51 protein-coding genes and 1 pseudogene (2 of these 52 running past the window's edge) are annotated in these 56,218 nt (G+C 64.9%); 34 read left to right on the forward strand and 18 right to left on the reverse strand.

Annotated features, from left to right (window positions below; genetic code table 11):
• A protein-coding gene (gene ftsX, locus Q0894_RS05355; RefSeq protein ID WP_132042907.1) for a permease-like cell division protein FtsX crosses the window boundary here: on the forward strand, nucleotides 1-718 show its 3' portion. It extends 257 nt beyond the left edge of the window; 718 of the gene's 975 nt are visible here — the last part of the coding sequence; the start codon falls outside the window, past its left edge; it ends in the stop codon at nucleotides 716-718.
• A 159-nt stretch (nucleotides 719-877) separates the two neighbouring features.
• The gene (gene rpoH / locus Q0894_RS05360; RefSeq protein WP_132042906.1) at nucleotides 878-1,744 is read left to right on the forward strand and encodes an RNA polymerase sigma factor RpoH; all 867 of its coding nucleotides are present in this window, start codon (nucleotides 878-880) and stop codon (nucleotides 1,742-1,744) included.
• Between the two features lie 99 nt (nucleotides 1,745-1,843).
• Here the strand turns inward: rpoH and slmA are convergent, their stop codons facing one another.
• The 5 genes from slmA to coaBC form a co-directional block, all read right to left on the reverse strand.
• Entirely contained in the window at nucleotides 1,844-2,455 is a 612-nt protein-coding gene (gene slmA, locus Q0894_RS05365; RefSeq protein ID WP_299232177.1) for a nucleoid occlusion factor SlmA, read from the reverse strand.
• Nucleotides 2,456-2,462: 7 nt separating this feature from the next.
• Nucleotides 2,463-3,362 carry an acetylglutamate kinase gene (argB, locus tag Q0894_RS05370; RefSeq protein ID WP_299232178.1) on the reverse strand — a complete coding sequence of 300 codons (900 nt, stop codon included), beginning with the start codon at nucleotides 3,360-3,362 and terminating at the stop codon, nucleotides 2,463-2,465.
• A 181-nt stretch (nucleotides 3,363-3,543) separates the two neighbouring features.
• Nucleotides 3,544-4,938: a phosphomannomutase/phosphoglucomutase gene (locus Q0894_RS05375; protein WP_299232179.1), complete on the reverse strand. Its 1,395-nt coding sequence runs from the start codon at nucleotides 4,936-4,938 to the stop codon at nucleotides 3,544-3,546.
• 44 nt (nucleotides 4,939-4,982) lie between these two features.
• Nucleotides 4,983-5,480 (reverse strand): dUTP diphosphatase, encoded by a 498-nt coding sequence (gene dut / locus Q0894_RS05380; protein ID WP_299232181.1) that lies wholly within the window; start codon nucleotides 5,478-5,480, stop codon nucleotides 4,983-4,985.
• 73 nt (nucleotides 5,481-5,553) lie between these two features.
• On the reverse strand, nucleotides 5,554-6,807 hold the full coding sequence (gene coaBC, locus Q0894_RS05385) for a bifunctional phosphopantothenoylcysteine decarboxylase/phosphopantothenate--cysteine ligase CoaBC (RefSeq protein WP_299232183.1): 1,254 nt from the start codon (nucleotides 6,805-6,807) through the stop codon (nucleotides 5,554-5,556).
• A 143-nt stretch (nucleotides 6,808-6,950) separates the two neighbouring features.
• On the opposite strand from coaBC, the gene radC reads away from it, so the two are divergent.
• The 10 genes from radC to Q0894_RS05435 all read left to right on the forward strand — a co-directional run bounded on the left by radC (nucleotide 6,951) and on the right by Q0894_RS05435 (nucleotide 15,794).
• Nucleotides 6,951-7,625, forward strand: a complete 675-nt coding sequence (gene radC / locus Q0894_RS05390; protein WP_299232185.1) for a DNA repair protein RadC — start codon at nucleotides 6,951-6,953, stop codon at nucleotides 7,623-7,625.
• Nucleotides 7,626-7,932: 307 nt separating this feature from the next.
• Nucleotides 7,933-8,169 carry a 50S ribosomal protein L28 gene (gene rpmB / locus Q0894_RS05395; protein ID WP_132042892.1) on the forward strand — a complete coding sequence of 79 codons (237 nt, stop codon included), beginning with the start codon at nucleotides 7,933-7,935 and terminating at the stop codon, nucleotides 8,167-8,169.
• A gap of 42 nt (nucleotides 8,170-8,211) precedes the next feature.
• Nucleotides 8,212-8,367 carry a 50S ribosomal protein L33 gene (rpmG, locus tag Q0894_RS05400; RefSeq protein WP_097790452.1) on the forward strand — a complete coding sequence of 52 codons (156 nt, stop codon included), beginning with the start codon at nucleotides 8,212-8,214 and terminating at the stop codon, nucleotides 8,365-8,367.
• Nucleotides 8,368-8,470: 103 nt separating this feature from the next.
• Nucleotides 8,471-9,301 (forward strand): bifunctional DNA-formamidopyrimidine glycosylase/DNA-(apurinic or apyrimidinic site) lyase, encoded by an 831-nt coding sequence (mutM, locus tag Q0894_RS05405; protein ID WP_299232193.1) that lies wholly within the window; start codon nucleotides 8,471-8,473, stop codon nucleotides 9,299-9,301.
• Between the two features lie 19 nt (nucleotides 9,302-9,320).
• The gene (locus Q0894_RS05410; protein WP_132042888.1) at nucleotides 9,321-10,514 is read left to right on the forward strand and encodes a class I SAM-dependent rRNA methyltransferase; all 1,194 of its coding nucleotides are present in this window, start codon (nucleotides 9,321-9,323) and stop codon (nucleotides 10,512-10,514) included.
• Complete coding sequence (locus Q0894_RS05415; protein WP_240721701.1) at nucleotides 10,507-10,833, forward strand: DUF2007 domain-containing protein; 327 nt, start codon at nucleotides 10,507-10,509, stop codon at nucleotides 10,831-10,833. The genes Q0894_RS05410 and Q0894_RS05415 overlap by 8 nt, the downstream gene beginning before the upstream one ends.
• Before the next feature lie 180 nt (nucleotides 10,834-11,013).
• Complete coding sequence (trpS, locus tag Q0894_RS05420; RefSeq protein WP_132042886.1) at nucleotides 11,014-12,039, forward strand: tryptophan--tRNA ligase; 1,026 nt, start codon at nucleotides 11,014-11,016, stop codon at nucleotides 12,037-12,039.
• A 203-nt stretch (nucleotides 12,040-12,242) separates the two neighbouring features.
• Nucleotides 12,243-13,451, forward strand: a complete 1,209-nt coding sequence (locus Q0894_RS05425) for a YeeE/YedE family protein (RefSeq protein WP_299232198.1) — start codon at nucleotides 12,243-12,245, stop codon at nucleotides 13,449-13,451.
• Between the two features lie 186 nt (nucleotides 13,452-13,637).
• A complete protein-coding gene (locus Q0894_RS05430) occupies nucleotides 13,638-13,967 on the forward strand; it encodes a hypothetical protein (RefSeq protein ID WP_299232200.1) in 330 nt (109 codons plus the stop codon).
• A 147-nt stretch (nucleotides 13,968-14,114) separates the two neighbouring features.
• Nucleotides 14,115-15,794 carry an NAD-dependent malic enzyme gene (locus tag Q0894_RS05435; RefSeq protein WP_132042881.1) on the forward strand — a complete coding sequence of 560 codons (1,680 nt, stop codon included), beginning with the start codon at nucleotides 14,115-14,117 and terminating at the stop codon, nucleotides 15,792-15,794.
• A 131-nt stretch (nucleotides 15,795-15,925) separates the two neighbouring features.
• Here the strand turns inward: Q0894_RS05435 and acnA are convergent, their stop codons facing one another.
• Nucleotides 15,926-18,697, reverse strand: coding sequence for an aconitate hydratase AcnA (gene acnA / locus Q0894_RS05440; protein WP_299232203.1), 2,772 nt, complete (start codon nucleotides 18,695-18,697; stop codon nucleotides 15,926-15,928).
• Between the two features lie 176 nt (nucleotides 18,698-18,873).
• Between acnA and Q0894_RS05445 the strand changes: the two genes are divergently transcribed.
• Both Q0894_RS05445 and trxB read left to right on the forward strand, forming a co-directional pair.
• Nucleotides 18,874-19,122 (forward strand): CPXCG motif-containing cysteine-rich protein, encoded by a 249-nt coding sequence (locus Q0894_RS05445; protein ID WP_366130970.1) that lies wholly within the window; start codon nucleotides 18,874-18,876, stop codon nucleotides 19,120-19,122.
• Between the two features lie 107 nt (nucleotides 19,123-19,229).
• Nucleotides 19,230-20,180 (forward strand): thioredoxin-disulfide reductase, encoded by a 951-nt coding sequence (gene trxB / locus Q0894_RS05450; protein ID WP_132042875.1) that lies wholly within the window; start codon nucleotides 19,230-19,232, stop codon nucleotides 20,178-20,180.
• Nucleotides 20,181-20,234: 54 nt separating this feature from the next.
• On the opposite strand, the gene Q0894_RS05455 is transcribed toward trxB, so the two are convergent.
• Nucleotides 20,235-20,480, reverse strand: a complete 246-nt coding sequence (locus Q0894_RS05455; protein ID WP_229332961.1) for a SlyX family protein — start codon at nucleotides 20,478-20,480, stop codon at nucleotides 20,235-20,237.
• A 95-nt stretch (nucleotides 20,481-20,575) separates the two neighbouring features.
• Between Q0894_RS05455 and Q0894_RS05460 the strand changes: the two genes are divergently transcribed.
• Nucleotides 20,576-21,040, forward strand: a complete 465-nt coding sequence (locus Q0894_RS05460) for a cold shock domain-containing protein (protein ID WP_272922913.1) — start codon at nucleotides 20,576-20,578, stop codon at nucleotides 21,038-21,040.
• Between the two features lie 117 nt (nucleotides 21,041-21,157).
• On the opposite strand, the gene Q0894_RS05465 is transcribed toward Q0894_RS05460, so the two are convergent.
• From Q0894_RS05465 to map, 7 genes are all read right to left on the reverse strand, one after another.
• Nucleotides 21,158-21,559, reverse strand: coding sequence for a hypothetical protein (locus Q0894_RS05465; protein WP_132042871.1), 402 nt, complete (start codon nucleotides 21,557-21,559; stop codon nucleotides 21,158-21,160).
• Nucleotides 21,560-21,566: 7 nt separating this feature from the next.
• A complete protein-coding gene (gene dapE, locus Q0894_RS05470) occupies nucleotides 21,567-22,739 on the reverse strand; it encodes a succinyl-diaminopimelate desuccinylase (RefSeq protein WP_299232213.1) in 1,173 nt (390 codons plus the stop codon).
• Nucleotides 22,726-23,751: a 2,3,4,5-tetrahydropyridine-2,6-dicarboxylate N-succinyltransferase gene (gene dapD / locus Q0894_RS05475; protein ID WP_299232215.1), complete on the reverse strand. Its 1,026-nt coding sequence runs from the start codon at nucleotides 23,749-23,751 to the stop codon at nucleotides 22,726-22,728. The genes dapE and dapD overlap by 14 nt, the downstream gene beginning before the upstream one ends.
• 45 nt (nucleotides 23,752-23,796) lie before the next feature.
• Nucleotides 23,797-24,141 carry an arsenate reductase gene (locus tag Q0894_RS05480; RefSeq protein ID WP_161423902.1) on the reverse strand — a complete coding sequence of 115 codons (345 nt, stop codon included), beginning with the start codon at nucleotides 24,139-24,141 and terminating at the stop codon, nucleotides 23,797-23,799.
• Complete coding sequence (gene dapC, locus Q0894_RS05485; protein ID WP_299232219.1) at nucleotides 24,141-25,352, reverse strand: succinyldiaminopimelate transaminase; 1,212 nt, start codon at nucleotides 25,350-25,352, stop codon at nucleotides 24,141-24,143. The genes Q0894_RS05480 and dapC overlap by 1 nt, the downstream gene beginning before the upstream one ends.
• A 115-nt stretch (nucleotides 25,353-25,467) precedes the next feature.
• Nucleotides 25,468-28,149 (reverse strand): [protein-PII] uridylyltransferase, encoded by a 2,682-nt coding sequence (locus Q0894_RS05490; protein ID WP_299232221.1) that lies wholly within the window; start codon nucleotides 28,147-28,149, stop codon nucleotides 25,468-25,470.
• Nucleotides 28,150-28,153: 4 nt separating this feature from the next.
• Nucleotides 28,154-28,945 (reverse strand): type I methionyl aminopeptidase, encoded by a 792-nt coding sequence (gene map / locus Q0894_RS05495; protein WP_195688726.1) that lies wholly within the window; start codon nucleotides 28,943-28,945, stop codon nucleotides 28,154-28,156.
• A gap of 320 nt (nucleotides 28,946-29,265) precedes the next feature.
• Between map and rpsB the strand changes: the two genes are divergently transcribed.
• The 16 genes from rpsB (at nucleotide 29,266) to dnaE (ending at nucleotide 47,607) form a co-directional block, all read left to right on the forward strand.
• Nucleotides 29,266-30,015: a 30S ribosomal protein S2 gene (gene rpsB / locus Q0894_RS05500; protein WP_132042857.1), complete on the forward strand. Its 750-nt coding sequence runs from the start codon at nucleotides 29,266-29,268 to the stop codon at nucleotides 30,013-30,015.
• A 162-nt stretch (nucleotides 30,016-30,177) separates the two neighbouring features.
• Nucleotides 30,178-31,047 (forward strand): translation elongation factor Ts, encoded by an 870-nt coding sequence (gene tsf, locus Q0894_RS05505; RefSeq protein ID WP_132042855.1) that lies wholly within the window; start codon nucleotides 30,178-30,180, stop codon nucleotides 31,045-31,047.
• A gap of 112 nt (nucleotides 31,048-31,159) precedes the next feature.
• On the forward strand, nucleotides 31,160-31,921 hold the full coding sequence (gene pyrH, locus Q0894_RS05510; RefSeq protein WP_132042853.1) for a UMP kinase: 762 nt from the start codon (nucleotides 31,160-31,162) through the stop codon (nucleotides 31,919-31,921).
• 4 nt (nucleotides 31,922-31,925) lie between these two features.
• Nucleotides 31,926-32,483, forward strand: coding sequence for a ribosome recycling factor (gene frr / locus Q0894_RS05515; RefSeq protein WP_132042851.1), 558 nt, complete (start codon nucleotides 31,926-31,928; stop codon nucleotides 32,481-32,483).
• A gap of 58 nt (nucleotides 32,484-32,541) precedes the next feature.
• Nucleotides 32,542-33,330 (forward strand): polyprenyl diphosphate synthase, encoded by a 789-nt coding sequence (gene uppS, locus Q0894_RS05520; protein ID WP_132042849.1) that lies wholly within the window; start codon nucleotides 32,542-32,544, stop codon nucleotides 33,328-33,330.
• Complete coding sequence (locus Q0894_RS05525) at nucleotides 33,323-34,123, forward strand: phosphatidate cytidylyltransferase (RefSeq protein WP_299232228.1); 801 nt, start codon at nucleotides 33,323-33,325, stop codon at nucleotides 34,121-34,123. The genes uppS and Q0894_RS05525 overlap by 8 nt, the downstream gene beginning before the upstream one ends.
• Nucleotide 34,124: 1 nt before the next feature.
• Nucleotides 34,125-35,324, forward strand: a complete 1,200-nt coding sequence (gene ispC / locus Q0894_RS05530; protein ID WP_132042845.1) for a 1-deoxy-D-xylulose-5-phosphate reductoisomerase — start codon at nucleotides 34,125-34,127, stop codon at nucleotides 35,322-35,324.
• A gap of 48 nt (nucleotides 35,325-35,372) precedes the next feature.
• Nucleotides 35,373-36,731 (forward strand): RIP metalloprotease RseP, encoded by a 1,359-nt coding sequence (rseP, locus tag Q0894_RS05535; protein WP_132042843.1) that lies wholly within the window; start codon nucleotides 35,373-35,375, stop codon nucleotides 36,729-36,731.
• Between the two features lie 89 nt (nucleotides 36,732-36,820).
• Nucleotides 36,821-39,172: an outer membrane protein assembly factor BamA gene (gene bamA, locus Q0894_RS05540; protein ID WP_299232232.1), complete on the forward strand. Its 2,352-nt coding sequence runs from the start codon at nucleotides 36,821-36,823 to the stop codon at nucleotides 39,170-39,172.
• Nucleotides 39,173-39,232: 60 nt separating this feature from the next.
• Complete coding sequence (locus Q0894_RS05545) at nucleotides 39,233-39,712, forward strand: OmpH family outer membrane protein (RefSeq protein ID WP_299232234.1); 480 nt, start codon at nucleotides 39,233-39,235, stop codon at nucleotides 39,710-39,712.
• 18 nt (nucleotides 39,713-39,730) lie between these two features.
• Entirely contained in the window at nucleotides 39,731-40,768 is a 1,038-nt protein-coding gene (gene lpxD / locus Q0894_RS05550) for a UDP-3-O-(3-hydroxymyristoyl)glucosamine N-acyltransferase (RefSeq protein ID WP_299232236.1), read from the forward strand.
• Between the two features lie 100 nt (nucleotides 40,769-40,868).
• Nucleotides 40,869-41,312 carry a 3-hydroxyacyl-ACP dehydratase FabZ gene (gene fabZ / locus Q0894_RS05555; protein ID WP_132042837.1) on the forward strand — a complete coding sequence of 148 codons (444 nt, stop codon included), beginning with the start codon at nucleotides 40,869-40,871 and terminating at the stop codon, nucleotides 41,310-41,312.
• A complete protein-coding gene (lpxA, locus tag Q0894_RS05560) occupies nucleotides 41,309-42,076 on the forward strand; it encodes an acyl-ACP--UDP-N-acetylglucosamine O-acyltransferase (protein ID WP_299232239.1) in 768 nt (255 codons plus the stop codon). The genes fabZ and lpxA overlap by 4 nt, the downstream gene beginning before the upstream one ends.
• 2 nt (nucleotides 42,077-42,078) lie before the next feature.
• A complete protein-coding gene (gene lpxB, locus Q0894_RS05565; protein WP_299232241.1) occupies nucleotides 42,079-43,293 on the forward strand; it encodes a lipid-A-disaccharide synthase in 1,215 nt (404 codons plus the stop codon).
• Entirely contained in the window at nucleotides 43,290-43,928 is a 639-nt protein-coding gene (gene rnhB / locus Q0894_RS05570; RefSeq protein WP_299232243.1) for a ribonuclease HII, read from the forward strand. The genes lpxB and rnhB overlap by 4 nt, the downstream gene beginning before the upstream one ends.
• 175 nt (nucleotides 43,929-44,103) lie before the next feature.
• Entirely contained in the window at nucleotides 44,104-47,607 is a 3,504-nt protein-coding gene (gene dnaE, locus Q0894_RS05575; protein ID WP_299232245.1) for a DNA polymerase III subunit alpha, read from the forward strand.
• Between the two features lie 63 nt (nucleotides 47,608-47,670).
• On the opposite strand, the gene Q0894_RS05580 is transcribed toward dnaE, so the two are convergent.
• From Q0894_RS05580 to Q0894_RS05590, 3 genes are all read right to left on the reverse strand, one after another.
• Entirely contained in the window at nucleotides 47,671-48,465 is a 795-nt protein-coding gene (locus tag Q0894_RS05580; RefSeq protein WP_299232247.1) for a helix-turn-helix transcriptional regulator, read from the reverse strand.
• A 136-nt stretch (nucleotides 48,466-48,601) separates the two neighbouring features.
• Nucleotides 48,602-49,714 carry a class II histone deacetylase gene (locus Q0894_RS05585; RefSeq protein ID WP_299232248.1) on the reverse strand — a complete coding sequence of 371 codons (1,113 nt, stop codon included), beginning with the start codon at nucleotides 49,712-49,714 and terminating at the stop codon, nucleotides 48,602-48,604.
• A gap of 27 nt (nucleotides 49,715-49,741) precedes the next feature.
• Entirely contained in the window at nucleotides 49,742-51,199 is a 1,458-nt protein-coding gene (locus tag Q0894_RS05590) for a Na+/H+ antiporter NhaC family protein (RefSeq protein WP_299232250.1), read from the reverse strand.
• Nucleotides 51,200-51,675: 476 nt separating this feature from the next.
• On the opposite strand from Q0894_RS05590, the gene accA reads away from it, so the two are divergent.
• On the forward strand, nucleotides 51,676-52,629 hold the full coding sequence (accA, locus tag Q0894_RS05595) for an acetyl-CoA carboxylase carboxyl transferase subunit alpha (RefSeq protein WP_299232251.1): 954 nt from the start codon (nucleotides 51,676-51,678) through the stop codon (nucleotides 52,627-52,629).
• A gap of 22 nt (nucleotides 52,630-52,651) precedes the next feature.
• The gene (gene tilS / locus Q0894_RS05600) at nucleotides 52,652-53,929 is read left to right on the forward strand and encodes a tRNA lysidine(34) synthetase TilS (RefSeq protein WP_299232252.1); all 1,278 of its coding nucleotides are present in this window, start codon (nucleotides 52,652-52,654) and stop codon (nucleotides 53,927-53,929) included.
• Between the two features lie 8 nt (nucleotides 53,930-53,937).
• Here tilS and Q0894_RS05605 read toward each other — a convergent pair.
• Nucleotides 53,938-54,912: pseudogene (locus tag Q0894_RS05605) on the reverse strand (Ppx/GppA family phosphatase); the annotation flags it as partial.
• 436 nt (nucleotides 54,913-55,348) lie between these two features.
• Between Q0894_RS05605 and rho the strand changes: the two are divergent.
• Nucleotides 55,349-56,218 carry the 5' portion of a transcription termination factor Rho gene (rho, locus tag Q0894_RS05610; protein ID WP_132042821.1) on the forward strand. Its footprint extends 390 nt past the window's final position, so 870 of the gene's 1,260 nt are visible here — the first part of the coding sequence; the start codon lies at nucleotides 55,349-55,351; its stop codon lies beyond the right edge, outside the window.

Genomic DNA, 56,218 nt, shown 5'->3' on the forward strand with positions numbered 1-56,218 from the left:
CGCCTACCTCGCGCCGGGGGTCGGCGATGGGGAAGCGGCACGCATCGACGAGGCCCTGGGCGCTCAGCCCGGCGTGGCCCGCACCCGGTTGATCACCGCGGCCGAGGGCATGGCGGAGTTTCAGCAGGCGCTGGGGCTGGAGGATGCCCTGGGTCGCCTCGATGACAATCCTCTGCCGGCCAGCGTGGTCGTGACGCCCGAAGCCCCGGCACCAGAGGCCGCCCGCGCGCTGGCCGAGTCGCTGGCGGCGGTTCCCGGGGTGGAGGAGGTGCGCCTGGACCTGGCCTGGATCGAACGGCTGCGCAGCCTGGCCGAGCTCGGCCAGCGCGTGACGTTGGCGCTGGCGGTGCTGTTCGGGGGAGGTGTGCTGCTGGTGGTAGGCAATACCATCCGCCTGGCGGTGGAGAGTCGTCGCAAGGAGATCGAGGTGGTCACCTTGATCGGCGCCACCCATGGCTTCGTGCGCCGCCCTTTCCTCTACAGCGGGGCCTGGTATGGCCTGGGGGGTGGCCTGCTGGCCTGGGGGCTGCTGACCCTGGGAGGGGAGTGGCTGGCGACACCGGTCTCGGCCCTGGCGGCCAGCTACGGCGCCAGTTTCAGCCTGCCGAGGCTGGGGGTAGGCGGTTCCGCTTTCCTGGTGGGGTGTAGTATGCTGTTGGGCTGGTTGGGTGCCTGGATGGCGGTCAGTCGCCACCTCGCCGAGGTGAAGCCGCGCTGATGCCTGGGTGCCGCGTTGATCGACCCGTCGGGTAGACGGGGCTTGAAATTTCGCGGAACCTTACACTGTTTCTGGTGTCATAGGTGCCGCACGCATAACGCATAGACACCATATCGTTTAGACACGCACGAATGGGCTGATTGAGGAGACATCCTGCACATGAGCAACAGTCTTCTTCCGGTGGGCCAGCTCTCCCCGGGGCACGACCTCAACGGATATATCCGGGCGGTGACCGGCATTCCGATGCTGACCCCCGATGAAGAGAGGGAACTGGCCTTCCAACTGCATGACGAGGGCGATCTGGAGGCGGCGCGCCGCCTGGTGCTGTCGCACCTGCGCTTCGTCGTGCACATTGCCCGCAGCTATTCCGGCTATGGCCTGCCCCAGGCGGACCTGATTCAGGAGGGTAATGTCGGCCTGATGAAGGCGGTCAAGCGCTTCGACCCCAATCAGGGGGTGCGGCTGGTCTCCTTCGCCGTGCACTGGATCAAGGCGGAGATTCACGAGTTCGTATTGCGCAACTGGCGTATCGTGAAGATCGCCACCACCAAGGCCCAGCGCAAGCTGTTCTTCAACCTGCGCAGCGCCAAGAAGCGCCTGGCCTGGCTCAACAGCGATGAGGTCGAGGCGATTGCCAAGGATCTCGACGTCAAGCCCGAGGTGGTGCGCGAGATGGAGGGGCGCCTGGCTTCCCATGATGCCGGTTTCGATGCGGCGCCCGGTGAGGACGATGAGAGCAGCTGGCAGGCGCCGGTGCACTATCTCGATGACGCCTCCGCCGACCCGGCCGTTCAGCTCGAGGCGAGCGACTGGGAGGGGGATTCCACCCGCCGTCTGCAGCAGGCGATGGAGGGGCTGGACGAGCGTTCGCGCGACATCCTGCGGCGTCGCTGGCTCACCGAGCCCAAGGCCACCCTGCATGATCTGGCCGATATCTATGGCGTCTCCGCCGAGCGTATCCGTCAGCTCGAGAAGAATGCCATGAAGAAGATCAAGCAGCAGATCGGTGATGCCCTGGTGGCCTGACGCCCCTGAGTGACACCCCTGACGTTGCCACCGAGTCCCACAGAGCCCCCGCCGGAGTGCATCCGACGGGGGTTCTGGCGTTTCTGGCGGGGGTTGAGCCTACGCTGGCTGCGGGCTTTCCCTGAGCAGCTGGTTGGAGAGCAGTATCCACTGCTCCTTCCAATGCTCGGTGGGGCGGCGCTTGAAGTCACTTCTCACGTACTGACTGATGCGCCCCTCGGCGGTGGCCAGCAGCAGGTTGGCGGCGGCCGAGGGGGGCAGAGTGGTGCGTCGCCCCTCGCGCAGTTCGGCCTCGCGCAGGATCTGCTTGAGCTGGGTCTCGAGCCGTTCGAAGAGCTGATGGATACGGACTCGCAGGCGGGCGGTCTCGCCGGTGAGCACCCCGCCGTCGAGCAGTCGCGAGAGGCCGGGATTCTTCTCGGCGAACCCCAGCAGCAGGGCAAGCAGGGCGGCGCAGCGGGGCAGCGCCTCGTGCTCCTCTTCCAGAATGCGCCCGATGCGGGCAAACAGGGTCTCCTCGATAAACTCGATGAGGCTCTCGAACATGCGGGCCTTGCTGGGGAAGTGGCGATAGAGGGCGGCCTCGGTGACGCCAACCTGCTTCGCCAGGGCAGACACGGTGATGCGCTTGCCGCTGTCCTCCTCAAGCATCATGGCCAGCGCCTGCAGGATCTGATCGCGACGACTGGGGGTGGGGGTTGCCTGGCTCATGGTGTGATCAGCTTTCGTCGGTGATCAGGGTGCCGACCCCGGCGTTGGTGAAGATCTCCAGCAGAGTGGCGTGGGGGACTCGGCCGTCGATGATATGGGCACTCTTCACGCCGCCCTTCACCGCCTCCAGGGCGCAGCGAATCTTCGGCAGCATGCCGCCATGGATGGTGCCGTCACTGATCAGTTCATCCACCTGAGTGGTGGTCAGGCCGGTCAGTACCTCGCCAACGCTGTTCATCAGACCGGCCACATTGGTCAGCAGCATCAGCTTCTCGGCGCAGAGTGCCTCGGCGACCTTGCCCGCCACCAGGTCGGCGTTGATGTTGTAGCTGTGGCCCGCCTCGTCCACGCCGATGGGGGCAATGACCGGGATGAAGTCGCGGTTGGCGAGCATGTCGATCAGGTCGGTAGAGATATGCTCCACCTCGCCGACATGACCGATATCGATGATCTCGGGGGCGGTCATCTCGGGGGACTGATGCTCGACCTTGAGCTGGCGGGCACGGATCTGGGCGCCATCCTTGCCCGTCAGGCCGATCGCCTTGCCGCCGCACTGGTTGATCAGGTTGACGATGCCCTTGTTGACCAGTCCGCCGAGCACCATCTCCACCACATCCATGGTCTCGGCGTCGGTCACCCGCATGCCATTGACGAAGCGTGACTCGATATTGAGCTTGCCGAGCAGCTCGCCGATCTGCGGGCCGCCGCCGTGGACCACCACCGGATTGATGCCCACCTCCTTCATCAGCACGATATCGCGGGCGAAGGAGTCGATCAGGGTGTCCTCGGTCATGGCGTTGCCGCCGTACTTGACGACCACGGTCTTGCCGGAGAAGCGCTGGATGTAGGGCAGTGCTTCGGAGAGGACCTCCACCACCAGGCGCGGGTCACGGGTCTGTTCGGTCATGTAATTCCCTTCTCTTGCTCATGGCCGCTGCATCCGCGGCAGATAGTCTCGGGAGGAGTTGCCTGGTGGCGAGCTCTTCGGGGTCAGACCCCGGCCGCGCCACCAGGCCCATCCTTGTGCGTTTCACCCGCCGTGTCGATGCCGCCGGGGTCTGACCCCGAGGGCGTGTAGCGGCAGGGGCTCAGAGCGCCAGATCCAGTTCGGGGGCCACCTGGGCCAGGGCATCGGCGAAGCGCGCCTTGATGCGTTCAAGCGCCGAGTCGCTCTTGCCCTCGAAGCGCAGCACCAGCACCGGGGTGGTGTTGGAGGCGCGACACAGCCCCCAGCCGTCGGGGTAGTCGACACGGATACCGTCGAGGGTGGTCTTCACGCCCTCCTCGCCGAAGTCACCCTCGCGGGCCAGGCGTGCCACCAGATCGAACTTGGTCTCGTCGGTGACGGTGATGTTGATCTCCGGCGTGCCCTTGTCCTGAGGGTAGCGGTCGAAGAAGGCGTCCGCGTCCTGTTCCTGGCGAGCGAGGATCTCCAGCAGGCGGGCGGCGGCGTAGAGGCCGTCATCGAAGCCGTACCAGCGCTCCTTGAAGAAGATGTGTCCGCTCATCTCGCCGGCGAGCAGGGCGCCCGTCTCCTTCATGCGTGCCTTGATCAGCGAGTGGCCGGTACGCCACATCTCTGGCTCGCCACCGGCCTCATCGATCACCCGGGCCAGATTGCCCGTGCACTTGACGTCGTAGATCACCTTGCCGCCGGGGTTGCGTTCGAGCATGTCCTCGGCGAAGGCCATCATCAGATGGTCCGGATAGATCAGTCGGCCGGAGGGCGTGATCACCCCCAGGCGGTCGCCATCGCCGTCGAAGGCCAGGCCGATGTCGGCGCCGCTCTCCTGCACCGCCTGAACCAGATCGCGAAGATTCTCGGGTTTGCCCGGGTCCGGGTGATGGTTGGGGAAGGTGCCATCGATCTCGGCGAACAGCGGCAGGGTCTCGACGCCGAGTCTCTCCACCAGTTGCGGGCCGAGCTCGCCGGCCACGCCATTGCCGCAGTCGACCACCGCCTTGAGCGGACGGGTCAGGCGCACGTCGGCCAGGATGCGTGCCAGATAGGCGTCACGCACGTCCACCTCACGCAGGCTGCCCTGGCCCTCGCTCAGGTCGTGCGTGGCGATACGCTCGTGCAGGGCGGTGATCGCCTCGCCCGAGAGGGTCTCGCCGCCCAGCACGATCTTGAAGCCGTTGTAGTCGGGAGGATTGTGGCTGCCGGTGACCATCACCCCGGAGGTGGCGCCGTCCAGCACGTGGGTGGCGAAGTAGAGGACCGGAGTGGGCACCATGCCAATGTCGATGACATCGCGGCCGGTAGCGGTCAGGCCCCGCACCAGGGCGGCCTTGAGGCGCTCGCCGGAGAGCCGGCCGTCGCGGGCAACCACCACGCTGGACTCGCCGCGGGCGGCGGCCTCGCTGCCGATGGCGCGGCCGATCAGCTCGACGGCGGGCTCGGTGAGGGTGTCGTCGACGATGCCGCGAATATCGTAGGCACGGAAGATGGAGGCGGGTACGGTCTGGCTGTGTTGCGTCATGAAGCGTACGTTCCTGTGAGCGGTGACTGGAGGCGCCGGCTGGGTCAGTGGCGGCCGGAGCTGCCGAAGCCGCCGGTACCACGCTGGCCGTTACTGTCCTGGGGGCTGCTGCTCTGGCCGGTAGCGAAGTCGTCTACCAGTTCGAGTTCGGCCTGTACCACCGGCACCAGCACGTACTGGGCCAGGCGCTCGAATGGCTCCAGGGTGAAGTCGGCCTGACCCCGGTTCCAGACCGAGATCATCAGCTCGCCCTGGTAGTCCGAATCGATCAGCCCCACCAGATTGCCGAGCACGATGCCGTGCTTGTGGCCCAGCCCCGAGCGGGGCAGGATCAGGCCGGCGAGGGCCGGGTCGGCGATATGAATGGCCAGCCCCGTGCGTACCAGCTCACACTGTCCCGGGCTCAGGGTCAGGGGTTCGTCGAGCAGGGCGCGCAGGTCCATGCCGGCAGAGCCCCGGGTGGCGTAGTGGGGCAGGTAGTCGCGCAGGCGTTCGTCGAGCAGCTTGACGGCCAGGCGGGGCTTGGCATCGGGTTGGGACATCGGAGGTTCCTGATACGGTTCGGTGTCGTGGATCGGTTGGTGGCTCAGACGGGGGCGTGCCGCCGCCGTGTGCTCAGTCGTCGGCCCGCTCGGCCAGGCAGGCCAGGGCACGATGCATGATCGCCTGGGCCATCTCACGTTTCGGCTGGGGAGCGAGGCTCTCCCGCTCCTCTCCCGCGGCGCCGCGCCAGAGCAGCAGGGCGGCGTTATGATCGCTGCCGAAGCCGAGCCCCTCGCGAGAGACATCGTTGGCGACGATCATGTCGAGCCCCTTGCGAGCCAGCTTGTCGCGGGCATAGCTCGCGACGTCCCGGGTCTCGGCGGCGAAGCCGACCACCAGCGGACGCTGCGGCACCGGCAGTGCGGCCACCGAGGCGATGATGTCGGGGTTCTTGATCAGGCGCAGGGTCAGGGCATCCTCGCCCTCGACCTTCTTGATCTTGTGCTCGGCGGCCGCTTCGGCGCGGTAGTCGGCGACCGCGGCGCAGCCGATAAAGATATCGCTCTGCGGGGCGAGTCGCGCCGTCGCCTCAAGCATCTCGAGCGCCGTCTCCACCGCGATTCTCTCCACTCCGGCCGGACAGGGCAGGGTCACCGGGCCGCTGATCAGCTTGACCCGGGCGCCCAGGGCCGCGGCAGCCGTGGCCAGGGCGTAGCCCATCTTGCCGGAGCTGTGGTTGGAGAGGTAGCGAACCGGGTCCAGGGGCTCCCGGGTCGGGCCGGCGGTAATGGTGACGGTCAGGCCGGTGGCCGGCGCGTGATCGGCGTCCTGCGATGAGAGCAGTGACCCGAGGATCGTCTCGGGCTCCAGCATGCGACCGGGGCCGGTATCGCCACAGGCCTGATCGCCGCTGTCCGGCCCCAGCAGGCGCCAGCCATCCTCGTCGAGACGGGCGGCATTGCGCCGGGTCGCGGGTTGGCGCCACATGGCCTGATTCATGGCAGGTGCCATGACCTTCTCGGCATCACTGGCCAGGCACAGGGTGGTGAGCAGGTCGTCGGCCATGCCCGCGGCCAGGCGTGCCATCAGGTCGGCGGTGGCCGGAGCGATCAGAATGGTGTCGGCCCACTTCGCCAGCTCGATATGCCCCATGCCGGCCTCGGCTTCGGGGTCCAGCAGCGAGGTGCGTACAGGCTCACCGGTCAGTGCCTGCAGGGTCAGCGGCGTGATAAAGGCCTGGGCCCCCTCGGTCATGACGACGCGCACTTCGCAGCCCGCCTGTTTGAGCAGACGAGCGAGCAGGGCGCTCTTGTAGGCGGCGATACCGGCACTGATGCCGAGCAGAATGCGACGGCCTGTGTGTCCGGTTCCGGATGGCGATGACATGGACAGATTCCCGGCGAGTATCTCAGCTGCCTACCTTACCACTGGCGCCCCACCTTGCGTAGCCGAGCCGATATGGCAAAGCCGGGCTGGTCCTGCAGCAGAGTGACTACACTGAGGGCCAGGCGGAGGGGGAGTGGCTAGCGATGTCGATCAGGGACTGGCCTGAAGGGGAGCGCCCCAGGGAGAAGCTGCTGGCGCTGGGTGCCGAGGTACTCTCGGATGCCGAGCTGCTGGCGATCTTTCTGCGGGTCGGCGTGCAGGGCCGTTCGGCGGTGGACCTGGCCCGCGACCTGCTGCTGGAGTTCGGCGGCTTGCGCCAGCTGCTGGAGGCCGAGCGCGAGAGCTTCTGTGCGGCGCGGGGCATGGGGGATGCCAAGTATGTCCAGCTTCAGGCCACCCTCGAGCTGTCGCGGCGGCACCTGGCAAGCCAGCTGGCTCGAGGCGAGGCGCTCACTTCGCCGACCCTGGTGCGTGCCTACCTCTCCAGCCAGCTGCGCCACCTGGGGCATGAAGAGTTTGCCGCGTTATTTCTCGATGCCCAGCACCGCGTGATTCGCTATGAATCACTGTTCCGCGGCACCCTGGACAGTGCCTCCGTCTATCCTCGCGAGGTGGCGCGGCGTGCCCTGGAGCTCGGCGCCGGGGCGCTTATCCTCGCCCATAACCACCCATCGGGGGTGGCCGAACCCTCTGATGCCGACCGGCGCATCACCGACCGCCTGCGCGAGGCTCTCGGTCTGTTCGAGATCCGCGTGCTGGACCACTTCGTGGTCGGGGATGGCGAGGTCGTCTCCTTCGCCGAGCGAGGGTGGCTCTAGGACATGACGCGGGACGCGACTTGCTCTATAATGTTGCCTCGGCTGCGCCTGGCCCCCGAGAGAGTTGAGTGAATAGTACGGGGGCTGCCTGCCAAGCACCGGCCCACCATCAGTCGTCTTTCGCGTCGCCCTTGCCTTCGCTGGACAGATTTGTCCTTGCGCTCCGGGCTTGTCCGGTGAGGCGGTCTCTGGTATAAAGTGCAGCCTTTGAATTCCCTTGGGTCAAATGTCACGGGATCTCCCGGTTTGCCCGACAGGTTTTGAACACAACAGGTGATTGACACCTGGCCAGTGGTTGGAGGCTCCCATGTCCAAAGTATGTCAGGTTACCGGCAAGCGCCCGGTGACTGGTAACAACGTTTCACACTCCCAGCGCAAGACCCGCCGCCGGTTCCTGCCGAACCTGCACTCCCACCGTTTCTGGGTGGAGTCCGAGAACCGTTTCGTCAAGCTGCGCGTCTCTTCCAAGGGCATGCGTATCATCGACAAGAAGGGTATCGACGCGGTTCTGGGCGATATCCGCAAGCGCGGCGAAGCCGTCTAAGCGATTCGCTTCTAGCGATCCATACAAGGGGAGCAAGTAGTCATGCGTGACAAGATCAGAATGGTGTCCAGCGCCGGTACCGGCCACTTCTACACCACCGACAAGAACAAGCGGAACACTCCGGACAAGCTGGAGATGAAGAAGTATGATCCGGTTGTTCGCAAGCACGTGATGTACAAGGAAGCCAAGATCAAGTAAGCCTTGATCCTCTTCCGCAGGTGTTCAAGCCTGTTGATCTGAACCCGGCTGATCCCTCAGCCGGGTTCAGGCGTTTCTGAGGAAGCCGTAGAGCCTGTCACCGATGCCAGAACTCCCCGAAGTCGAGACCACCCGTCGTGGCATCGCCCCGCATGTCGAAGGGCGTGAGATCGGTGAAGTGATCGTGCGCCAGTCCCGTCTGCGTGTGCCGGTACCGGCCGACCTGGCCGACCGGCTGGTAGGAGCTCGCATCGGTTCGCTGACCCGTCGTGCCAAGTACCTGCTGCTCCCCCTTGCCGGAGGAGACTCCGCCGGGGCGACCCTGGTATGGCATCTGGGCATGTCGGGCAGTCTGCGAATCGTGCGTCTCGGTGAGCTGCCTAGAAAGCATGACCACCTCGACCTGGTGCTCGATGATGGTGCCATCCTGCGCTATCACGACCCGCGGCGCTTCGGCTTCGTCGATTGGCTGGCCGGCAGCGTTGAAGAGGACTCGCGCCTGAGGCGACTGGGACCGGAGCCGCTTTCGGAGGCCTTCGACGGTGAGCGGCTCTACCGCCTCTCGCGAGGGCGGCGTGTCGCGGTCAAGCCCTTCCTTATGGACAATGCCGTGGTGGTGGGGGTCGGAAATATCTACGCTTCCGAGGCGCTGTTCATGGCCGGCATCGACCCACGTCGCGCCGCCGGGCGGATTTCGGCGGAGCGCTATGCGCGTCTGGCCGCCGCGGCCAAGGAGGTGCTGGCCGCCGCCATTACCCAGGGGGGCACGACCCTGCGAGACTTCGTCGGAGGCACCGGCGAGCCCGGCTACTTCAAGCAGCGGCTCAATGTCTATGGCCGCCATGGCGAGCCCTGCCGGCGCTGTGGCACCGAGCTGCGCCTTATCACCCTCGGGCAGCGGGCCAGTGTCTACTGTCCCCGTTGCCAGACCTGACTTCCCGGAGAGACCCACCATGACCCTGTCCTCACTTCGCCTGAAGAAGAACGCCGACCGCCGCCTGAAGGCCGGCCACCTGTGGCTCTACTCCAACGAGATCGATACCGCGGCGACACCGCTCAAGGGCCTGGAGCCGGGGCAGCAGGTAGTGGTGGAGGCGGCCAATGGCAAGGCCATGGGCGTGGCCTACGTCAACCCCAATTCGCTGATCTGCGCGCGTCTGGTCTCCCGGGATCCGCAGCAGAGTCTCGACCGCTCGCTGCTGGTGCATCGCCTCAACCAGGCCCTGGCGCTTCGCCAGCAGCTGTTCGCCGCCCCCTACTACCGCCTCGTGCACGGCGAGGGAGATCTGCTGCCTGGACTGGTGATCGACCGCTTCGGCGATACGCTGGTGGTGCAGCTAAATACCGCCGGCATGCAGGCGGTGCTGCCCGAGCTCCTCGATGCCCTGGACAAGGTGCTCTCACCCGTGAACGTGGTGCTGCGCAACGACACCTCGGGACGCCGTCAGGAGGGCCTCGAGCGCTCCGTGGAGGTGGTCAAGGGCGACGTGGGTGACCCCGTGCTGCTTGAGGAGAATGGCGTGCGCTTCTCGGCACCGGTGCTGGATGGCCAGAAGACCGGCTGGTTCTATGACCACCGCGTCAACCGCGCCTGGCTCAATCAGTTCGTGGCCGGCAAGCGGGTGCTGGACCTGTTCAGCTATGTCGGCGGCTGGGGCGTACAGGCCGCGGCTCATGGTGCCCGGGAGGTGCTCTGCGTGGATGCCTCGGCCCCGGCGCTGGAGCGGGTGGCCGACAATGCCGCACTCAATGGCCTGCACGAGCAGGTGTCGGTGGGGGAGGGGGATGCCTTCGATGTTCTGGCGGCTCTCAAGGCGGAGGGCGAGCAGTTCGATGTGGTGATCCTCGATCCGCCCGCCTTCATCAAGAAGCGCAAGGATATTCCCAATGGTGAGCGCGCCTACGGCAAGCTCAACCGTGAGGCGATGCGCCTGCTGGGCCGCGATGGCCTGCTGCTCTCGGCATCGTGCTCCATGCACCTGGCCCCGGAGCGGCTGGTCGACGTGGTGCGCGGAGCAGTGCGCCATCAGGATCGCCATGGCCAGATTCTCTTCCAGGGTCATCAAGGACCGGATCATCCGGTGCATCCGGCGATTCCCGAGACCAGCTACTTGAAGGCTCTGGGGGTGCGGGTCTTCCGTGACTGACAGGGTGGGCGAGTCGGTGCGTGTCTTTGCCCACAGCAATACGCTGCTGGTCAGCCATGTGTATAACCTGCTCGAAGCGGCGGGCATCCCCGCGGAGTTGCGCAACATGACCCTGGGTGGCGGCGCCGGTGAGCTGCCGCTCGGGGAGTGCGAGCCCGAGGTGTGGGTGAAGTCGCATAATCGCGAGCGTGCCGACGCCCTGATAGGCGATGCCCTGACGGGCAGGAGCGATGCCGCGGCCTGGCACTGCCCGGGCTGCGGCGAGACGCTGGAGGGGGTCTTCGAGGCCTGCTGGAAGTGTGGAGCAGGGCGTCCCTGAGGGCGAAGATACGAGATCGGGCCCAGGCCCAGGTCGAGCCCTTTGCCACGCGCTGCCGCTCATGCTCTCGGCCATTGGTCATCCGGGCTAGGGAAGAGGGGCGGCGTCCGGCTCCGGTCGCCTTGTGGGGGCCTGCGCGTTACCATAGCGACCATTTACGAACCGCAGAGTCCGCTTTCCATGAGTGCAGCTTCCGAGAAGATCCGCGTCCTTACCGGCATTACCACCACCGGCACCCCCCATCTGGGTAACTATGTCGGTGCCATCAAGCCTGCCATCGAGGCGAGCCAGGACCCGGGTGTCCAGTCCTACTACTTCCTGGCCGACCTGCATGCATTGATCAAGTGTCAGGATCCGCGCCGGGTGCAGGAGTCGCGCCTGGAGATCGCCGCCACCTGGATGGCGCTCGGCCTGGACACCGATAACGCCATCTTCTACCGGCAGTCGGACATTCCTGAGATCCCCGAGCTGACCTGGATGCTCACCTGTGTCTGTGCCAAGGGGCTGATGAATCGTGCCCATGCCTACAAGGCGGCGGTAGCCGAGAACGAGGCGGCCGGCAATCAGGACCCCGACAAGGGCATCACCATGGGCCTGTTCGGGTATCCGGTGCTGATGGCCGCCGATATCCTGATGTTCAACGCCAACCGGGTACCGGTGGGGCGTGATCAGATCCAGCATATCGAGATGGCCCGTGATATGGCGGGTCGCTTCAACCATCTCTACAAGGGGCAGTATTTCACCCTGCCCGAGGCGGTGGTGGACCAGAAGGTCGAGGTGCTGGGTGGTCTGGACGGGCGCAAGATGTCCAAGAGCTACAACAACACCATTCCGCTGTTTGTTTCCGAAAAGAAGCTGCAGAAGCTGGTGCGCAAGATCAAGACCAACTCGCTGGAGCCCGGCGAGCCCAAGGATCCGGATACCTGCACCCTGTTCCAGATCTACTCCGCGTTCGCCACGGCCGAGGAGACGACGGCCATGCGCGAGGAGTATGCCGGTGGCATCGGCTGGGGCGAGGCCAAGAACCGTGTATTCGAATACCTCAACGACCATCTGCGCGAGCCTCGCGAGCGCTACCAGGCGTTGCTGGAGGACCCGGGGCATATCGAGCAGGTGCTGCTGAAGGGGGCAGAGCGCGCTCGGGCCGAGGCGGCGCCTCTGATGGATCGTCTGCGGCAGGCGGCAGGACTGGGTCGCTTCGTCTGACGCCACCTCGGTTGCGTTGACATGTCGGGCGCCTGCTGGCGCCCGACATTCGTTCGAGCCTTTAATTACTTTTTGGCATCAATTTCTTCTTTTAAATACTTTTACGCGATTTAAGGGTTCCGTTAGCCTAACCGGTTTGCGGGCACCCTGTCCCGTGATGTCCATCTCCCCGTGATGCGCCTCTGCCTCCGAGTGAACCTGCCATGAGTGAATTCGCCTTGACCCGACCCAAGCGACTCTCCCTTCCCGCCGTGGCGGCCGGGGCCCTGCTGCTGGGGGCCCTGGTCGTGGGCACCGTCTTTGGTGCGCGCCTGGGGGGGCTGATGGTGGTTGGCGGCCTGCTGGGCATGGTGCTCTACCATGCGGCCTTCGGCTTTACCGCCGCCTGGCGGGTCTTTATCACCGAGCGGCGAGGTCGCGGCCTGCGCGCGCAGATAGTGATGCTGGCCATCGCGGTGCTGCTGTTCTTCCCGGCACTGGGGGCCGGCAGCCTGTTGGGTCAGCCGGTCTATGGCTTCGTGGCACCCATCGGTGTGTCGGTGGTGTTCGGAGCCTTTCTCTTTGGGGTGGGCATGCAGCTGGGAGGCGGCTGTGCCTCCGGCACCCTGTTCACCGCCGGAGGCGGCAATGCGCGCATGCTGATCACCCTGGTGTTCTTCATTATCGGTTCGCTGATCGGTACCGCCCATTTCGGCTGGTGGCAGAGCCTGCCGGCCTTCCAGCCGGTGTCGCTGGTCAAGACCGCGGGCACCGGTGGGGGAATGGCGATCAGCCTGGCGCTGTTTGCGGCCATCGCCGCCTTTACGGTGGTGATGGAGAAGCGCCGGCACGGGCAGCTTGAACGGGCAGCGAAGATCGATGTCGGCAATCGGCGCTGGCTTGTCGGTCCCTGGCCACTGCTGGCGGGGGCCGTGGCCCTGGCGCTGCTGAATTTCGCCACCCTGGCCCTGGCCGGCCGCCCCTGGGGCATCACCTCCGCCTTCGCCCTGTGGGGCGCCAAGGGCTTCACGGCATTGGGGGGAGATGTCAGCCAGTGGGGTTACTGGCAGTCCTCGTGGAATGCCGCCGCCCTGGAGGCCACGATCTGGCGTGATATCACCAGTGTCATGAACATCGGCCTGATGCTCGGTGCCTTGATCGCCGCCTCGCTGGCCGGCCGTTTCGCCCCCAGCTTTCGCATTCCCCTGCGCTCGGTGTTGGCTGCCGTGGTCGGTGGCATCATGCTCGGCTATGGTGCTCGTCTGGCCTTCGGCTGCAATATCGGCGCCTACTTCAGCGGTATCGCCTCCGGCAGCCTGCACGGCTGGGTGTGGCTGGTGGCGGCCTTCGCCGGCAACATGCTCGGGGTGAAGCTGCGGCCGTTCTTCTTCAAGGCATCGGCCTCATCCATCGCGCCGGTCAAGGGAAGCTGACGGCACCGCTCCAGGCGCTTTCGGAGTGGGCTCCATGGGTGGGGGCGGTGGTTGCGTCGTGGGGGGCTTCTCTCATCAGGGGTGGTGGCTCGAATGGGAGTGGCACTCTGCCATGAGTGTGATTATTCTAAATTAACAATAATGACTCCCGTGGCTAGCGCGCCACTCCAATGAAAGGAACCGACGATGTCGATTCAACGCTGGGTACTGGCTCTCTTCCTGATCCTGTTCGCGGTGACCGCACAGGCGCGGGACTACTATGTCGATATCACCAATGACACCGGCTACACCATCTACTACCTCTATGTCAGCCCCGGGAAGTCGACCTCATGGGAAGAGGATGTATTGGGAGATGAAGTCATGCTCGATGGTGCCTCGCGTCGGGTCACGCTCACGGGGTACAAGAGCCCCTACTTTGACATCAAGCTGGTCGACTCGGACGGCGACTCGTACACCTTCTGGGATGTCGATGTATCGCGTCGCGACCTGGTGGTAACCCTCGACGACCTCGACTGAGGCCCAGGCTGGTCGCCCGGGATTAGTAACCCGGCATCGAGCGCCCCGGTCTTGGCCGGGGCGCTGCCGTTTCGTGCATGGTAGAGTATTCGAGGGGTGCCGATAGGGTGCCCCAGGCCTGTTCCCGTCAACCGATCGAGAGCTGAGATGACCACCGAATCCAAGCGCCCCTTGTATATTCCCTATGCCGGTCCGCCGCTGCTGGAGATGCCGCTGCTCAACAAGGGCAGCGCCTTCAGTCAGGAAGAGCGCATCGAGTTCAACCTGATCGGCCTGTTGCCGCAGTGTGTGGAGACCATCGAGGAGCAGCTGGAGCGGGCCTACCGACAGTACCAACAGTGCCAGACCGATCTCGACAAGCATATCTACCTGCGCGCCATTCAGGATGATAACGAGACCCTCTATTATCGACTGGTCTCGGAGCACCTCGAGGAGATGCTGCCCATCATCTATACGCCCACGGTGGGCAAGGCGTGTCAGGAGTTCTCCAATATCTATCGCAATCACCGGGGGCTGTTCATCAGCTATCCCGATCGTGACCGGCTGGATGACATCCTGCGCTCCTCCACCAAGGAAAAGGTCAAGGTGATCGTGGTCACCGATGGTGAGCGCATTCTTGGCCTGGGGGATCAGGGTATCGGTGGCATGGGGATTCCGATCGGCAAGCTGTCGCTGTACACCGCCTGTGGTGGTATCAGTCCCGCCTATACCCAACCGATCATGCTCGATGTGGGGACCAACAATCAGGCGCTGCTCGATGACCCGATGTACATGGGGTGGCGCCACCCGCGGATCTCCCAGGAAGAGTATGACGCCTTTATCGAAGCGTTCATCGTGGCGGTGAAGCGACGCTGGCCAGGGGTGCTGTTGCAGTTCGAGGACTTTGCCCAGGCCAATGCCGTGCCGCTGCTGACGCGCTATCGCGATGAGCTGTGCTGCTTCAACGACGATGTTCAGGGGACCGCCGCGGTGGTGGTAGGCACCCTGATGGCGGCCTGCAAGGCCCGTGGTGAGGGGATCACTCAGCAGCGAGTGGTGTTCGTGGGAGCGGGCTCCGCCGGCTGCGGCATCGCCGAGCAGGTGGTGGTGGCCATGCAGGCGGAGGGGCTCTCCGAACGGGAGGCTCGCGACCGTATCTACATGGTCGACCGGGAGGGGCTGGTCACCGACGACCAGGATTGGTTGCGCGATTTCCAGAGCCGTCTGGCCCACGACGCGGCCCTTACCGAGGGCTGGAACGGCCAGGACCTGGTCGAGACGGTACGACAGGTCAAGCCGACGGTGCTGATCGGGGTGTGCGGGCGGCCGGGCATCTTTACCGAGGAGGTGGTGCGTACCATGCACGCCAGCTGCGAGACGCCGGTCATCATGCCTCTCTCCAACCCCACCTCCCAGGCCGAAGCCGTGCCCGAGGATGTGATCCGCTGGACCGACGGGGCGGCGTTGGTCGCGACCGGCAGTCCCTTCGCCCCGGTGGAGTACGAGGGGCGTACCATTCCCATCGCCCAGTGCAACAATGCCTATATCTTCCCGGGGATCGGCCTTGGGGTGATCGCCGCCGAGGCTCGGCGAGTGACCGATGACATGTTGATGGCGGCATCGCGAGCGCTGGCGCGAGAGGCGCCTATCGTCAAGGAGGGCAAGGGCGCGCTACTGCCACCGCTGAGCAAGATCCGCGAGCTTTCCAAGGCGATCGCCTTCGATGTGGCCGGCCAGGCCCAGGGTGAGGGCATGGCGCTGAAGACCAACGGCATCAAGCTGCGCGAGGCCATCGAGCGCAACAGCTGGACCCCGGAGTATCGGCGCTATCGCCGCCGCTCCTTCTAGGCCAGAAGCGACGAGTCAAGCGCTCTGCGCCAAGAGGTTAGGTAGTTCGACATCTGACGCTCCAAACCAAGCAGCCCCGCCGGATATCCCGGCGGGGCTGTTGCTGGTGCGGTTGAGTCGGCCGAAGGGGGTCAGGCCGAACCGATCATCTTGCGCAGCACATAGTGCAGGATGCCGCCATGGCGGTAGTACTCCAGCTCGTTGGCGGTATCGATGCGGCACAGCGCCTCGATGTTCTTCTCGCCCTTGTCGCTCTTGATGGTCACCTTGACGCTGCTGCCCGGGGTGAGCTCGGAGAGCCCTTCGATGGAGATCTGCTCATCGCCGGTGAGCCCCAACGACTGACGACTCTCGCCCTCGGGGAACTGCAGCGGTACCACGCCCATGCCGATCAGGTTGGAGCGGTGGATACGCTCGTAGGACTCGGCCAGTACCGCGCGGACGCCAAGCAGGCGCGTCCCCTTGGCGGCCCAGTCACGACTGGAGCCGGTGCCGTACTCCTTGCCGGCCACCACCACCAGCGGAGTGTTCTCCTGCTGGTACTTCATGGCGGCGTCATAGATCGCCATTTGTTCGCCGGAGGGCACGTGGCGTGTCTCACCGCCCACCACGCCGTCGAGCATCTCGTTCTTGATGCGGACGTTGGCGAAGGTACCGCGCATCATCACTTCATGGTTGCCGCGCCGTGAACCGTAGGAGTTGAAGTCCACCGGCTTGACCCCGTGCTCCTGCAGGTAGCGACCGGCGGGACTGTCGGGCTTGATGGCGCCGGCCGGCGAGATATGGTCGGTAGTTACCGAGTCACCCAGCATGGCCAGGATACGGGCGTCCTTGACGTCCTCCACGACATCGGGTTCTCGTCCCATGCCGTCGAAGAAGGGCGGATGCTGGATATAGGTGGAGTCCGTCGACCACTGATAGACCTTGCTCTGGGGCACCTCGATGGCCTTCCAGACCTCGTCGCCGTCGAAGACCTCGGCATACTGCTTGCGGAACATCTCGGTGTTGACCCGCTCCACCGCTTCGGCGATTTCCGCCTGGCTGGGCCAGATATCCTTGAGGTAGATCGGCTTGCCGTCCTTGCCGGTGCCCAGCGGTTCCTGGGTCAGGTCGAGCTGGACGTTGCCGGCCAGGGCATAGGCCACGACCAGAGGCGGTGAAGCCAGCCAGTTGGTCTTGACCAGCGGGTGCACGCGACCCTCGAAGTTGCGGTTACCCGAGAGGACCGAGGCCACGGTGAGGTCGGCCGTATTGATGGCCTGCTCGATGGGCTCCGCCAGGGGACCTGAGTTACCGATGCAGGTGGTGCAGCCATACCCCACCAGGTTGAAGCCTAGGGCATCGAGGTCCTCCTGCACGCCACCGGCGGCCAGGTAGTCGGTGACCACCTTGGAACCCGGCGCCAGTGAGGTCTTCACCCACGGTTTGGTGGATAGCCCCTGCTCGCGGGCCTTGCGGGCCAGCAGGCCGGCAGCCATCATCACGCTGGGGTTGGAGGTGTTGGTACAGGAGGTGATGGCGGCAATCACCACATCACCCGGGTTGAGCTTGAACTGCTCGCCGTCGAGGTCGACGTCCTGGCTGTCGGCATGCTCGAAGCTGCGTTCGACGCCCACCGCGGTCTGCCCGCCTTCGGAGAACAGGCGCCCCTTCTCCACGGATGCGGCCTGCTTGACGCCCGGCTTGGTGGTTCTGGCCTCCGTGTCGTCCTCGAGCAGCGCCTCGAAGGTCGACTTCATGTCGGAGAGGGCCACGCGATCCTGCGGGCGCTTGGGGCCGGCCAGGCTGGCTTCGACCTCGGTCATGTCCAGCGCCAGGGTGTCGCTGAACACTGGCTCCTCGCCGGGCTCGCGCCACAGACCCTGGGCCTTGCTGTACGCCTCCACCAGGGCGATCTGAGCATCGTCGCGGCCGGTGAGGCGCATATAGGTCAGCGTCTCGTCGTCTACCGGGAAGAAGCCACAGGTGGCGCCATATTCCGGTGCCATGTTGGCAATGGTGGCGCGATCCGCCAGCGGGAGGTCCTTGAGGCCATCACCGTAGAACTCCACGAACTTGCCCACCACGCCGTGATTGCGCAGCATCTGGGTCACCGTGAGCACCAGGTCGGTCGCGGTGATTCCCTCGCGCAGCTTGCCGCTGAGCTTGAAGCCGACCACCTCGGGAATCAGCATCGAGACCGGCTGACCCAGCATGGCGGCTTCGGCCTCGATACCCCCCACGCCCCAGCCGAGTACGCCCAGGCCGTTGATCATGGTGGTGTGAGAGTCGGTACCTACCAGGGTGTCGGGGTAGGCGAGGGTCTTGCCGTCCTGTTCCTTGGTCCACACCGTTCTGCCCAGATACTCGAGGTTGACCTGGTGACAGATGCCGGTGCCCGGTGGCACCACACGGAAGTTGTCGAAGGCCTCCTGACCCCAGCGCAGGAACTCGTAGCGTTCGCGGTTGCGCTCCATCTCTATGGCCACGTTGTCCTTGAACGCGGAGGGGTTGCCGAACTTGTCGACCATCACCGAGTGGTCGATGACCAGGTCCACCGGGGAGAGCGGGTTGATCCGTGCCGGATCCTCGCCCAGGCGCTCGACGGCCGCACGCATGGAGGCGAGGTCGACCACCCCCGGCACGCCGGTGAAGTCCTGCATCAACACACGAGCCGGCCGGTAGCCGATTTCGCGGTCGGAGCGTCCCTCCTGCTGCCAGTCCACCAGTGCCTGCATGTCCTCCCGGGACACGCTTTCGTCATCGGCAAAGCGCAGCTGATTCTCGAGCAGGATCTTGAGGGTCTTGGGCAGGCGTTCGATGCCTCCCAGCGCCTCGGCTGCCTTGGGCAGGCTGTAGTAGTGGTAGGTACGGCCTGCGGCCTCGAGGCTCTGCAGAGTATCGAAAAAAGAGTCGGTGCTCATCGAAATCCTCCCATCGGAGTGTGAACGAACCTTCCTGGTACGCCTTAATGTATATGGTCATGATAGGCAGGCTTTTCAACTGTTGCTCGGAGGTGCTTGAAATGTTCGCCGAGTGTCGCCATCTCTTTTCATCTGTGTCAGCGTTGCTCAAGCGCCGGAAAGCCATGCGCCAACCCATGCTTTCAAGACAGGCCGAGCACGGCCGGGGAGTTCCCATGCATGAAGAGGCATTGACCCCGCGGCGGGTGCGTTGCCCCTACTGCGATGCACCCTTCGATCTGCTGCTGGATGCCTCCCAGGGCAGCCAGATCACCTGGGAGGACTGCCACGTCTGCTGTGCGCCTATCCAGGTGCGCATCGAGGCCGACCCCGGCGATCCCGAGGTGCTGACGGTGGTGCTGGGCCGCGACGACGAGGTGCTCTAGCGACGCGCGACAGGGCTGCCTCGATCGGGGCGCACCGACCCTAGGAGGCGGCGTGGCTGTTACAATGGCGCCACTCTATTCCGAACGTTACTGCACGAGGTCTTTCCATGAGCGATGTGCGTCATGAGCGCCTGATCATTCTCGGTTCCGGTCCGGCGGGGTATACCGCCGCCGTCTATGCGGCCCGCGCCAACCTCAAGCCGCTGCTGATCACCGGCATGCAGGCGGGAGGGCAGCTGACCACCACCACCGATGTGGACAACTGGCCCGGCGATGATGCCGGCGTACAGGGACCCGAGCTGATGGAGCGCATGAAGCGCCACGCCGAACGCTTCGATACCGAGGTGTTGTTCGACCATATCCACGAGGTGGAACTGCGTGAGCGCCCCTTCACCCTGAAGGGCGACAACGGCACCTATACCTGCGATGCACTGATCATCGCCACCGGCGCCAGCGCCCGCTATCTGGGGCTGGAGTCCGAGCAGAAGCTGATGGGCCAGGGCGTGTCGGCCTGTGCTACCTGCGATGGCTTCTTCTACCGCAACCAGGAGGTGGTCGTGGTCGGTGGCGGCAATACCGCCGTGGAGGAGGCCCTGTATCTGGCCAATATCGCCTCGAAGGTTACCCTGGTGCACCGTCGTGACAGCCTGCGTGCCGAGAAGATCCTTCAGGACAAGCTGTTCCAGAAGGCCGAGGAGGGCAAGGTGGTGCTGGAGTGGAACCACACACTGGAGGAGGTGCTGGGCGACAACAGCGGCGTGACCGGTGTGCGTCTGGCCTCCACCACGACCGGCGAGACCAAGGAGCTCGCGGCACCGGGCGTGTTTATCGCCATCGGCCACAGCCCCAATACCGGCATCTTCGAGGGGCAGCTGGAGATGAATGGTGGTTATATTCGGGTCCGCTCGGGCCTCGACGGCAACGCCACCGCCACCAGCGTGCCGGGCGTGTTCGCCGCCGGCGACGTCATGGACCATGTCTATCGCCAGGCGGTCACCTCCGCCGGCAGCGGCTGCATGGCCGCCCTGGATGCCGAGCGCTACCTCGACGAGCTATAACCCGGTTGCGCCGCTCACCCTGTGGTGGCGCTACGCTTTCCTTGCCCCTTGAGGCTAATAGTGCGGCGGTAGCTCGTCCTCGGCGCTTGGTGCCGCCGCATCTCCCTCCTGCAGTGCCTGCTGCTGCTCGCGAATCTTCCGCTGCATCAAGTCATTGATGCGCTCCAGCCTGGTCAGACGCGTCTCCTGGGCGGCGACCGCCTGGTCCAGGGTGTCCAGCCAGTGTTCCTGGTAGGCGATACGGCTCTCCAGGGCGGTGAGGCGCTCGTCAAGGGTGTCGGACGTGTGGGTCGTGCTCATGCTAGAATCCTTGCGCTGCGTGCCACCGTTCATCGTGGCACCTTCCTCGTGGTTATCAATATCGTTCATTGCCAACTAGAGAGTCATTCGAGCCCATGAATCGCAAGCTCATGTTTCGCTGTAGTCTGATCAGTCTGCTGCTAGCTGCCCCGGCGCCGTTGCTGATCGCCCTGTTTATTCACCTGGCCGGCGGCGCCCTGTCCGAGGCGCTGTTCGACAGCCTCCAGCTAGGCGGTGTCGCCGTGGTCTATGCTGCCGCGGCCCTGGCGGTTTTCCTGGTGCTGCTGGTCGCCACTCTGGCAGTCAATGCCCTTAGTCCCCAGCTGGTCAACCTGGCCGAGATCGAGAGCGATGATCGTGAACTCGGTGAGGTGAAGTGGTTCAACGTCAACAAGGGGTATGGTTTTATCACTCGCGACAGCGGCGAGGATGTCTTCGTTCACTTCCGGGCCATTCGTGGCCGCGGTCACCGCACCCTGGCCGAGGGCCAGAAGGTCCGCTATTACGTGGTGGAGAACGAAAAGGGGCTACAGGCCGACGATGTCACGGTGATTACCTGAATCGCAGCGTCATCGGCTGGCTCCGGGGCGCCCTGTACTCACACCTGTAGTACTCAAGCCTTTGGTGCTTACGCCTTTGAACATCGCCCCGCAGCCGCGGGGCGATGTCGTTTTGGGCTACCGGCCGGAGTCGGGCCAGTGGATCTCTGTTTCACGCCCGTCGGGAAGCACCTGCAGAAAGCGGTCGGGCTCGTCGCCGGGTTGCCAGCCGCCCAGCGAGCAGCGCACCTCGCCGCCCAGGTGACGGGCGGCGGAGCGCGCGCAGGCCGCGTCATTCGACCAGGGGGTCTGGGCGCTATCGAACCAGAGGCTGGCGAAGCCGTCGGCGGCACGCTCCACCAGCAGCACCGGGATCTCGTTGCCGGCAAGCCGGCCACGGGCGCGCCACTTGCCCTTGCCGGCCGGGGCCAGAGGATCGGCTCCGATGGCCTCGCCCAGCCACGTATTCAGCGCCTCAACAGGGGCCTTGGCCAGGTAGATCTCGATATCGGGATAACGGGGTTCGCTGTCAGCTGTCATGCAAGCCTCAGGGTCGGGCACTGCCGTTGATGAACAGGTGCTTCATGATCGCTTCATAGATGCGGCTCAGCTCGTCCAGGTCGCTGGCCCGCACCCGCTCGTTGACCTGATGGATGGTGGCATTGAGGGGACCCAGCTCCACTACCTGGCTGCCCAGGGTAGCGATAAAGCGTCCATCCGAGGTGCCACCGCTGGTGGAGAGCTCGGGGGTCTGTCCGGTGATCTCCTCGACACCGCGTACGCTGGCCTCCACGAGTTCGCCCTCGGCGGTGAGGAAGGGCTCGCCGTTGAGAGTCCAGTCCAGTTCGTAGTCCAGGCCGTGGGCATCGAGAATCGCCGCGGTGCGCGACTTGAGTTGCTCGTGGGTCACCTCGGTGGAGAAGCGGAAGTTGAACACGACCTCCACCTCGCCGGGGATGACGTTGGTGGCGCCGGTACCCGAGCGAAAGTTGGAGATCTGGAAGCTGGTCGCGGGGAAGAAGTCGTTGCCGTCGTCCCAGTGCTCCCGGGTCAGCGCGTCCAGCGCGGGCATGGCCTGATGGATGGGATTGCGTGCCAGGTGAGGGTAGGCCACATGGCCTTGTACTCCCTTGATATGCAGCACGCCACCGAGTGAGCCACGGCGACCGTTCTTGACCACGTCCCCCAGTCGAGCGGTGGAGGAGGGCTCGCCGACGATACAGTAGTCGAGCCGCTCATGGCGTTCACGCAGATGCTCCACCACGGCGCGCGTCCCGTCCTTGGCCGGGCCCTCCTCATCGGAGGTGATCAAAAACCCCAGTCGGCCGTGGTGATCGGGGTGGTCGGCGATAAAGCGCTCCACCGCGGTGATCATGGCCGCCAGGCTGCCCTTCATGTCGGCGGCACCTCGGCCTCGCAGCATGCCGTCGTCATCGATGCACGGCGTGAAGGGGGGGGTGTCCCAGTGGGTGTGAGGGCCACTGGGCACCACATCGGTGTGGCCGGCGAAGGCCAGCAATGGACCGTGGTGACCACGGGTGGCCCAGAAGTTCTCGACATCGCCGTAGGGCAGGCGTTCGATATGGAAACCGAGCGCCGCGAGGCGCTCGATCATCAGTTCCTGACACCCCAGGTCGTCCGGCGTCACCGATGGGCGTGCCAACAGGTCGAAGGCGAGCCGCAGGGTGGGCGAGAGGCCAGCAGGATCAGTTATGGGCATGCAGTGCCTCGTTGAGCGCGATGGCGCTCTTGTTGGTCAGGCACTCGATGCGGCCGTTCTGGGAGTTGCGGCGCAGCAGCAGGTCGTCCTGGTTGGCCAGCTCGCGGGCGGCCACGGTACCGGCCTCCTGGCCCTGGTCGTCGAGCAGGGTGACCTTGGCACCGGCGGTAAGGTAGAGGCCCGCCTCCACGGTGCAGCGGTCCCCCAGCGGGATGCCGATGCCGGCATTGGCACCGATCAGGCAGCCTTCGCCGACCTTGATCACGATATTGCCGCCTCCCGAGAGCGTGCCCATGGTGGAGCAGCCGCCGCCGAGGTCGGAGCCCTTGCCGACCATTACCCCGGCCGAGATTCGACCCTCGATCATGCCCGGTCCTTCGGTGCCCGCGTTGAAGTTGACGAAGCCCTCGTGCATCACGGTGGTGCCCTCGCCGAGGTAGGCACCCAGGCGAACCCGGGCGGTGTCGCCGATACGCACGCCGCCGGGAACCACGTAGTCGGTCATCTTGGGGAACTTGTCGACACAGTCCACGGAGAGGGCTCGGCCCTCCAGGCGCGCCTTGAGACGGCGGGCGGGCAGCTCCTGGACGTCGATGGCGCCCTCGTTGGTCCAGGCGATATTGCGCAGCAGGCCGAACATGCCGGTAAGGTCGAGGCCGTGGGGCTTGACCAGGCGGTGAGACAGCAGGTGCAGCTTGAGGTAGACCTCGGGGACGCTCTGCGGGGGCAGGTCCTCGGCGATAAACATTGCCACCAGCGGGCGAGTGGCCGCGGCGAGGGTCTCGGCCAGCTGTGCCTGCTCGGCGTGGCCGGCGGCCTTGAGGGCGCCGGCCAGCTCGCCACACTGCTCGGGCAGGAAGCTGACCGCAGCGTTACCCTCCGGGACGTCCAACACCTGCTTGACCGCCGCGATCAGGTCGGCATTGGGCTCGAGGAGGGGGGTGGGGTAGTAGATCTCCAGCCAGTCGCCCTGGGTGTTCTGGGTGCCGGTTCCGAGTGCAAAGCTCAGCATATCGAGAGTCCTTGTAGAGTCGAATCGTGTGTTCAGAGGGGGCGCTTAGCCCTGAAGGTCGTCGTAGTCGCCGTCGCGATAGCCCACGCGGATGTCATCGCCGGTATCCAGCAGGGGGCGCTTGAGCAGGGTGGGGTGGGCGAGCAGCAGCTCGCGGGCGCTGTTGGCATCCACCTCCCGCTTCTCCTCGTCGGACAGGTTGCGCCAGGTGGTGCTGCGCTTGTTGAGCGCCGTCAGCACCGGCACCTTGTCGAGGATATGTTCGAGCAGTGGCGCGGAGAGGCCATCCTCGCGCAGGTCGTGGAACTGGTAGGGAACGCCGGAATTGTCCATCGCCTTGCGCGCACGGCGACAGGTGTCGCAGTTCTTGATGCCGTACAGGGTAAACATCACAGCCTCCTCTCGATGAAGTCGCGGATGCGGCGCGCCGCCTCGGCGGTGGCCTGGGGCTCGGCGACCAGCGCCAGCCGCAGGCGGCCGCTGCCGGGGTTGATGCCAGCGTTGGGGCCGTCGGGTGCGGGGCGGCCCATATAGCTGCCGGGAAGTACGCTCACGTTGGCATGGCGCAGCAGCTCCCGGGTAAAGCCCTCGTCGTCACCGCCGGGTACCGCCGGCCACAGGTAGAAGCTTGCCTCCGGGGTGGGGAACGCCATCACCGGGGCGAGAATGCGGGTCACGGCGTCGAACTTCTCGCGGTAGGCGTCGCGATTGGCGCGCACATGGCTCTCGTCGCGCCAGGCGGCGATCGAGGCGTGCTGCACCGGTAGCGCCATGGCGCAACCGTGGTAGGTGCGATAGCGCCTGAAGGGGGCGATCAGCCCGGCGTCGCCGGCCACGAAACCCGAGCGCAGCCCGGGCAGGTTGGAGCGTTTCGAGAGGGAGTGGAAGACCAGGCAGCGTCGATAGTCGTGACGCCCCAGGGCCGCGCAGGCCTCGAGCAGCCCGGGGGGTGGGGATGTCTCGTCCAGATAGAGTTCCGAGTAGCACTCGTCCGAGGCGATAAGGAAGTCGTGTTCGTCGGCGAGCTCGATCAGTCGCTGGAACTCGGCCAGTGGCGTGACCGCCCCCGTCGGATTGCCGGGCGAGCAGAGAAAGACGATCTGTACCTGGCGCCAGACGTCGGCGGGCACGGCCTCGATGTCGGGACGAAAGCCGCTTTCGGTGTTGCAGTCGAGGTAGTAGGGCTCGCCACCGGCGAGCAGGGTGGCGCCCTCGTAGATCTGGTAGAAGGGGTTGGGCATGGCCACCTTCGCCGGACGGGTGCGGTCCAGCGCCGCCTGAACGAAGGCAAACAGCGCCTCGCGGGTGCCGTTGACCGGCAACACCTGGGTGTCGGGATCGAGGCCGTCAAGGCCGAAACGGTGCCTGGCCCAGTCGGCGATGGCCTGACGAAGCTCGGCACTGCCGGCGGTGGCCGGGTAGCGAGCGAAGTCGGCCTGACTCGCCTGCAGCGCCTCGAGGGCGCCGGCATAGGGGGCGTGCTGGGGCTCGCCGATGGTCAGCGAAGTAGGCGCGAGCTCCGCGGGAGGCGTCACGCCGGCCCTGAGGGCGGCCAGCCGCTCGAAGGGGTAGGGCTTGAGGGCGTCGAGATCAGGGTTCATGGGTGTCCAGGCGCGCCTCTTGGGCCGTGGCCGCAGGCGTCGTCGTTATGATGTGTCGCGGGGTGAACGCAGGAGGCTCGATTATAGGGAAGGCCAGGGAAGGCCTCAAACGCGGCTAGCCTGAGACATCCAGCACCTCCTCCAGGCGCTCGCGCAGGCGCGCCTGGCGCTCGGGGTCGGTGAGGGGGCGGCCGGTCTTGTCGGTGATGAAGAAGACGTCCTCCACCTTCTCGCCCAGGGTGGCGATCTTGGCCGCGGAGAGGGCGATGTCCTGCTCCATGAAGATGCGGCCGACTCGAGCCAGCAGGCCGGGGCGGTCCGGGGCGATCAACTCCAGCAGGGTGCGCTCGTTGGCCGGGTCCTGCTCGATGATTACTTGGGTGTGGACCTTGAAGTGCCTGAGCTGACGCGGGGTGTGACGGGTGACGATCTGCGGGTAGTCGTCGGGATCGTCGAGCTCCTCGACCAGATGGGCGCGAATCTCCTCCAGGCGCACCGGGTCGCGAATGGGGCGCCCCTGGTCGTCGAGCACGATAAAGGTGTTCAGCGTCCAGTCGTTGCTGGAGGTGGCGATGCGCGCATCGTGGATGGAGAGGCCGAGCTGGTCGAGGGCGGCGGCGGTGGCGGCGAAGAGGTCATCCACCGAGCGGGTGTGGATAAACACCTTGGTGCCGCCCTCGACCATGCCGTCGGCCGGGGCGCTGAGCAGGATCAGCGGCAGCTGGCTCGCCCCGTGGGCGAGGATGCCCTGGGACTGCCAGGCGATCTCGCTGGGGGCGTACTGCAGGAAGTACTCCTCGCCCAGCGACTCCCACAGGCGCTGCACTCGGTCCATGTCGGCCCCCACCGCCGCAAGCAGCGAGAGGGCCTCGTCGCGGGTCTCGTTGACCCAGTCGTTGCGCTCCAGGGGGTTCTCCAGGCCGCGACGCAGGGCGCGCTTGGTCTCGGCATGAAGCTGGCGCAGCAGCGAGGCGCGCCAGCCGTTCCACAGGCTGGGGTTGGTGGCATTGATATCGGCAACGGTCAGCACGTACAGGTAGTCGAGGCGAGTCTCGTCGCCAACCAGGCGGGCGAAGTCGGCGATCACGTCCGGGTCGGTGATATCGCGCTTCTGGGCCACCATCGACATGGTCAGATGCTGCTCCACCAGCCAGCTTACCAGGCGGGTATCCCGCGGGGAGAGGCCATGGCGCTCGGCGAAGGCCTCCACGTCCCGGGCGCCGAGGATCGAGTGGTCGCCGCCGCGGCCCTTGCCGATATCGTGGTAGAGCCCGGCGATCCACAGCAGCTCCAGCTTGGGCAGCTGGTGGATGATATTGGCGGCCACCGGGAAGGTCTCGCGGGCCTCGGGCTTGCGGAAGCCGTGGATAAACTTCAGCAGGTGCAGGGTGTGGGCGTCCACGGTGTAGATATGGAACAGATCATGCTGCATCAGGCCGATGGCACGGCCGAACTCCGGCAGGTACTTGCCCAGCACGCCATAACGGTTCATGCGCCGTAGCTGACGCGCCACGTTGCCACCGGAGCGCAACAGCTCCATGAACAGGCTCTGGTGGCGCACGTCATCGCGGTAGAGGTCATCGATCAGGTGGCGGTGATCACGGATCTGGCGAATGGTGTCGGCACGTACCCCTTCGATGCCGGGGTGCTCGGCCATCAGCAGGAAGAGCTCGAGCAGGGCCGAGGGGCGGTCGCGGAAGACGGTTCGCGAGCGCGCCTGGATAAAGCCATCCTTGACCTCGAAGCGCTCATTGAGTGGTTCGACCGGCAGTACCTCGCCGGCATGCAGGATCGCCTCGTCGAAATGCTGCAGCAGCATGTCGTTGAGGCCCGCCAGGGCCGTGATATGGCGGTAGTAGCGCTTCATGAACTGCTCGACGGCGAGACGCTCCGGCGTGTCACGAAAGCCGAACAGTTCGGCGATGGTACGCTGGTGGTCGAACAGCAGGCGGTCCTCGGCCCGGCCGGCAAGCATGTGCAGGGCGTAGCGCACTTGCCACAGGAAGGCCTGACCCTGGCTCAGGATACGCAGCTCGGCGTCGTTCATGAAGCCGGCGGCCACCAGGTCGCTGTAGCGTTCGCTGCCGAAATGTCGCTTGGCGACCCAGCCGATCATCTGGATATCGCGCAGCCCACCGGGCGCGCTCTTGATATTGGGCTCCAGGTGGTACTCGGAGTTGTTGTGGCGCTGGTGGCGGTTGATCTGCTCCTGCCACTTGGCCTCGAAGAAGTGCTTCGCCGGCCACACGCGATCGGCGGCCAGGCGTGCCTTCATCGACTCGCGCAGCCGTTCGGGGCCGGCGACGGTGCGGCTCTCGAGCAGGTTGGTGATGACCGTGAGGTCGGCCCTGGCCTCGCGTTCGCAGTCGGCCAGCGAGCGCACGCTGTGCCCGATCTCCAGGCCGATGTCCCACAGGAAGGTGATAAAGGCCGTCAGCGGCTCGCGATAGGGTGCGTCGTCGTCGTGCTGGAGCAGCAACAGGAGGTCGACATCGGAGTAGGGGTGCAGCTCGCCGCGGCCATAGCCGCCCACGGCGAGCAGGGCCACGCCGTCATCGGGCCAGGTGTGGTGTTCCCAGGCCACCGCCAGCAGCCGATCCAGGCACCAGGCGCGACCATGGACGAGGTCGCGAATATCGGCTCCGGCGCGAAACCGCTCGTCGAGGCGCGCCTGGATCTCGCGAAGAGCGGCCTTGAATGGCGCGATCAGCGAGTGGCTGGCGGAGAGCTCCGCCCGGAAACCGTCGACGTCGAACAGAGACTCGTCCGGCGTGAAGCGGTAGTGGTGGAGCAGCATTGGCTCAGGGCTCGAGGAAGGAGAGGTCTTCGTCGCTGCGCGCGGTGAGCACCTCGACGCCGGACTCGGTGACCAGCAGGGTGTGCTCCCACTGAGCGGAGAGGCTGCGGTCGCGGGTCACGGCGGTCCAGCCATCACGCAACACCTTGGTGCGGTAGCCTCCCACGTTGATCATCGGCTCAACGGTCAGGCACATGCCGGCGGCGAGTTCGATATCTGCCTCGGGGGCATAGCCATCGTAGTGCAGCACCTGCGGGTCCTCGTGGAAGCTGGCGCCGATGCCGTGGCCGCAGAAGTCGCGCACCACGGAGTAGCCGTTGGCTTCGGCATGCTTCTGGATGGCGCGGGCAAGCTCCGAGAGGCGCACGCCGGGGCGCATCAGCGCCATGCTCTTGTAGAGACACTCCTGGGTGATGCGGCACAGGCGCTCGCCCTGGATATTCTCGCCGACCACGTACATCACGCTGGAGTCGCCATGATAGCCATCGGCGGTCTTCACGGTGATATCCAGGTTCATGATGTCGCCGTTCTTGAGCTTCTTGGCGTCGTCGGGGATGCCGTGACACACCACGTGATTGATCGAGGTGCACACCGACTTGGGAAAGCCATGGTAATCGAGAGGGGCGGGGGTCGATCCCAGCTCCTCGACGATAAAGTCGTGACACAGGCGGTCGATCTCGCCGGTGGAGATGCCGGCCTTGATATGGGGGGTGATCATCTCGATCACACGGGCAGCCTGGCGGCCCGCCTCACGCATCTTCTCTATCTCGTCGGGCGTCTTGATGGGTACGTTCATGGGGTCTCGGATTTGGGGGTGGAGGGCGTCCGCGATAGCCATTCACGCGCGCGGACTGCTTCATCTCGGGCTTATTCCATGGTATAAAGCTGCGCGCCTTCCTGCAATCGTCGAGCCTTCGTGGCAGCGTGTCTTGTGATCCTCGGATCGCCCAGCCGTGCCGGAAATCTTCGATAGCGAGGGTGCCAATCAACATAACGCCTTGAAAACACACATGCACCGGCACATGGTCCCGGGTGCCGCAGCGTCTCTTCTTGGAGGGGTAGCGGTCGGATCCATGGGGTGCATGGAGGCCTAACCCGATATTTCAGGAGTCATCCATGGCACACGTCAATATGCGTGACCTGCTCAAGGCAGGTGCCCACTTCGGTCACCAGACCAAGTACTGGAACCCGAAGATGAGCAAGTTCATCTTCGGTGCACGCAACAAGATCCACATCATCAACCTCGAGCACACCCTGCCGGCGCTCAACGAGGCCATCGATGTGGTCGAGAAGATGGCGGCGGCGAACAACAAGATCCTGTTCGTCGGCACCAAGCGCAGCGCGAGCAAGATCATCAAGGAAGAGGCCACTCGCGCCGGTCAGCCGTTCGTCAACCATCGCTGGCTTGGCGGCATGCTGACCAACTACAAGACCATTCGCGTCTCCATCAAGCGTCTGCGTGACCTCGAGGCCATGCACGAGGACGGCACCTTCGACAAGCTGACCAAGAAGGAAGTGCTGATGGCGACCCGCGAGCAGGAGAAGCTCGAGCGGTCCGTGGGTGGTATCAAGGAGATGGGTGGTCTGCCCGACGCCCTGTTCGTGATCGATGTCGACCATGAGCGCATCGCCATCAACGAGGCGAACAAGCTGGGCATCCCGGTCATCGGTGTGGTGGATACCAACTCCGACCCGGATGGCGTCGACTATGTGATCCCCGGCAACGATGACTCCATCCGCGCCATCCAGATCTACGTCAAGTCCATCGCCGATGCCTGCGCGCGTGCCAAGGAAGGTCGTCCCGACGAGTTCGTCGAGGTGACCGAAGAGGCCGCCGCTCAGGAAAGCGACAGCGCCGCCGAGTGATCGCGGCCCGTCTGATCGACGGCGGCCGTCGGCCAGTCATGCTGCTGACAGCGCTGTTGGTTGGACGAGAAGGGGGCCGCGGCCCCCTTTCTTCTCCGAATTTTCGAAATCTCCGCCACGGGGGTTTCGGCCCACTACCCGAGATATTCAGAGGTGACACCCATGGCAGCTATCAGCGCCTCACAGGTCAAGGAACTGCGCGAGCGTACCGGGCTCGGCATGATGGAGTGCAAGAAGGCCCTCACCGAGACCGGCGGTGATATCGAGCAGGCGATCGAGAACCTGCGCAAGAACTCAGGCCTCAAGGCCGCCAAGAAGGCCGACCGCACCGCCGCCGAAGGCGTCGTGGTGACTCGCGTGGCCGAAGACGGCAGCTACGGGGTGATGATCGAGATCAACTCCGAGACCGACTTCGTCGCTCGTGATGACAACTTCACGGCCTTCGCCGCGAAGATCGCCGATGCCTTCTTCGCCGCCAAGAGCGAGGATGTGGCCGCCGTGATGGCAGGCGACCTGGAGACCGCTCGCGAGCAGCTGGTCCAGAAGATCGGTGAGAACATCGATGTGCGTCGCAGCGTGGTGGTCGAGGCCGGCGACGGCAACCTGGTCGGTGAATACGTCCACGGTGGCCGTATCGGCGTGCTGACCAAGCTCAAGGGCGGCAGCGCCGAGGCGGCCAAGGACGTTGCCATGCACGTCGCCGCCATCAACCCGGCCGTGGCACGCCCCGAGGACATGCCCCAGGAGCAGCTGGACGCCGAGAAGGCGATCATCCTGGCGCAGCCCGATATGGCCGGCAAGCCCGAGCAGATCGCCGAGAAGATGGTCCAGGGTCGCCTCAAGAAGTACCTGGCCGAGAACAGCCTGACCGAGCAGCCGTTCGTCAAGAACCCGGACCAGAGCGTGGCCGAGTTCGTCAAGGCCGCCGGCGGCGAGGTGATCGGCTTTACCCGCTTCGAGGTGGGTGAGGGCATCGAGAAGGAAGAGGTCGACTTCGCCAAGGAAGTGATGGAACAGGCCAAGCGCAGCTGAGGTCAGAAGTTCCGCTACAGTGATGGCGTGCGCGCGAGCGCACGCCTTCGCGTATCCGGCCGGTCGAACCGGCCACCCCGTCATGCCACCCCAGATGCCAGGAGATGTTGCCATGTCCACCGCCGAACACCTCGAAGCCCCCGCCAAGCCACGCTCTCAGAAGTCGAAGTACAAGCGTATCCTGCTCAAGCTCTCCGGTGAGGCGTTGACCGGGGATGCCGAGTTCGGCATCGATCCCAAGGTGCTCGACCGCATGGCGCTGGAGATCGGGCAGCTGGTCGGCATCGGTGTCCAGGTGGGTATCGTGGTTGGAGGTGGCAACCTGTTCCGAGGTGCCGCCCTGCACGAGGCCGGCATGGAGCGAGTCACCGGTGACCACATGGGCATGTTGGCCACGGTGATGAATGCCCTGGCCATGCGCGACGCCCTGGAGCGCTCCAATATCCGTTCGCGGGTGATGTCGGCGATTCCCATGAGCGGCGTGGTGGAGCACTATGATCGGCGTACCGCCATTCGCTACCTGACCTCCGGCGACGTGGTGCTGTTCTCCGCGGGGACGGGCAATCCGTTCTTTACTACCGACTCGGCGGCCTGCCTGCGCGGCATCGAGATCGATGCCGATGTGGTGATCAAGGCCACCAAGGTGGACGGGGTGTATGACAAGGACCCGGTCAAGTATTCGGACGCGGTGAAGTATGACCAGCTCAGCTACGATGATGCGCTGGACCAGAAGCTCGGTGTCATGGATTTGACCGCCATCTGCCTGGTGCGGGACCATGACATGCCGGTACGCGTCTTCAACATGAACAAGCCTGGCGCCCTGCTCAACCTGGTGGTGGGCGGCGAGGAAGGCACGCTGATAGACAGAGGCTGATATCGTGATCAATGACATCAAGAAGGACGCAGAGAGCCGCATGAAGAAGAGCGTCGAGGCGCTCCACGGCAACCTGAACAAGATTCGTACCGGGCGGGCCCACGCCAGCATCCTGGATTCGGTCACCGTCGAGTACTACGGCAGCCAGGTGCCCCTGAACCAGGTGGCGAACATCAATACCGAAGATGCTCGTACCCTCTCGGTCGTGCCCTGGGAGCAGAGCATGGTGCCCAAGGTCGAGAAGGCGATCATGACCTCCGACCTTGGGCTGAACCCGTCGACCGCCGGCAACAATATCCGCGTGCCGCTGCCCATGCTCACCGAGGAGACCCGCAAGGGCTACATCAAGCAGGCGCGCCACGAGGCCGAGAACTCCCGGGTGGCCGTGCGCAACGTGCGTCGTGATGCCAACGGTGATATCAAGTCCCTGCTCAAGGAGAAGGAGATCAGCGAGGACGAGCAGCGCCAGGCCGAAGAGGCGATCCAGAAGCTGACCGACAAGTACATCGCCGAGATTGACAAGACCCTGGAGTCCAAGGAACGCGACCTGATGCAGGTCTGAGGACATCCGCCCGGCCCGCTCGCGGCCGGGCGTGGCGACACACCCAAAGCGAGACCCCATGACGTCACCGCTCCCCCCCAGCGCCGGCACCCCTGTCGGCACTTCCACCGCCACCGAGCCCGGTCTGCCGCGCCACGTGGCGATCATCATGGATGGCAACAACCGCTGGGCGAAGGCCCGTGGCCTCTCCGGCGTACGCGGCCACCACGCCGGCGTCGAAGCCGTGCGGGCCACGATTCGACGTGCCGCCGAGCGCGGGGTCGAGGTCCTCACCCTGTTCGCCTTCTCCAGCGAGAACTGGAAACGCCCCAAGGCCGAGGTGAGCGCGTTGATGGAGCTGTTCCTGCTGGCGCTCAAGCGCGAGGTGAACAAGCTCCATGCCAACGGCATCCGCCTCACGGTCATCGGTGATCGCAGCGGTTTCTCCGAGGCGATTCAGGCGCATATCGCTCGCGCCGAGGCCAAGACCCGCGACAACACTCGCCTGCATCTGGTGATCGCCGCCAACTATGGCGGTCAGTGGGACCTCGCCCAGGCGGCGCGCCGCCTGGGGGAGCGGGTCGCCGCCGGCGAGCTCGCCCCGGAGGCCATCGACGAGGCGGCCCTGGCCGCAGAGCTGAACCTTGCCGGCGTGACGCCAGTGGATCTCTGCATCCGTACCAGTGGTGAGCAGCGCATCTCCAACTTCGTGCTCTGGGAGCTGGCCTATGCCGAGCTCCATTTCACGCAGCGTCTGTGGCCCGATTTCGACGCCGATGCCTTCGATGCCGCGCTGGAGGACTTCCGGCGGCGCAAACGGCGTTTCGGCATGACCGATGACCAGATTGACGAGGCCCAGGGTGCTTAGACAGCGCATTATTACCGCCGCCTGGCTGGCACCGCTGGTGCTGGCCGGCCTGTTCGGCCTCTCGGGGGGCGCCTTCGCGGGCTTTACCGCAGCCATCGTGCTGTTGGGGGGCTGGGAGTGGACCAACCTGGCCGGTATCGCCGGGCGTGCTCGGCGGCTGGGCGTGGTCGGGCTCCTGGCCCTGGCCATGGCACTGCTGTGGAGCAGTGGCGGCACCCAGGCCGCCTGGCCGCTCTGGCTGGGCCTGGCCGGCTGGGGACTCAATCTCTACTGGGTCACCCACTATCCCGACCGTACGCGTCAGTGGGCCTCGTCTGCTCGGCGGCTGACCATGGGGTTGTGGGTGCTGCTGCCGGCCTGGGTGGGGCTCAATGTGCTGCGCGAGACCGGTGGCATCTGGCTGCTGTTCGTGATGCTGCTGGTGTGGAGTGCGGATATCGGTGCCTACTTCGCCGGCCGCGCCTTCGGCCGACAGAAGCTGGCGCCGCGGGTCAGCCCCGGCAAGAGCTGGGAGGGCGTGCTGGGGGGCATGGCGGCCACGCTGGTACTGGCCCTGATATTCGCCTTCGCTCAGTCACTGACGCCGGTCGACGCCGTCCTTCTGGTGCTGACCACCCTGGCGGTAACGCTTGTCTCGGTGCTGGGTGACCTGCTCGAGAGCATGCTCAAGCGCCATCGTGGCATCAAGGATTCCAGTGCCCTGCTGCCCGGCCATGGTGGCGTGCTTGACCGTATCGACAGCCTGACCGCAGCCCTGCCGCTGTTCGCCCTTCTTGCACCGGGGGTGATCTAGCATGGGCAGCGACACCCGCCAGCGTCGCCAGGGGGTTACCGTGCTGGGCGCCACCGGCTCCATCGGCACCAGCACCCTGGATGTGATCGCGAGGCACCCGGAGCGATATCGGGTCCATGCCCTGACCGCCCACCGTTCCCGGGAGCCGATGCTGGCGCTATGCCGGCACCATCGGCCGGCGGTGGCGGTGCTCGAACGCGAAAGCGATGCCTGTTGGCTCCGCGAGCGTCTGGCCGAGGCAGGCCTCTCCACCGAGGTGCGCAGCGGACCCGAGGCGCTGGTGGAGGTCGCCGAGGCCGGCGAGGCCGACGTGGTGATGTCGGCCATCGTCGGCGCCGCGGGTCTGCTGCCGACGCTCGCCGCGGTGCGGTCCGGCAAGCGGGTGTTGCTGGCCAACAAGGAGGCCCTGGTGATGTCCGGGGCGCTGTTCATGGAGGCGGTGGTGCAGCATGGCGCGACTCTGCTGCCCATCGACTCCGAACATAATGCCATCTACCAGTGTCTACCTCAGGAGCATCGCGGCGGCCTGGCTCGTCATGGGGTGACTCAGCTGCTGCTGACGGCCTCCGGAGGCCCCTTTCGGGGGTGGGCGGCCGAGGCCCTGGCCGAGGTCACCCCGGCCCAGGCCTGTGCTCATCCCAACTGGAGCATGGGGCAGAAGATCTCGGTGGACAGCGCCACCCTGATGAACAAGGGGCTCGAGCTGATCGAGGCGTGCTGGCTGTTCGATGCCTCCCCCGACCAGGTTCAGGTGGTGGTGCATCCGCAGAGCGTGATCCACTCCATGGCGGCCTACAGCGATGGCTCGGTAATCGCCCAGCTCGGCAACCCCGATATGCGCACGCCCATCGCCTATGGACTGGCCTGGCCCGAGCGCATCGATGCCGGCGTCCAGTCGCTGGACCTGTTTTCCGTGGCGCGCCTCGATTTCGAGCCGCCCGACGAGGCGGCCTTTCCCTGCCTGCGACTGGCGCGTGACGCCATGGCGGCGGGAGGGACGGCGCCGGCGGTGCTCAATGCCGCCAACGAGGTGGCGGTGGCGGCCTTTCTGGCCGGCAGGCTGCCCTTCACCGGCATCGCCGAGCTGGTGGCGAGGGTGCGCGATGCCGAGCCGGTGCAGCCGGCCACCGAGCTTGAAGCGATTCTCGCGGCCGATGCCCAGGCGCGGCGTGCCGCCGAGAGGCATCTGGCACGCCTGTGAGGCGAGGCCGAAACGTCATGGCGTCTACGATGTCAGGAGGAGAGTGACTTGGGCGTGATCCAGAATATCCTGGCCGTGGTCGTGGTGCTGGGCCTGCTGGTGACCTTTCACGAGTTCGGCCACTTCTGGGTGGCACGGCGCTGTGGTGTGAAGGTGCTGCGTTTTTCGGTAGGCTTCGGCACGCCGATCTGGTCGCGGCATGATCGCCACGGCACCGAGTACGCCATCGCCGCCATCCCGTTGGGTGGCTACGTCAAGATGCTCGACGAGCGCGAGGGCGATGTGCCCCCCGACGAGCTCGACCGCGCCTTCAATCGCAAGAGTGTCTGGCAGCGTATCGCCATCGTGGCCGCCGGGCCTCTGGCCAACTTCCTGCTGGCCCTGGTGGCGTACTGGATGCTGTTCGTTGCCGGCACGGTAACGGTGGCGCCGGTGATCGGCGAGGTGACGCCAGGCTCCCCCGCCGAGCGGGGCGGGTTGAGGGTCGATCATGAGATCACCGCTGTTCAGGGTGAGGCCGTGCGTTCCTGGGAGGAGATCAATCTCAAGCTGGTGGCGGCCATCGGCGAGCCCGAGGCACTCTCCATCGCCACCCGGCCGAATGCCAACGCCGAGCCGCGCGAGCACCGAGTGCCGGTAGACAACTGGCTGGTGCGTCAGGATCCGCCCCAGCCGCTAGCCACGCTTGGCGTGACACCCTGGCGGCCGCCGATACCGGCGGTGCTGGATCAGGTGGTTGCGGGCGAGGCCGCGGCGCTGGCGGGCCTCGAGGCGGGGGACGAGATCCTCCGCGTGGACGGCCAGCCGGTGGATGGCTGGCGCGACTTCGTCGAGAGCGTGCGCGCCCACCCCGGTGAGCCGCTCGAGCTCGAGGTGAGTCGGGAGGGGCGGCGGCTGACGCTGACCGTCACGCCAGGCCGCCGCGAGCTGGATGAGGGCGTCAGCATCGGTTATGTCGGTGCCGGGGTGGTGCCGGTGGAGTGGCCCGAGGAGTACCGTCGCGAGATCCGCTACGGGCCGGTGGCCGCGGTGGGCGAGGCCTTCTCGCGAACCGGCGAGATGATCCTGCTCACCTTCGATGCGGTGCGCAAGATGCTGGTGGGGCTGATCTCACCCTCCAATCTCTCGGGGCCGATCACCATCGCCCAGATCTCCGGCGACTCGGCGCGTGCCGGCCTGGAGAGCTTTGTCAGTTTCCTGGCCTACCTGTCGATCAGTCTGGGGGTGCTCAATCTATTGCCGATTCCGGTGCTGGATGGCGGCCACCTGCTCTACTATGCCATGGAACTGGTTCGCGGCCGGCCGGTTTCGGAGCGCACTCAGGCCATTGGGCTACGCATCGGCCTGGCCCTGGTAGGTGGCCTGATGTTGATGGCGATCTATTTCGATCTGATGCGGCTCTGGTAGGCACTCCCTCGCCTTGTCAGTAGACTGCACAAATGTATAAGGTGCCTGTCTGGACAGGTTTGGCAGATCAACGCGAGCGAATCGATTGCATGAAAATCAAGACCATCGGACTGGCGGCGCTGCTGCTCGCCGGGGCCAGCGTGGCCCAGGCGGAACCTTTCGACGTTGCCGACATTCGGGTAGAGGGTCTGCAGCGCATCTCTGCCGCCTCCGTCTTCAACGCCTTTCCTGTCACCGCCCGTGATCGCGTCGACGAGCGTGAACTCGCCGAGGCCGCTCGCGAACTCTTCGCCACCGGCCTGTTCGAGGATGTCAGGCTGGCTCGCGAGGGCGATGTCCTGATCATTCAGGTGGTCGAACGCCCGACCATCAGCCGCCTCAACATCGACGGCAACCGCCAGCTCGACGATGACCAGCTACGCCAGGGCCTGCGCGAGGCGGGCCTCGACGAGGGGCAGGTCCTGCAGCTCTCCACCCTGGAGGAGATCGAGCGTGAGCTCGAGGGCGTCTATCAGGCCCAGGGCCGTTACAGCGCCAGTATCGAGACCAGCGTGCGCGAGATCGACGAGGGGCGGGTGCAGGTCGATATCGAGATCAATGAAGGGGCGGTGGCCAAGATCCGCCAGATCAATATCGTCGGCAATCGGGCCTTCGATGATGCGACCCTGCGTGAGGTGTTCGAGCTCAACGATCGCCCCGGTCGCATCTTCGGCTGGTTCTCCAAGGATGAGTATTCGCGGGAGGCCCTGGCCGGTGACCTCGAGCGCCTTCGCTCATTCTATCTGGATCGCGGCTATGTCAACTTCAACATCGAGTCGACCCAGGTCTCGATCAGCCCCGACAAGTCCGAGATCTTCGTCACCATCAATGTCGACGAAGGCGCCGAGTATCGCCTGGGCGACGTGCGCTTCGTGGGCGACCTGACGATCAGCGAGCGTGAGGCGCGTGAGCTGCTGAAGGTCACGCCCGGGGAGACCTTCTCGCGCAGCGAGGTGACCGCCTCCAGCGAGGCGCTGCGTGCACGCCTGGGGGCCGACGGCTTCGCCTTCGCCAGCGTCGATGGCATTCCCGAGACAGGCGCCGACGGCGAGACCGTCGACCTGGTGTTCCGGGTCGACCCGGGCCGTCGCGCCTATGTGCGGCGCATCGAGTTTGTCGGCAATACCACCACCATGGATGAGGTGTTGCGCCGCGAGATGGTCCAGATGGAGGGCGCGCCGGCCTCCACCGAGGCGATCAGCAAGTCCCAGCAGCGCCTCGAGCGCCTGGGCTTCTTCAAGCAGGTCGAGGTCGAGACCCAGCCGGTGGCCGGCGAGCCCGACAAGCTCGACGTTACCTACAGCGTCGAGGAGCAGCCCTCCGGATCGATCTCGGCGAGCATCGGCTTCTCCCAGAGTGCCGGGGTGATCTACGGCGTGGGCCTCTCCCAGAGCAACTTCCTGGGTACCGGCAACCGGGTGAATATCGGCGCCCAGCGCAGTGATACCTTCACCAGCCTCAACTTCGGCTTCACCGACCCCTACTGGACCATGGATGGCATCTCACGGGGCTATAATCTCTATTATCGCGAGTCCGACTACGAGGATTCCGATATCTCGACCTACTCCACCGATGCCTACGGGGCGGGGATCAACTTCGGTTATCCGATCAACGAGATCACGCGGCTGAACTTCGGCACCGCGGTGGAAGACCTGAGCATCAAGACCTACAACGATACGGCGTCGGAGATCAAGCGCTATGTCGATGATCAGGGTAGCGATGCCCAGGCGCTGAAGCTGACCGCCAGCTGGACCCGCAACAACCTTAACCGCGGCATCATGCCCACCGACGGCAGCTACCAGCGCCTGTCACTGGAGACCGCGGTGCCGGGCAGCGATGCGGAGTATGCCAAGCTGCGCGCCCAGGCTCGCCAGCTTTTCGCGCTGGATGACAACCATGACTGGGCGCTGAAGTTCAAGGGCGAGCTGGGCTATGCCGATACCCTGGGGGGTAGCGACCCCTATCCGTTCTACGAGAACTTCTATGCCGGTGGCCTGGGCTCGGTGCGCGGCTTCACCGGCAATACCCTGGGGCAGCCCACCACGCCGTCACCAACGGGTAATTCCACCCGTGATCGCACCCTGGGGGGTAACGTGCTGGTCCAGGGCAGTGCCGAGCTTATCTTCCCGACCCCCTTCGTGAGCGATCAGCGCTCGGTGCAGAGCTCGCTGTTCATCGACGGCGGCAACACCTTCCTGACCGACTGCTACCCCGTGGAGGCGGACGCCACCTCCAGCTGCAGCTCGGGGGTCGACCTCGGTGATCTGCGCTACAGCGTCGGCCTGGGCCTCTCCTGGCTGACCCCGGTGGGCCCCTTGACCTTCAGTATCGCCGAACCGCTCAATGACAAGAGCGGTGATGATACCCAGTTCTTCCAGTTCTCCCTCGGGCAGACCTTCTGACCCGGAGACGTACTCCCTTTACCCCTGGCCGCCATCGGCGGCCCCAACAGGAGTCCCACCATGCGCAAGTTGACCATTGCCCTCATCCTGCTGCTGTCCACCGCTGCCCTGCCGGCCCTGGCCGACGACGTGGCGGTGCTGGACTGGCGTCGTGCCTTGATGGAAACCGACGCGGCCCAGCGCTCCATGAACGACCTGGAGAGTCGTGTCGGCAGCCAGCAGCAGCGTGCCCAGGCGCTCGAACAGGAGCTCAACCAGCTGCAGCAGCGCGCCGACAGCCTGACTGACAGCGAGCGCCAGCAGGCCAACCAGAAGGTCGCCGAGCTCAATCGTCTGATGGGAGAGGTCATGCAGGCGCGGCAGGAGTCGGAGCAGGCTTTGCTGCAGCGTGCCGAACCCAAGCTGCAGCAAGCGGTGGAGCAGATCATCGCCCGTCACAGCATTCAGGTGCTGGTGGAGCCCCAGGGGGTGCTGCATGCCGAGAGCGACCTGCAGAACGTCACCGCCGAGGTGACCGAGATCCTTAACAGCATGCTGTAACCGCGGCGGAACCTTGCCATGACGCGAAGTGCTACCCCCAAGATGACCCTGGGCGACCTGGCCGAACGACTCGGGGCGCGCCTGGTTGGCGATGCCGGGCGGGAAGTCAGTGGCCTGGCGACGCTCAATGCCGCCGAGCCGGGGCAGGTGGCCTTTCTGGCCAACCGCGCCTATCTCAAGGACCTTCCCGGCACACGCGCCGCGGCGGTGCTGCTGCACCCCCAGCATGCCGAGAAATGCCCGGTGGATCGTCTCGAGCTCGACAACCCCTATCTGGGCTATGCCGCGGCGTCGCGGCTGTTCGACCCGCTGGTCGGTCGTGAGCCGACCGGTATTCACCCCTCGGCGGTGGTGGATCCCACGGCCACCCTGGGCGCCCGAGTCGAGATCGGGCCGCTAGCGGTGGTCGAGGCCGGCTCCTGCCTGGGCGACGATGTCATCGTTGGCCCCGGCTCGGTGGTGGGAGCCGACACCACCATTGGTGCCGAGTCCCGACTGCATGCCAATGTCACGGTCTATCACGGCGTGGTGATCGGTCGGCGTGCGGTCCTGCACAGTGGTTGCGTGGTGGGCGGCGACGGCTTTGGCTTCGCCCACGATGGTAGTCGCTGGCACAAGATCGCCCAGCTCGGCGGGGTGGTGCTCGGGGATGACGTCGAGGTAGGCAGCTGCTCGAGCATCGATCGTGGCGCGCTGGGCGACACCCTGATCGGAAATGACGTCAAGATCGACAGTCAGGTACAGATCGCCCACAACGTGCAGATCGGCGAGCATAGTGCGCTGGCCGGTTGCGTGGGCATCGCCGGCTCGACGAAGGTAGGGCGCCACTGCATGCTGGGTGGTGGCGTGGGGCTGGCCGGTCACCTGACCCTCTGCGATGGCGTTCAGGTGACGGGCATGAGCCTGGTTACCAACTCGATTCATGAGCCGGGGGTCTATTCATCGGGTACCGGCGCCATGAGCAATGCTCAGTGGCGAAAGAATGCAGTGCGTTTCAAGCACTTGGATGATATGGCCAAGCGGCTCGCCCGACTCGAGAAGGGGCGTGGCGCTTGAGGGCTCCGCGAGGGGCGCTATAATCCCCGCCTGACCGGCATGATCGCCGGCTCTCGCCTGTCGGGACGGCAGGCACCCCGAGACTTCAGAGGTTGTGACGATGGTAATGGACATCAACGAGATCCGTGAGTATCTGCCCCACCGGTATCCTTTTCTGCTGGTGGACCGGGTCACCGAGCTGGCCCTGGGCGAGACCATCGTTGCCTACAAGAATGTCAGCATCAATGAGCCCTTCTTCAATGGCCACTTTCCCCACCACCCGATCATGCCGGGGGTACTGGTGATCGAGGCGCTGGCCCAAGCGTGTGGCATCCTCGGCTTCAAGACCGTCAACAAGCTGCCGGCCGATGGCTATGTCTACTACCTGGTGGGCAGTGACAACGTGCGCTTCAAGCGCCCGGTCATGCCCGGAGACAAGCTCGACCTGCGTGCCGATGTGGTGCGCGAGAAGCGTGGGATCTGGAAGTTTGCCTGCAAGGCCAGCGTGGCCGGTGAACTGGCCTGCGAGGCCGATATCATCTGCGCCGAGAGGAAGGTTGCTTGATTCATCCCACCGCCCTTATTGACCCCGCCGCCAGGCTGGCTGATGACGTTGAGATCGGCCCCTTTACGGTGGTCGGTCCCGATGTAGAGATCGGGCCGGGTTCACGCATCGGCCCCCATGTCGTGATCAAGGGGCCGACGGTGCTCGGCGCACGCACGCGTATCTTCCAGTTCGCCTCGGTGGGCGAGGATTGCCAGGACAAGAAATATAACGGTGAGCCGACACGCCTGGTGATGGGCGATGACAATGTGGTCCGCGAGGGCGTCACCCTGCATCGCGGCACCATTCAGGATCGTGGCGAGACGACCATCGGCTCGCGCAACCTGTTCATGGCCTATGTACATGTGGGCCACGACTGCGTGATCGGCAGCGACTGCATCCTGGCCAACCAGGTGACCCTGGCCGGCCACGTCAAGATGGGAGACTTCGCGATTATCGGTGGGCTCTCCGCGGTGCACCAGTTCTGCCACTTCGGCACTCACGCCATGGCCGGCGGCGGCTCCATCATCACCAAGGACACTCCGGCCTTCGTGATGATCAACGGCAACCCCGCCCAGGTACACGGCCTCAACCTGGTTGGGCTCAAGCGCCGCGGTTTCTCCCGTGACGCCCTCAAGGCGCTGGGCGAGGCCTACAAGCTGGTCTATCGCCAGGGGCTTACCGTCGACCAGGCGCTGGTCGAGATTCGTCGCCGCTTTCAGGCTGTCGAGACCGAGGCCTTCGCCGCCTCCATTGAGGCCTCGACCCGCGGCATCGTCCGCTAGTCATGGACGGCGACGAGGGAAGCGCCGTGCAGCGTATCTATCTGGTGGCCGGCGAGCTCTCCGGCGATATCCTCGGCGCCGGCCTGATGCGCGCGCTCAAGGCGCGTCATCCGGATGTCGAGTTCCGCGGTATCGGCGGGCCGCGCATGATCAAGGAGGGCATCGAGAGCCGCTTTCCCCTGGAGACCCTGTCGGTGATGGGGCTGGTCGAGGTGCTCAAGCATCTGCCGCGGCTGGTCGGTGTGCGCCGCGAGCTCAGGCGCGATGCCCTGGCCTGGCAGCCCGATATCATGATCGGCATCGATGCCCCCGACTTCAATCTCGGCCTGGAGCGTCAGCTGCGCGAGGCCGGGGTGACCACCGCCCACTATGTCAGCCCCTCCGTGTGGGCGTGGCGCCAGGGGCGAGTCAAGGGGATCGCGCGCTCCGTCGACGCCATGCTTACCTTCCTGCCCTTCGAGGCCGCCTTCTACGCCCGCCATCGTGTCCCGGTGGCCTTCGTTGGCCACCCGCTGGCCGACGAGCTGCCGCTGGAGAACGATCGCGCCGCCGCTCGCGCGGCACTCGAGGTGTCGGCCACCGCCCCGGTGCTCGCCGTGCTACCCGGCTCCCGGGCGAGCGAGATTCGCTTCCTGGGCGAGACCTTCCTCGCCGCCGCCGAACGACTGTGTGCCGCGCGGTCCGAGCTGCGCGTGGTGATTCCGGCCGCGACCCCCCAGCGCCGCGATGAACTCGAGGCTCTGCTCACCGCCTATCCCGCCCTCGCCGGGCGCCTGACGCTGCTCGACGGCAAGGCCCGGGAAGCCATGGTGGCCGCGGATGCCGTGCTGCTGGCCTCGGGTACCGCGGCCCTGGAGGCGATGCTCTGCCACCGACCGATGCTGGTGGCCTACCGCATGGCGCAGGCCACTCACTGGCTGGCGAAGAGGCTGGTCAAGACCGAGTGGATCTCGTTGCCTAACCTGATTGCCCGGGAGAGCCTGGTGCCGGAGCTGATCCAGGAGGCGGCGAATCCGGAGATGATCGCCGAGCGGTTAGGTGAGATGCTCGACGACGCACCGGGGCGTGCAGCCCTGGAGGCGCGCTTCGCCGCGATGCATGCCGGCCTGCAGCGCGATGCCAGCCGTCGTGCCGCGGAGGCCATCGAAGCGGTGGTGGCGGGGAAGCCATTGCCGGCCAGTGTCGCTCCCGCACGCGGCGAGGAAGTGGTGTCGTGACCCGCTCGAAAACGGTGAGAACCAGGCTGCAAAGTGACCTGCCGCCGCTGGTGGTCGACTACCGCGGCGAGCGGCTGGCCGGGGTCGATGAGGTAGGCCGTGGCCCCCTGGTCGGCAGCGTCGTGGCCGCCGCGGTGATCCTCGATCCGGCACGGCCGATCAAGGGGCTGACCGATTCCAAGGCGCTGACGGCGAAACGCCGGGAGGCGCTGGACGCAGAGATTCGCGAGCAGGCCCTGGCCTTCGCGGTGGCAGAGGCTTCCGCCACCGAAGTGGATGAACTCAATATCTACCACGCCACTCATCTGGCCATGCGTCGTGCCATCGATGCCCTGGCCCCGGCGGCCGAATATCTGCTGGTGGACGGCAATCGTCTGCCCGGGCATCATGTGCCCGGCCAGGCGGTGGTCAAGGGCGACGCCCGTCATCCGGCGATCGGCGCGGCCTCGATACTGGCCAAGGTCGCGCGCGACGCCCAGATGCTGGCCCTCGATACCCGCCACCCCGACTACGGCTTCGCCCGCCACAAGGGCTATCCGACCCGCGAGCACCTGGCTGCCCTTGAGCGCCTGGGGCCGCTGCCCGAGCACCGCCGCTCCTTTGGCCCGGTCAAGCGCCAGCTGGCGTTGTTCTAGGCCTTTCAAGCAACACCACGAGAGGCGCCGGGAGCAGGTCGTAGAGGAGGTCCTATGCCATGGATGGCATCGGTAGCGCCCAGGGAGGGGTTCACAGCGCCTCCTCATCGACCTGCTGCCGGGATTAGCCTCGAGCTTCCTGTATTGACTATTCACCGCCAAGCCCGAGCCCCCTATGACCACGCCCTTTGTCCATCTTCGCGTCCATACCGAATACTCCCTGGTCGACGGCCTGCTGCGCCTCAAGCCGTTGGTCAAGCAGGCGGCCGGGCTGGGCATGCCGGCACTGGCCGTTACCGACGAGGCCAACCTCTTTGGACTGGTCAAGTTCTATACGGCCGCCCAGGGTGCCGGTCTCAAGCCGATCATCGGTGCCGACCTGTGGCTGACCAACCCTCATGATGACGCTCACCCCTACCGGGTGACCCTGCTGGCCATGAACGAGGTGGGCTACCGGCATCTGACCGAGCTGATCTCCCGGGGCTGGATGGAGGGGCAGCGGCTGGGCCAGGCGTTGCTCCAGCGTGACTGGGTGCTGGAGCGCAGCGAGGGGCTGATCGCGCTCTCCGGTGGGCGAGAGGGGGAGGTGGGACGCCACCTGCTCAGCGACCATCCCGATGAGGCTCGAGAGATTCTGGCACAGTGGAATGAGGCCTTCCCCGGTCGCTTCTATCTGGAGCTGATGCGCACCGGTCGCCCGGGTGAAGAGGAGTGTCTGCACCTTTCGGTGGCGCTGGCCGCCGAGACCGGCACCCCGGTGGTCGCCACCAATGACGTGCGCTTCCTCGAGAAGGAGGACTTCTGGGCCCACGAGACACGCGTGGCCATCGGCGAAGGCAAGGCGCTGGATGACCGGCGTCGCGAGAAGAAATACACCGAGGAGCAGTACCTGAAGAGCCCCGAGGAGATGGCGGCGCTGTTTGCCGACGTCCCCGAGGCGCTGACCAACAGCGTGATGATCGCTGCCCGCTGCAGTGTCGAGGTGCGCCTGGGCGAGATCTTCCTGCCCGAGTTCGAGATCCCCGACGGGCTGACCCAGGACGACTATTTCCGCAAGGTCTCCCACGACGGCCTCACCGAGCGCCTGGACTTCCTCTTTCCGCCCGAGCAGTACCCAAGGGATGGTGCCGAGTACGCCGAGATCGATGCCCGCTATCGCCAGCGGCTCGATTTCGAGCTCGAGATCATCATTCAGATGGGCTTCCCCGGCTACTTCCTGATCGTGATGGACTTCATCCAGTGGGCCAAGGACAACGACGTGCCGGTGGGCCCCGGGCGCGGCTCCGGTGCCGGCTCGCTGGTCGCCTACGCCCAGAAGATCACCGATCTCGACCCCATCGGTTACGATCTTCTCTTCGAGCGCTTCCTCAACCCCGAGCGGGTCTCGATGCCCGACTTTGACGTCGACTTCTGCATGGAGAAGCGCGACCGGGTGATCGACTATGTGGCGGATCGTTACGGGCGCGACGCCGTCTCCCAGATCGTCACCTTTGGCACCATGGCAGCCAAGGCGGTGGTGCGTGATGTGGCGCGTGCCCAGGGCAAGCCCTACTCGCTGGGCGACAAGCTTTCCAAGCTGATCCCCTTCGAGGTCGGCATGACGCTGGCCAAGGCGATCGAGGCCGAGCCGGCGCTCAAGGAGTTCCTCGACAACGACGAGGAAGCCGCCGAGATCTGGGAGATGGCCCTCAAGCTGGAGGGCATCACCCGGGGCACCGGCAAGCATGCCGGTGGCGTGGTGATCGCACCGACCAAGCTCACCGACTTCTCGCCACTGCTCTGCGATGAGGACGGCTCCGGCCTGGTGGTGCAGTTCGACAAGAACGACATCGAGGATGCCGGCCTGGTCAAGTTCGACTTCCTCGGCCTGCGTACCCTCACCATCATCGACTGGGCGTTGGAGATGGTCGACAAGGTGCGGGCCGTCGAGGGGCAGGGGCCGCTGAACATCGACACCATTCCGTTGGACGACGCGCCCACCTTCGAGATGCTCAAGCGTGCCGAGACCACGGCGGTGTTCCAGCTCGAATCCCGCGGCATGAAGGAGCTGATCAAGCGTCTGCTGCCTGACTCCCTCGAGGACATGATCGCCCTGGTGGCGCTGTTCCGTCCGGGGCCCCTGCAGTCCGGCATGGTCGACGACTTCATCAACCGCAAGCATGGCCGGGCCGAGATCTCCTACCCTCACCCGGACTACCAGCATGAACTGCTCGAGCCGGTGCTTGCCCCCACCTACGGCATCATCCTCTACCAGGAGCAGGTGATGCAGATCGCCCAGGTGATGGCCGGCTACAGCCTGGGGCAGGCCGACATGCTGCGACGGGCCATGGGCAAGAAGAAGCCCGAGGAGATGGCCAAGCAGCGCGCCGGTTTCATGGAGGGGTGCGAAGCCAACGGTATTGATGCGGATCTTGCCGGCAATATCTTCGACCTGGTGGAGAAGTTTGCCGGTTATGGCTTCAACAAGTCTCACTCGGCGGCCTACGCATTGGTCTCCTACCAGACGGCGTGGCTGAAGGCGCACTATCCCGGCCCCTTCATGGCGGCGGTGATCTCCACCGAGATGGATAACCTCGACAAGGTGGTGCCGCTGATCGAGGAGTGTCGCAACCTCGGGCTGACCGTGACGCCACCGGACGTCAATGTCGGCAGCTACAAGTTCAGCGTCGATGAACAGGCACGGGTGATCTACGGCCTTGGAGCGATTCGCGGTGTGGGCGAGGGGCCCATCGGCGCCATCGTCGAGGCTCGCGAGGCCGGCGGCCCCTTCACTGACCTCTTCGACTTCTGCCGCCGTATCGATCCCAAGCGCATGAACAAGCGCACGCTCGAGGCGCTGATTCGATCCGGCGCCCTGGATACCCTGGGGCCCAATCGTGCGGTGCTCACCGCCGCCCTGGATGATGCCCTCAAGGCCGCGGCCCAGACCCAGACCAACCAGAGCCTGGGCATGATCGACATGTTCGGGGAGGCCTTTGCCGAGCCCACCGAGGAGGGTGACGCCTACGCGGAGTATCGCGGAGTGCGCGAATGGAGCGACAAGCAGCGTCTCTCGGGTGAGAAGGACACGCTGGGTCTCTACCTTACCGGCCACCCCATCGACGAGTACGAGAAGGAGCTGGAGCGCTTCGTCTCCACCCGTATCGCCGACCTCAAGCCCTCTCGGGAGCCTCAGCGTGTCGCGGGGCTGGTCGTGGGGGTAAGGACCATGAAGTCCAAGCGTGGCGACACCATGGCCTTCCTGACCCTGGACGATCGCACCGGCCGCATCGAGGCGTCGCTGTTCGGTGAACTCTTCGACCAGATGCGTGGCCAGCTCGAGACCGACCAGGTGCTGATCGTCGAGGGTGAGGTCTCCAGTGACGACTACTCGGGAGGACTTCGCCTGCGTGGCAAGGAGATCACCCCCATGGTCGCCGCACGGACCCGTTACGGTCAGGCGGTGGAGCTCTCCCTGGACGGCTCGGCGGTCAACGGGCGGCTGGTCGACTCGCTGCGTGCAAGCCTCGACCCACATCGCGATGTCGAGGGGCTGCCGGTTCGGCTACGCTATCGCAATGCCCAGGCCACCGGCTGGCTGGAGCTTGCCGAGGAGTGGAGGGTGGCCCCGACCGATGAGCTGTTGATCGGCCTGCGCGAGGTCCAGGGCCAGGATGGGGTACGACTGAAGTACCGCTAGCCAGGGGAGTTGCAGTTGGTTTTGCTCGTTAATCATCCTGGTTCTGCTGCTGAAGGTGTTGTTTTAAATTAGGGTTTCTTGGTGCTGGAACAGCATAAACTGACGAAATAGCTCGGCTTGACTGTTGATGTTCAACTTTGCGTAGAGTCGCTTGCGATGATTCTTGACAGTGCCCGCTGTAATGCCCAAGTTGCTGGCTATCTCAGGGCCGGTATGGCCACGTAGTATCAGCCAGGCAACTTGGCGTTCGCGTTCGCTGAGTACATCGTGGCCGAAGCTGTGCAGTAGGCTAGGTGCCTCATCGGGAGTAGGAAGGTGAAGACTGCTGGCCAGCCAGAATTGGTGAATGAGTGCTTCGAGAAGAGGGAAAAGGTACTCGAGAGTCGCGATCAACTCTGCCTGATTGGGAGCAGAGTTACGGCGATAAAAGCCAAAGGAGAGCGAGACACAATCCTTTTCGTCGAGGGGGAAAAAAGCTACGGCTTCGTCATAGAGGCCGAGATCTCGGTAATAGGTGGCGTAGTAATCACTTTTGCGAAACCCGGCGGGGGCTAGCTCATCGAGGCTAGCCAGTCCGGGGCGTCGCTTGGCTTGCCAGTGGCGGTAGCATGGGTCGAGCAAATACATACGTTCCGCGTAGGGCTGCAGGACTCGTTGCTCCAGGCTGGGGGGCAGGTTATGAGCCAGTGCAGTGGGTCGCCCCTTGTCAGCAAAGTGAAAGACGACATAACTGATGCCAGGAAAGTAGGCTTCCAGTGTTCGACCCAGGCCAGAGATAAACTCCGGAGATCGTACCTGGGCCGCCAGCCTGGCCATGGGGGCCAGGCTGGCAGGAGGTTGTGAAGCAGGTGGCGTCATGGAAGCATGCAATTTACTAATAATATCTGCCCCTACTCTACACGGCTGACTTGGTACATGCCTTGCTCCCGGAAGTAAAACCAGTGCCGCTTCCGGAAACCTCCTGTGTTGCAACCCCCCACGTGCTCCATAAGCATCAGTCAGGGCCGCAGATATCCCCCACCAAGTCAGCGGCACGGCCAATCAGTTCGGCCTGGTGTGGCTGTAGCTCTTGACCACCCCACTGTGCGATTTCGTCATTGGCGGGGTCGTTCGCAGTGGTTGTACTCCCCGACAGGGCTTGAATCGTTGCATGTCCACAAAATGGCACATAACCTTCTGAGTAGCCTCCCTCATGTACCATCACGAGCCGACCTTGGCAAAGACGGTCAGCGATTGCAACGAGCTGTGCCGTCATGTGGCCGTAGGCGGTGCTGTTGAGGAGCATGCAGCCCAGAGGGTCCATGGCGCTGGCATCATATCCGCAAGCCACTACGATCATTTCGGGCTTGAAACGCTCTAGAGCTGGTGCCACCACTCTATCCAGGCAGGCTTGATAGGCACCGATGCCGCTGCCCGCGGGCAAGGGGACGTTAAGATTATATCCAAACCCGGCGCCCTCACCCCGCTCCTCGAGCCCTCCGCTGCCTACTGGGAAGTTGCTGTCATGATGAAGTGAGATAGCGAGGACATCATCGCGTTCCCAGAATGCTTGCTGTGTACCGTTGCCGTGGTGGACATCCCAGTCAAGCACGGCAACGCGGCTGATATCATGCTGCTGCATCATTGTCATCACAGCGACTGGGATATTGCCCAGTAGACAGAACCCACGTCCCCGATCGCGTTCTGCGTGATGGCCGGGTGGCCGACACAGAGCGTAAGCGTTATCGCAGTCGCCGCGTAGTACGGCATCCATAGCGGCGATGGCCTGGCCTGTGGAGCGTTTGGCGATGATATAGCTGTCTTTGCGTAGTGGAGCATACTCACCGGCATCCCCGAAGCCCTGTTCACTCATGGCTGCTAAGCGTGCTAGATAGTCGCGAGTGTGGAAACGCAGTAGGTCTTCCTCCTCTGCTGGAGCGCCCTGGACCGGGATTAACTCGTCCAGCAAGCCAGTGACTGCCAGCAAGTTTCTAAGCCGTCGTTTGGTTTCGGGGTGTTCGGCGGCCCCGGCTGGCTGTACGTGGCCACCAGGCTCGGCAAAGACAGAGCACGGTCCACTGTCATGCCATAGGCAGTGTTCATGAAAGGCAAAAGCGGTGCGGCGCATGGTATATATCCTCGTTGATATTGCTCGTTAGCCAAGAATAAAGAAAAGAACGGTGCTACCCAGAGCGGCTAGCAACACATAGGGCAGCTGGGTCAAGGCGTGCTGCATGGGAGAGATGCCGCACCCCCTTGCGCTGAGTACGGTTGAGTCGCCGAAGAAGCAGGCATGGGAGCCGAATGCGCCGGCCGATATCATGGCGCCCAGCGTGAGTGGCAGCGAGGCATCAGTGGCTTGAGCCAGTGGTATTACGATGGGGAAGGCGATGGCGTAAATGCCCCAGAAAGACCCGGTCGCAAAGGCGAGAGCCGCAAGAACGAGAAAGGTAATTCCCGGCAGCCAGGATCCTTGCATTAGTGGTTCTACCCAGCCGATTAGCGTTCCTGTCAGTCCTAGTGATTCGTTGACTGACTGGAGCATGAAAGCGGCAAAGACGATGCCTAAAGGAAGAAGCATTTGTTGAAAGCCTGCCAGGAGTTCGTCGAAGAGGCGGTTTAGAGGAGCAATGTCCTGTGCCACATAAAGCGCCAAGGTCATCAGAAGCGCGAACCCCACGCCGATTAGCGCATCAATATCGAACCACCAGGTAGCCAGCAGTAAAGTTGCTACTGGCAGGATGAAGTTAACAAGACGAGGCGGACGGTGTGTGCAGGACTCCTCCTGCCGAGTCACGCTGTCGTCGTCCAGGCGAAGCTCTTGGCCCTGTTCGGCGGACTTCATGCGACCTACGGCAGGCACTATCCCCAACGCCACGAGAATGACCAGCCCAAAGGCCACCCAAGGATAGAAGAGGTAGGGCACCAGACCGAGGTAGTAGCTGAAGCCTTGTCCAGGTTCGGCGACCGCGTTACTTTCAAGAAGCCCTGCTAGATAGATTGCCCAAGTGGAAAAGGGGATGAGCAAACAGATTGGTGCAGCGGTGGAGTCAACAATATAAGCCAACATCGAGCGTGAAATCTTTAACTTATCGAAGAGTTGCTTCATTGCTGCTGAGACGGTCATGGCGTTGAGGTAGTCATCGATAAAAATCAAGGCACCTAGTGCAGTACTGCCTAGCATGGCACTACGGCGTGATTTCAGATAACGGCCAGCGCTGAGGCTGAAGGCTTCGGTGCCTCTGGCGAACTGCAAAAGCCCGATCAGGCTGCCGAGCAGACCACATACCAGCGTAATCCACCCCATGGTGGGGTCTTGCATGACCGTGAGGCCGATGCCAGCCATGTCTTGAATGGCAGTGGTAGGAGAGAGCAGCAAAAAGCCGCTCAGGGCGCCGGCGAGTAGTGCTTCGAGAGTACGCTGGGTGATCAAGGCCATGCTAATTACTACTAGTGTAGGCAGTAGCACGTAAACACCGTAGCTGCCATGCTCCCCCAGCCAGTGACCGCTGAGACTAGCCACCAGTACCACGAGCAGAAAAATCAGCCCACGACGCAAACCGCTGTCAGCGCGCAGGCCGTGCCCACGCGGATAGGACGCTGGTTTGTCCATTTCGCTCACCTTGTTGTTGTAGAGAGTGTGAATGACGGGCTCAGTACAACGTGAAAGTGAGCGAACTGGCGATATCCCCAAGGGGATAATGCCTTTCTATGTTCTCATCCACTCACACGGGAAGCAGGCTGGAGCCGAACAGCAACATGCCGATGGCCGAGCGAGAAGCGCTGTATTATGAGCAACAGGGTCAGGCCAAAAAGGCGGCATGGCCCAAACCAACGGTTCTCCGAGAAAGCCGGTGCGGTTCAGCGCCCCTCCGGAGCTTGCAGGGCGTGGAGGAGTTGGCGTCTTTCGTGTGTCCGGGCGCTTCGAGCCGTTCTCTCTGACGGCCATGCTTCACCGGTTCTTGCCCGACGCCTTGTTTGGTGCCTTGCGTGGTGCGTTGAGGGTGCGATAATGCCTGTCACTTTCCTTTATACGTGCCGGTCGTGCCGCTTGTGGCGGCCGGCGGAACACCATAGGGCCAGCCGCCAATGAATCCCAACTATCTCGACTTCGAACAGCCCATCGCCGAGCTCCAGGCCAAGATCGAGGAGCTCAGGCTGGTCGGCAACGACAGCCAGGTCAGCCTCAGTGACGAGATCGAGCGTCTCGAGGAGAAGAGCCGCAAGCTCACCGAGTCGATCTTCAAGGACCTCAGCCCGTGGCAGGTCTCGCAGCTCTCCCGGCATCCCCAGCGTCCCTATACCCTGGACTACCTGGAGCACGTATTCAGCGATTTCGACGAACTTCATGGCGATCGTCGTTTCGCCGATGATGCCGCCATCGTCGGCGGGGTGGCACGCCTCGACGACCGCCCGGTCATGGTGATCGGCCACCAGAAGGGGCGTGATGTCCACGAGAAGGTACGCCGCAACTTCGGGATGCCGCGTCCCGAGGGTTACCGCAAGGCGTGTCGACTGATGGAGATGGCCGAGCGCTTCGGCATGCCGGTGTTGACCTTTATCGACACCCCCGGCGCCTACCCCGGCATCGACGCCGAGGAGCGCGGCCAGTCCGAGGCCATCGCCTACAACCTTGGCGTGATGTCGCGCCTGCGCACACCGGTGCTGGCCACCGTGGTGGGCGAGGGTGGCTCCGGCGGGGCGCTTGCCATCGGCGTCTGCGACGAGCTGGCCATGCTGCAGTACTCCACCTACTCGGTGATCTCCCCCGAGGGCTGCGCCTCGATCCTGTGGAAGAGCGCCGACAAGGCCTCCGATGCGGCCCAGGCCATGGGGATCACCGCCGAGCGCCTCAAGGAGCTGGGTCTGGTCGATACCCTGATTCCCGAGCCTTTGGGCGGCGCCCATCGCCAGCCGGAAGCCACCGCCGAGCGCGTCAAGGAGGCCTTGCTGGCCAGCCTGGAACGTCTCGATGCCATGGATACCGATGCCCTGCTGGAGCGTCGCTATCAGCGCTTGATGAGCTATGGGGCGCCGGCGTAACGGCTCGCTTCCGGGTGCCAGCATGGAACTGCAGACCTTGATCGACAACGCCCTGGCGCAGACTGCGCCGGGGCGTTGTGTATGGGTAGCCCTCTCCGGTGGCCTGGACTCCTCCCTGCTGCTGACCCTGGCCGCCGATGCCTGTCGGCGTCACCCCCGTCCCCTTCGCGCGATTCATGTTCACCATGGCCTGCAGGCCGCCGCCGATGACTTCGAGACACACTGCCGGGTGCTGTGCGAGCGCCTCGAGGTGCCGCTCAGCGTGGCGCGGGTCGATGTCGACCTTGCCACCGGCCAGGGGCTCGAGGGCGCCGCCCGAGAGGCGCGCTACGCGGCCTTCCATCGGCATGTGGCGCCAGGCGATAGACTGATGCTGGCCCAGCATCGCGATGATCAGGCGGAAACGCTTCTGCTCGCCGCCCTGCGCGGGAGCGGGGTTCGCGGCCTGGCCGGCATGCCTGCCGAGCGAGACTGGCAGGGTCGGCGTCTGCTGCGCCCGTTGCTGGAGATCTCCCGAGCGCGGCTCGAGGCCGAGGCGGCACGCCGTGGCCTCGCCTGGGCGGAAGACCCCAGCAACGCGGATAGCGATCAGGATCGCAACTATCTGCGCCATGCCATCCTGCCGCATCTGGTCGAGCGCTGGCCCCAGGCCACTCGATCGCTGGGGCGCAGTGCAGCGCTCTGTGGCGAGGCCGATGGCTTGTTGGGGGAGCTGGCGGAGCTTGATCTGGCCTCCCTGAACGGCGATCCGGGCTGTCTGCCCCTCGATGGCCTGACCCGGCTGTCGTTGCCGCGTCGTCGCCTGCTGGTGCGTCACTGTTGTGGGCGGCTGGGACTGGTGCTACCGCCGGCGCGTCGCCTGGAGAGTCTGCTGGCGCAGCTGCATGCGCGCCGGGACGCCGAGACGCGAATCACCTGGCCTGGCGGCGAGGCGCGAATATGGCGAGGCCATCTTTATCTGATGGCGTCGATGCCCCCTCTCTCGACCTTATGGCAGGTGGAGTGGGATGGCGCCTCGCCGCTCGTCACCCCCTACGGTCACTGTGAGGTCGCGTTGGCGGGGCCGGAGGGGGGCGGGCAGCCGTTGAGGGCCATGCCGCGCCGCGGTGGCGAACGCCTGCGCCTGGCCGGGCGTGGACGGCGCGATCTCAAACGGCTGCTTCAGGAGCTGGAAGTGCCGCCCTGGGAGCGCGAGCGGCTGGTGGTGATCCTGGCGGGGGAAACGCCGGTGGCGGTCCTCGTACCGGACACCGGGCGCTGGCTGGCGCTGGCCGAGGGGTGGCAGGCGGCCGCGCCCTAGTCGTGTAGCCCCACCAGGTCGTAGAGCACACCTTCGCGCAGGGCGCCATCGGTGTAGTCCATCTGCTCGAGCCCGAAGGCCTCGAAGATGGCGCCAAGTATCGCCATGCCCGCAGGGAAGACCCGTGCACGATCGGGCTTCAGCCCCTCCAGCGAGACCCTGTCCAGATGCTTGAACTCGATCAGCCGGCGGCGCAGTTCGATCAAGCCCCCGCGGGTGATCTGCCCTTCCCGGCAGTCGCCACTCTTCGCCAGCACCGAGGCGGCGGCCTGGAGGGTGCCACTGGTGCCAATCGCCTGCTGCCACCCCAGTTCTCGATAGGCCGGACAGATCGCGGCCAGCTCGGAGAGGGCGGCAAGCTCTGCCCAACGCATGCGCTGCTCGGTGATCTCGCCGTCGGCGAAGAAGCGGCGAGAGAAGGTCACGCAGCCCATGCTCAGACTCTCCAGCGCCAGTGGCGCGAAGCCTTCGCCGATGATGACCTCGGTGGATCCGCCGCCGATGTCGGTGACCAGTCGTCTGTTGGCTGGTCCGAGAGCCTGGTCGGCGAGGTTCCGGTTGGCGAGGGCATGGGCGGCGCCCAGATAGATCAGACGTGCCTCCTCGCGGCCGGAGATGATCTCGACCCGGTGCCCCAGGCGGGTCCTGGCAAGTTCGATAAAGGCCCCGCTGTTGGTGGCCTCGCGCAGGGCGCTGGTCCCCACGATGCGCAGGTGGCGCGGCGTGACACCCTCCAGCAGGGGGGCAAAGTGTTCCAGGCACCGCAGGCCTCTTGCCATGCTGGCGTCGTCGAGGGTGCCGCTATCGTCGAGACCCGCGGCGAGCTGCACCTTCTCGCCGAGGCGCGAGATAATCTGCAGGCGGTGGTTCCGGTAGCCGGCCACCAGCAGATGAAAGCTGTTGGAGCCCAGGTCGATGGCGGCCAGGCGGGGGGCGCTGGTGCCATCCTGGGCGAGGGGAGCCGGGTCCTGTGGCGAGTTCATGAATCTTCCTTCGACGGGTCTCGAAAAAGGGTGCTGCCAAGCCGCGGCGCTGTCAATCGCCACGAATGGCAGGGCTTGCGTTCATCGGCGGGCTTGTCTAGTATCGAGGCGTTCGCCTGTTCCAAATGCTTTCCGACCGAACCGGCGATTCGTCTCGGTCACTTCCAAGTCGTCAGACAGCCCACTGCATCAGATCGTGTTCCCGGCCTAGCGGCCCCGAACCCCTGATCAGGCGAAATGAACCTGCTTCCTCGCTCTCGCTATCGGTTCGGCAGCCCCGTGCGGCCGACCGCCCATGGCCATACGACGCATCATGTCCAGAGGTAGCCTGTCCGGGCTCTGAACGCACCTACAGGGCGTCTTCTTCTCGCCTCCTGTCGCTTTTCCTCACGGCGCATGCCGCCCGGCTTACCAAGAGCAACGTCTGAACACACCGATGAATCTTACCGAACTCAAGCAAAAGCCCGTGCCGGAACTGCTGGAGATGGCCCGCGAGATGGGCATCGACAACCTGGCACGTTCTCGCAAGCAGGACATCATCTTTGCCATCCTCAAGAAGCACGCCAAGAGTGGCGAGCCGATCTATGGCGATGGCGTGCTGGAGATCCTTCAGGATGGCTTCGGCTTCCTGCGCAGCGCCGACAGCTCCTACCTGGCCGGGCCCGATGACATCTATGTCTCGCCGTCACAGATTCGCCGCTTCAACCTGCGCAAGGGCGACTCCATCTCCGGCAAGATTCGCCCGCCCAAGGAGGGAGAGCGCTACTTCGCCCTGCTCAAGGTCAGCCAGATCAACTTCGATCGGCCGGAGAACGCCAAGCACAAGATCCTGTTCGAGAACCTCACGCCGCTGTTCCCTCAGGAGCGGCTGCGCACGGAGATCGGCAACGGCTCCACCGAGGATCTCACGGCGCGGATCATCGATCTGGTGGCCCCCATCGGCAAGGGGCAGCGCGGCCTGCTGGTCTCTCCGCCCAAGGCGGGCAAGACGCTGATGCTGCAGAATATCGCCACCTCGATCACACGCAACAACCCCGAGTGTCACCTGATCGTTCTGCTGATCGACGAGCGCCCGGAGGAGGTGACCGAGATGTCACGCACCGTGCGCGGCGAGGTGGTGGCCTCGACCTTCGATGAGCCACCGGCACGCCATGTGCAGGTCGCCGAGATGGTGATCGAGAAGGCCAAGCGCCTGGTGGAGCACAAGAAGGATGTGGTGATCCTGCTCGACTCCATCACCCGTCTGGCGCGTGCCTACAATACCGTGGTGCCGAGCTCCGGCAAGGTGCTCACCGGTGGTGTCGAT

This window comes from uncultured Halomonas sp. (assembly GCF_947501415.1).
Taxonomy (GTDB): Bacteria; Pseudomonadota; Gammaproteobacteria; order Pseudomonadales; family Halomonadaceae; genus Halomonas.

What these genes read in the sequence shown, in the direction of transcription:
- trxB (WP_132042875.1), top strand. Translation starts at nt 19,230, where the DNA reads ATGAGCGATGTGCGTCATGAGCGCCTGATCATTCTCGGTTCCGGTCCG.
- mutM (WP_299232193.1), top strand. Translation starts at nt 8,471, where the DNA reads ATGCCAGAACTCCCCGAAGTCGAGACCACCCGTCGTGGCATCGCCCCG.
- rpmB (WP_132042892.1), top strand. Translation starts at nt 7,933, where the DNA reads ATGTCCAAAGTATGTCAGGTTACCGGCAAGCGCCCGGTGACTGGTAAC.
- Q0894_RS05430 (WP_299232200.1), top strand. Translation starts at nt 13,638, where the DNA reads ATGTCGATTCAACGCTGGGTACTGGCTCTCTTCCTGATCCTGTTCGCG.
- Q0894_RS05490 (WP_299232221.1), bottom strand. Translation starts at nt 28,149, where the DNA reads ATGCTGCTCCACCACTACCGCTTCACGCCGGACGAGTCTCTGTTCGAC.
- argB (WP_299232178.1), bottom strand. Translation starts at nt 3,362, where the DNA reads ATGACCGAACAGACCCGTGACCCGCGCCTGGTGGTGGAGGTCCTCTCC.
- slmA (WP_299232177.1), bottom strand. Translation starts at nt 2,455, where the DNA reads ATGAGCCAGGCAACCCCCACCCCCAGTCGTCGCGATCAGATCCTGCAG.
- dapD (WP_299232215.1), bottom strand. Translation starts at nt 23,751, where the DNA reads ATGCTGAGCTTTGCACTCGGAACCGGCACCCAGAACACCCAGGGCGAC.
- tilS (WP_299232252.1), top strand. Translation starts at nt 52,652, where the DNA reads ATGGAACTGCAGACCTTGATCGACAACGCCCTGGCGCAGACTGCGCCG.
- bamA (WP_299232232.1), top strand. Translation starts at nt 36,821, where the DNA reads ATGAAAATCAAGACCATCGGACTGGCGGCGCTGCTGCTCGCCGGGGCC.
- Q0894_RS05465 (WP_132042871.1), bottom strand. Translation starts at nt 21,559, where the DNA reads ATGACAGCTGACAGCGAACCCCGTTATCCCGATATCGAGATCTACCTG.
- rpsB (WP_132042857.1), top strand. Translation starts at nt 29,266, where the DNA reads ATGGCACACGTCAATATGCGTGACCTGCTCAAGGCAGGTGCCCACTTC.
- tsf (WP_132042855.1), top strand. Translation starts at nt 30,178, where the DNA reads ATGGCAGCTATCAGCGCCTCACAGGTCAAGGAACTGCGCGAGCGTACC.
- Q0894_RS05455 (WP_229332961.1), bottom strand. Translation starts at nt 20,480, where the DNA reads ATGAGCACGACCCACACGTCCGACACCCTTGACGAGCGCCTCACCGCC.
- ispC (WP_132042845.1), top strand. Translation starts at nt 34,125, where the DNA reads ATGGGCAGCGACACCCGCCAGCGTCGCCAGGGGGTTACCGTGCTGGGC.
- Q0894_RS05445 (WP_366130970.1), top strand. Translation starts at nt 18,874, where the DNA reads ATGCTTTCAAGACAGGCCGAGCACGGCCGGGGAGTTCCCATGCATGAA.
- acnA (WP_299232203.1), bottom strand. Translation starts at nt 18,697, where the DNA reads ATGAGCACCGACTCTTTTTTCGATACTCTGCAGAGCCTCGAGGCCGCA.
- dut (WP_299232181.1), bottom strand. Translation starts at nt 5,480, where the DNA reads ATGTCCCAACCCGATGCCAAGCCCCGCCTGGCCGTCAAGCTGCTCGAC.
- Q0894_RS05435 (WP_132042881.1), top strand. Translation starts at nt 14,115, where the DNA reads ATGACCACCGAATCCAAGCGCCCCTTGTATATTCCCTATGCCGGTCCG.
- dapE (WP_299232213.1), bottom strand. Translation starts at nt 22,739, where the DNA reads ATGCCCATAACTGATCCTGCTGGCCTCTCGCCCACCCTGCGGCTCGCC.
- radC (WP_299232185.1), top strand. Translation starts at nt 6,951, where the DNA reads ATGTCGATCAGGGACTGGCCTGAAGGGGAGCGCCCCAGGGAGAAGCTG.
- pyrH (WP_132042853.1), top strand. Translation starts at nt 31,160, where the DNA reads ATGTCCACCGCCGAACACCTCGAAGCCCCCGCCAAGCCACGCTCTCAG.
- uppS (WP_132042849.1), top strand. Translation starts at nt 32,542, where the DNA reads ATGACGTCACCGCTCCCCCCCAGCGCCGGCACCCCTGTCGGCACTTCC.
- Q0894_RS05375 (WP_299232179.1), bottom strand. Translation starts at nt 4,938, where the DNA reads ATGACGCAACACAGCCAGACCGTACCCGCCTCCATCTTCCGTGCCTAC.
- Q0894_RS05410 (WP_132042888.1), top strand. Translation starts at nt 9,321, where the DNA reads ATGACCCTGTCCTCACTTCGCCTGAAGAAGAACGCCGACCGCCGCCTG.
- lpxD (WP_299232236.1), top strand. Translation starts at nt 39,731, where the DNA reads ATGACGCGAAGTGCTACCCCCAAGATGACCCTGGGCGACCTGGCCGAA.
- Q0894_RS05425 (WP_299232198.1), top strand. Translation starts at nt 12,243, where the DNA reads ATGAGTGAATTCGCCTTGACCCGACCCAAGCGACTCTCCCTTCCCGCC.
- trpS (WP_132042886.1), top strand. Translation starts at nt 11,014, where the DNA reads ATGAGTGCAGCTTCCGAGAAGATCCGCGTCCTTACCGGCATTACCACC.
- Q0894_RS05545 (WP_299232234.1), top strand. Translation starts at nt 39,233, where the DNA reads ATGCGCAAGTTGACCATTGCCCTCATCCTGCTGCTGTCCACCGCTGCC.
- fabZ (WP_132042837.1), top strand. Translation starts at nt 40,869, where the DNA reads ATGGTAATGGACATCAACGAGATCCGTGAGTATCTGCCCCACCGGTAT.
- accA (WP_299232251.1), top strand. Translation starts at nt 51,676, where the DNA reads ATGAATCCCAACTATCTCGACTTCGAACAGCCCATCGCCGAGCTCCAG.
- Q0894_RS05580 (WP_299232247.1), bottom strand. Translation starts at nt 48,465, where the DNA reads ATGACGCCACCTGCTTCACAACCTCCTGCCAGCCTGGCCCCCATGGCC.
- lpxB (WP_299232241.1), top strand. Translation starts at nt 42,079, where the DNA reads ATGGACGGCGACGAGGGAAGCGCCGTGCAGCGTATCTATCTGGTGGCC.
- rpmG (WP_097790452.1), top strand. Translation starts at nt 8,212, where the DNA reads ATGCGTGACAAGATCAGAATGGTGTCCAGCGCCGGTACCGGCCACTTC.
- map (WP_195688726.1), bottom strand. Translation starts at nt 28,945, where the DNA reads ATGAACGTACCCATCAAGACGCCCGACGAGATAGAGAAGATGCGTGAG.
- dapC (WP_299232219.1), bottom strand. Translation starts at nt 25,352, where the DNA reads ATGAACCCTGATCTCGACGCCCTCAAGCCCTACCCCTTCGAGCGGCTG.
- Q0894_RS05585 (WP_299232248.1), bottom strand. Translation starts at nt 49,714, where the DNA reads ATGCGCCGCACCGCTTTTGCCTTTCATGAACACTGCCTATGGCATGAC.
- dnaE (WP_299232245.1), top strand. Translation starts at nt 44,104, where the DNA reads ATGACCACGCCCTTTGTCCATCTTCGCGTCCATACCGAATACTCCCTG.
- Q0894_RS05590 (WP_299232250.1), bottom strand. Translation starts at nt 51,199, where the DNA reads ATGGACAAACCAGCGTCCTATCCGCGTGGGCACGGCCTGCGCGCTGAC.
- Q0894_RS05480 (WP_161423902.1), bottom strand. Translation starts at nt 24,141, where the DNA reads ATGTTTACCCTGTACGGCATCAAGAACTGCGACACCTGTCGCCGTGCG.
- Q0894_RS05460 (WP_272922913.1), top strand. Translation starts at nt 20,576, where the DNA reads ATGAATCGCAAGCTCATGTTTCGCTGTAGTCTGATCAGTCTGCTGCTA.
- rpoH (WP_132042906.1), top strand. Translation starts at nt 878, where the DNA reads ATGAGCAACAGTCTTCTTCCGGTGGGCCAGCTCTCCCCGGGGCACGAC.
- coaBC (WP_299232183.1), bottom strand. Translation starts at nt 6,807, where the DNA reads ATGTCATCGCCATCCGGAACCGGACACACAGGCCGTCGCATTCTGCTC.